Source organism: Neorhizobium sp. 05N33, assembly GCF_056397445.1.
This window is the reverse complement of the sequence record NZ_JBFTNK010000002.1, coordinates 111,313-165,208: the sequence shown is the minus strand read 5'-3', so window position 1 is coordinate 165,208 and position 53,896 is coordinate 111,313. Positions and strand designations below refer to the sequence as shown.

The following is a 53,896-nucleotide window of genomic DNA, read 5'->3' as shown; positions in this document are numbered from 1 at the left end:
CAGCCGGCGCGACCAGGGAAGAGCCTGATATTCGGCGATCGTCAGCGTGGTGATATCGCCGACGCCGCGTTCGTCGAGGTTGCCGGCCGAGGCATGGTGGGCGGCATGTGCCCGGCGCCAGTAGTCATAAGGCGTCAGGGTCAGGACTCCCAGCACGCGTCCGGTCCAATTGTCCAGGCGTCGACGTGCGAAGAACGAGCCGTGCCCGCAATCGTGCTGGATCATGAACAGCCGCAGCAGAAAAGCGGCGGCGGGAAGGACGAGGATCAGCCCGATCGGGAAACCCAGGAATACGGAAATATAGGCGCCGGCCCAGAGGACGGCGAACGGCAGCACCGTGACAAGCAGTTCGAAGCTGCTGCGTCCGAAACGCGGCTGCCGATATTTAGAAAGAATCTTCAGCCACGCGCCGATATCGTCTTCGGTATCGGGCGCTGGCGCATAGGCTCTGGCGTTCATGGAAATCGATCCACCTTTTTTGCCTCGGCATGCGGCGGGCCCGAAGCGGGATGTGCCTGCATGGTTTCAGGCACATGCCTCGAATATCAGCCCTGACGGGCCTTGCGTGCCGCGTAACGACGATCGCGCTCCGCCTTGCGGGCGGCTTCATCGGCAACGACCCGGGCAACCCGGGCGTTGGTTTCCGCTTGCTGGGCCTCGGCTGCGGCCTTTTCATGGGCTTCCGCGGCTGCGGCCAATGCGGCAGCTTCCTGCAGCTGGCGTTCGTTCTCCGCCGCCTTCAGCGCTTCGCGCTCGGCACGGCGGGCTTCTCTCGCGGCGGCAAGGGCCTCGCGTTCGGCGCGTCGTTCCTGCACGGCGGGATCGGTCGGTTTGGGGGCGGACGCAAACTTCGCCAAAAGCTCTCGCTTGGCATCCGCCGCTGTCTTGCGGCGCTCGGCAAAGCTGTTGTCGCTCGGGTGTCTCAATGTATCTTCCTTGTCAGATCTTGAATGTGGCGGTTGAAAACGAATATCGCGCTTAACGGGAAGTTATGCGGATGTTCGCGTCAGCCAAATGCCTCAACGGAAAAAGGCCAGACATATGCCTGGCCTTCACATATCTTTTGCCGCCATGCCGGTACATCCGTGGTCATGGGAGGCTAAAGTTTTAGGCAGCCTGAAGCTGGCCTGCGGACATCTTGCCCGACTTGCGGTCACGCTCAAGTTCAAAGCCGAGCTTCTGACCTTCAACGATCGAGCTCATGCCAGCGCGTTCGACGGCCGAGATGTGAACGAAGACGTCGGCGCTGCCGTCGTCAGGCTGAATGAAGCCGAAGCCCTTGGTGGCATTGAACCATTTAACTGTGCCAGTGGCCATAACGAACCCTTTCATAGCAACATTGATAATCCGCCGGGCGACGCACGGCGGGTGTTTCGACTTTTGAGAGGGAAAGTTCGTCAAGAAGCGCGATGCGCAGCAAAAACAAATATCGGCAAACAAAGTATCGATGTCCCCTACCTAATGCATCATGACCGAAGTGTCAACTTTTTGTTTTGAAAATCATGCGACGCGCAACCATGAGTGGTTTTTGTTGATGGCGGAAGAATATCAACGGTACCCCTTTCGGGCTTGAGCGCCAAAGGGCCGGCAGTTTGAAGATTTAGGCGGAGGCCGGTATTTCTTCGGTCGTCACCTGGAAAGAAGCCAGGATCGCCGGGCCGAAGGCGGTCGAAAGCGCCACATCCGTCGCGTCCCGCCCGGTCGCCATCAGAATGCGCCCGATGCGGGGTTTGTTATGACGGGCATCGACGGTATTCCAGCGCCCGCCGAGATAGACCTGGAACCAGGCGCTGAAATCCATCGGGTTGATATCCACCGGGACGCCGATATCGCCGAGATAGCCGGTGCAGTAACGCGCCGGAATGTTCATGCAGCGGCAAAGCGTGATGGCGAGATGCGCGAAATCGCGACAGACGCCCGTGCGATCGGTAAAACCTCCAAAGGCCGTCCGCAGCGGATCCGCGTTCTGGTAGTTGAAAGTGATGTGGTTGTGGGCGAAGTCGAGGATCGCCTGCACCCGCGGCCAGCCGAGAGGCGTCGCGGAAAATGTCTTCCAGGCAAAATCCGCCAGGCGGTCGGTGTCGCAGTAGCGGCTGCCGAGCAGGAAGACCAGCACGTCGTCCGGCAGATCCTTGATGTCGTGCTGGAAGGCATTTTGCGGCACCGGGTCAGGCATGCCGTCGTCGTAGATCTCGAATTCGGTCGAGATCGTCGTCAGCCCCGGCGGGGCCACGATCCGGCTGCAGGCGTTTCCGAAGCTGTCGAGATAGCTCCAGGCCTCGATCGGGCGGTCGAAGCTCAGCACTTGGTCGCTCAAAAGGTCCGCGCGACGCGAGGGATGGATATTCAGAACCAGTAGCATCGCCGTATCGTGCTGGCATTCATACCCTATGCGAAACCCTGCGCGTATCTTCATGATCGTATCCCTATGGAGAAACTCTGGCCGAAATGGCAGTTCAGCGGCAACGCTCGAATAATCCGGGTGTTCCGGTTACCCGTGGAGTTTCACGCTTTGGTCATCGGTCGTCACGTTAACCTGCACGGACATGCTGTCGAAATCGGTATCGTCGCCATCGTAACTTCCCGATAGCGGGATCGCCTGTCGCGGATCGCGAGCGACACCCACGCGTATCAGGTCGCGATTGCCGACGATACCGTTGGTGGGATCGAATTCCACCCACCCGGCGCCGGGAAGATAGACCTGACACCAGGCGTGGGTCGATCCGCCGCCGAGCGTTATCGAGCCGTCGCGGTCGGGCACGTAGATATAGCCGGTCACGAAACGCGCCGCCAAGCCGAGCGACCGCGCCGCTTCCATCATCAGCAGTGCGAAATCGCGGCAGGTGCCGCGGCGCAGCTGCAGGGTTTCGAGCGGCGGTTGCGTCCCGTGTTCGGAGCGCCTGGCGTAGATGAAGCCCTCGTGGAGCGCGAAGCACATGGTCATCAGCAGATGGCCGGTTTCGGTGGCATGGCCGACCCTGACGAATTGCCGTGCCCATTTGCCAACCCGGTCCTCGGGATCGGGATAGTGGCGCTGGATCGTCCTCTCCAGATCGAAGGCTTCTTCCGGATCGTATACGAACGGATAGGTGAGTGCCTCTTCGTCGATCTGGAAATCCATCGCCACCTGCGGCGTGTGGTCGAGGCGGATATTGGTTTCGAACCGTAGTTCGGAAGACGCCTTCGATATCCCGACCAGCGCGACGCAATTGCCGAAGACATCGTGGATCCATCGGACATAATCCGGCTTTGGATAAACGTTGAGCTGGGAACTCAGTAAAGTCTGGTCGAAACTATCCCGCGGCCTGAACATCAGCCTGTGTTCGCCGAACTCCACCGGCCTCGTATACCGATAGGAGGTGACATGCCGGACGGAAAATATCGTCATCCAATTCACCCCAAGAGCAGTAAGGTCGGCACGCGCTGGCGCGGGGGCTTTCATCGAACCCTGCTTGATCACCGCTATAACAGCCGCCATGCCAAGGCGATAGGAAAAACCCGCCGCACCCGGTAAATTACGATAATCCCGAACGCTGCATAGGAACCCCGAGAGGGGTTACCTCACTGGTCTCGACGCTGCAGCGGATATTCACCGGCGTCGTAGAGCTTCTGTATCTGCGTGCTGTCGAACCGGGCTTCTTCGACCTCGAGGATCGACCCGCGCAACAGGGATGCAGGCATGACCTCGATTGCAAAACGCAAGGCCTCGGCCACGGTTTCGAACCTCTTGTAGCCAAGCCTGCTCGTTCTCTTCCAGTTCTTGCACGGGTAGAGGCCCGCGCCGGCATTGTAGTTGAAGGCGGCCATGCTGGTGTCCTTGTGGTCGAGGAGATGTGCGAGGGGATGATCCGAACGAATAACTTCGTCGGAACAATCCGTGTCAGGCCGGCTGCAATTGCGACGCGCGCCTCTGGAGGCGCTCCTGCTTTTGCGCGAGCTTGAGTTCCCGGCTTCTCAGCGCCTGTCTCTGGCGAAATTCCTGCAGCTTGGCTGCATTGGAGCCTTCTTCTGCATCGGGTTTGCGAAACAGATTCTGGGCGGCATTACGGACGGTATCGATCATTGATGTAACCTTAAAGGATAGACTGCGGGACGCGACAACGGCCAACGCAAGAATTCTCCAGCCGACGGGGCGGAGTTCGACGTTCGCAAAATCAAGGGTGTCGCCAAGCAACCGGCGGAGCCGGGAGGATCAGGTAGCCGAAAAGGCTGAAAACGTGAATCATATATGGCGAAATAATGCGTCAGTTTCAAGTCTTGTCTCAAAACGGATAGGCGGTGCTTGCCATGGGCGGGAATGAGGCCCATCGTGGCTGGTCGGCTGCAACTGGCAAGGGCGCAGCCGCCTGAGGGACCCGATGCGAGCCCTAGCCCCGACGACCAAGGAGGGGCACGATGTCCTCACGATCCTCGCATCCGAATTTCCAGCTTTATTTCGAGAAAATGCTGACGAACAACCAGCCGCAGGCTGAACAATCCGCAGAAAGCTGCCCCGACGCATCGAGCCTGCATGCCATCTTCCGGGGTATGCCGATCCAGGGACCGCCGCTGACGGGTTCGGAGATTTGGCTTGGTGGCATCCGCGCCACCCGCGTTTCGAAGAAGCCTCCCGGATTGCGCTAGCCGGCAACGCTTCCCGCCGACGCAGGGATTGGAAATAGGATCACATCTCCGCGCCCGATGGGGGCGAATGGTTGAAGAACACATTTCCCGAGAAAGCGAAACGCAAACGATCCAGCAGCGACCGGATGGCAATCATCCCTGTCGCCTGCTTGAGCCTGCGAATTTCGAAGGGGGCCGGCGTCGGAGGCGCCGTGGTACGGCGCCTCCTGCCCGAAACATTATTTCGGCTTTTTGCCCAAGGTGAGACCGCTGCCGGCGAGCTTGACCTGTGCGCCTGCGGGCGCGGCCGTCACGGCTGCAGTCTTGTCTTTTTTCGGTTTGCGAGTTTCGCGGTTACTTCGTACCTGGCCTTTAGCCATTTTGTCCTCCTTGGGCGGCGATGGATAGTGGAGAATGAAACCGTTGTTCGGCAGACAGGCATGCAAAGCGTGAAATGACGGATCTGCGAAATCCTGCCTTTGCCAGCCGAACTATCAAAGCTGCGGTGTTACGGTATCTCTGTGTTTGCTCAAAGAAGCCGATATTGCGGCCCCAAAGCTCTTTTCGGGATGATCGCCAAAACGGGCAAGCATCATGGCTGCTCCCGTCGTGTCTGCCCGACCGCCGACAAGCATTCCGCTTGGCTGCGTACGCTCACTGAATTGGTGAAGTTCGATATTTTCCCGGTATCCGGGGCCGCTGACGCGGACCAGGTTGCGGGAGGTGGTCTGAGAGAATTCGGAAGACATGACGTCCTCCTTTCATTGGGGCCAGGGCGTGAAAATCCTGAAGCAGCAGCGCCCTTTATATAGCTGCTGAAGTCGTCATCATGCGCCGGACTTGCGCCAAAGGCAATGTGCGGGGTTGCGAGAAATGCCTTGCTCAAGACATAGTTGACCGATAGGGGTTACCATCGAAATTGGTTGTCGAGCTTCGTTTTCACGCCTTTTGCGTTCGAGCTGATCTTTCCTTTCAAAATCGATCTCTTTTGTCGCTGGCATTTTGCCGGACGGCGACCTGTGTTCGATCGGAAGGATCATCTTCATGAGCAACGGAATCGTAAAATTTTTTAACACCTCCAAGGGTTTCGGCTTTATCCAGCCCGCCGACGGATCGACGGACGTGTTCGTCCACATCTCGGCCGTCGAACGTTCGGGAATGACCTATCTGGCTGAAGGTCAGAAGGTGAGCTTCGATGTCGTGCGGGACAACCGCACCGGCAAGAATGCAGCTGAAAACCTGCAGATCGCCTAAAGCCAAAACCGACTCCGGTCTTTGACCACGGATGTACCGGCACGGACCGTTGAAGCGAGTCGGGTGGCTAGCCCCGCTCGGCCTTTCTCTTCGAATAACGAAAGAATTTCCATGAAAAAGACAGATGCAGAACAGCAGATAAAGCGGGCCCAGCGCCAGGTCGTCAATACCAGCGGCGGCGGCCATCTCGGCGGCACCAACCACGGCCAGGGCTACGACGCCAAGACCTCTTCCGCAAAGGGCAAGGCCGACAAAGGCCGCAAGGCCGGCGGCAAGAACTAAGCATCACATTATGCGGGCCGAGGAGCACTTCGGCCCGTTTTTACTTGCGCTTGGGAGCAACCGGCTGTTTCTCCGGCTTTCGGGGATGGCCCGGTGCGATGGGATCGCTTGCCGGAAAAGTCTCTTCGAGCGACTCTTCCAGGTAATCGTCCTGCTCCTTGGCGATATCTTTGGCGGACGTTCCGGGTGAAGGCCTCTCTTTTCCCATTTTAGAGCTTCCTCATTGATCGACCCCGTAATTCTACTCCCGTTTCTTCGCCGGCAGAAGCAGGAATAAGCACCGGCATGTTCAGGTAGGCCTTATCGCAACGACCTGCGGAAGCCGCGCAGCGAGAAGGCAAACAACACCGTTGCGATGACGAACAGCCACGCAAATTGCGGCCAGACCACCGAGAACCCGGCGCCGCGGTAAAGGATCGCCTGGGCGAGCAGGATGAAATGTGTGTTCGGCGCGGCGAGCATGATCGTCTGGATCACTTCCGGCATGCTCTCGCGGGGCGTGGTCGCGCCTGAGAGGATCTGCAGCGGCAGCAGCACGAGCATCAGCAACAGGCCGAACTGCGGCATCGAGCCCGCAAGCGTCGCGAGCGCGATCCCCATCGCGGTTGCAGCGAGAAGATGGAGCGCCGCCCCCGCCATGAACAGCACGATCGATCCCTCGACCGGAACCTTCAGCAATCCCTGCACCACGAAGATCAGCGAAAGCAGGGTGGCGACGAACACCACCAGCCCCATCGACCACACTTTTGCAGCCATGATTTCGAACGGCGTCAGCGGCATCACCAGAAGATGCTCGACCGTGCCGTGCTCCCGCTCGCGGATGAGGGCGGTGCCTGTCAGGATGATCGCCAGCATGGTGACGTTGTTGATGACGTTCATCACCGACGCGAACCACATCTGGTTGAGTTCGGGATTGAACCGGGCGCGTAATGCGAGGTTCACGGTCGGCGTTCGACCGTCGATATCCGCGGCAGCAAAACCGGCGACTTCGGTCGAGACGATATTCTGCACATAGCCGGATCCGGAAAACGCCTGGGTCATGCGGGTCGCATCGACATTGAGTTGGACGACGGGGGATTTGCCGGCGATCAGGTCGCTCTGGAAGTTCGGCGGAATATCGAGTGCGAACGTGTCGGTGCCGGCATCCATGCGAGCATCCATCTCGCCCGCCGTGATCATCGCCGGCGGTTTGAAATAGGGCTGCAGGAAAGAGTCGGCGATCTGGCGCGAGAGCGGCGAATTGTCCTCGTCGACGATCGCGATCGGCGCATTGTTCAATGTTTCGGGAACGGCTTTTGCTTCCGTATAAACGGCGATCGTGAAGGAATAGACGATCAGTCCGAGCAATATCGGATCGCGCATCAGCCCGCGCAATTCCTTGATCCCGAGGTGGACGATATTGGCGAGCCGCATCCGTCACCGTGCCTGTTTCTTGAGAAAGACGGCGCTCGCCGCAATCAGCAGCGGCCCGGCAACAATGAGCGGCAGGAAAGCTTCGAAGAGGTTTTCGAAGCCGAGGCCCTTCGAGAAGGTGCCGCGCGAGATGATGTTGAAATAGGTCGTGGGATAAATCTGGCCGATGACCGCCCCGATGCCCTGCAGCGAGGAGACCGGATCGATCATGCCGGCAAACTGCACCGCCGGTATGATCGTCATCAACGTCGTCCCGAAGATCGCGGCGATCTGGCTCGACATGAAGGTCGAAACAAGCAGGCCGAAGGCGGTCGCGAAAGCGACATAGAGAAGTGCCGCTGCGGTGAAGGCAGCTAAGCTGCCGGTGAATGGCACCTGGAACACCAGGATCGCAAACAGCCACAGGAGCACGGCGTTCATCATGCCAAGCGCCAGGTAGGGAAGCTGCTTGCCGATGAGGAATTCCAGCCGCGTCACCGGCGTCACGTAGAAATTGACGATCGAGCCGAGTTCCTTTTCCCGCACCACTGACAGCGCCGCGAGCATCGCCGGGATCAGCAGAAGCAGCAGCGGAATGACGGCCGGGACCATCGCCACCAGGCTTTCGATGCCGGGATTGTAGCGGAAGCGGGTCTCGATCGAGAACTGCCCCTTGGCTGCATCGCCGAAGATCTCGCGCGCCTTTTGCGCCAGCCAGTGGGCGTGCATGCCCTGCACGTAGCCGCGCGTGGTTTCCGCCCGTTGCGGCATGGCGCCGTCGATCCACGCCCCGATCTCGACATCGTGGCCGCGAGCGACGTGTTCGGCAAAACCGGCCGGAATCTCGATCGCCAGCTTCAGTGAGCCGTCGCGCATGCGCCGGTCGAGATCGGCATAATCGCCGAGCGGCGGCTGCTCGACGAAATAGCGGGAACCGGCGATGTCGGCGATATAGTCGCGGCTGGCGACCGTGTCGTCCCGGTCGAGAACCGCGAATGTCAGGTCCTTGACGTCCATGTTGATGCCGTAGCCGATCACGAACATCAGGATCACGCTGCCGATCAGCGCCAGGGTGGCCCGAATGGGGTCGCGGCGGATCTCCAGGGTCTCTCGAAGACTATAGCTCCAGATGCGAAGCGGGTCGAAGGAGCGGTGCGGCCGTGCTCCGGCGAACTTGCGCCCGTCGTCTGCCGTCGAGGGTGCCGATGCGGATGAGGCAGTCGTCTCGCCGATCGCATCTTCGAGATAGGCGATGAACGCTTCCTCCAGCGTTGTGGCATAGCGGCTTTTGCGGATCGCATCGGGCGTATCGCTCACCAGCACCTTGCCGGCATGCATCAGCGAGATGCGGTCGCAGCGCTCCGCTTCATTCATGAAATGGGTGGAGATAAATATGGTGACATGGTCTTTGCGGGAGAGCTCGATCAGCGCCGCCCACAGCTGGTCGCGGGCGATCGGGTCTACGCCCGAAGTCGGTTCGTCGAGGATCAGCACTTCCGGCGAATGGATCAGCGCCACCGCCAGCGAAAGCCGCTGCCGGACACCGAGAGGCAAACCGTCCGGCAGTGCGTCCATGACCTCCGCAAGCTCGAAACGCCGGCCCATTTCCTCGATCCGGGCCGAGATCGTATCGACGGGCAGCTGAAACAGCCGCGCATGCAGGTCGAGGTTCTGCCGGACCGTCAGTTCCGTATAGAGCGAAAAGGCCTGGCTCATGTAGCCGACGCGCCTGCGGACATCCATGTCCTTCGGGTCGACCGTCTTGCCGAACAACTTCGCCGTGCCTTCGCTTGCCGGCAGCAGGCCGGTCAGCATCTTCATCGTCGTGGACTTGCCGCAGCCGTTCGAGCCGAGGAAGCCAAAGATCTCGCCGCGGCGGATGCGGAAGCTGACGTCGTCCACCGCCGTGAAATCGCCGAAGCGCATGGTGAGGCCTTCCGCCTCGATGGCAAATTCGGCCTCGTCGAAATCTGCCGGCGGGTGAATCGGAATGGCTTTGTGCGTGGCGCGCCTCTCCTCCGGCATCAGCGTAATGAAGGCATCGTCGAGCGTGGCGGCGCCGGTATGGGTAAGGATTTCGCGCGGTGTGCCGGTCGCCAGCACCTTGCCGGCATCCATGGCCGCCAGCCAGTCGAAGCGCGCCGCTTCCTCCATATAGGCGGTTGCAACGATCACGCTCATCTCCGGCCGCTCCCTCCGGATATCGTCGACGAGGCTCCAGAACTGCCGGCGCGACAGCGGATCGACGCCGGTCGTCGGCTCGTCGAGGATCAAAAGGTCCGGATCGTGAATGAGGGCGCAGCAAAGGCCGAGCTTCTGTTTCATGCCGCCCGAAAGCTTGCCGGCGGGGCGGTCCTCGAAGCCCGAAAGGCCGGTGCGTTTCAGAAGGTTAGCGATGCGGTATTCCCGCTCCTCGCGGCCCTGGCCGAACAGGCGGGCAAAGAAATCGGCATTCTCGAACACCGATAACGTCGGATAGAGGTTTTTGCCGAGCCCCTGCGGCATATAGGCGATGGCCGGGCAGGTACGGTCCCGGTGACGGGCGCTGCGCATGTCGCCGCCGAGCACCTCGATCTCACCGGTCTGGATCTGCCGGGCGCCTGAAATCAGCGACAGGAGTGAGGATTTGCCCACCCCGTCCGGGCCGATCAGGCCGACCATACGCCCGGATGGCAAGTCGAGACTTATGCCGTCGATGGCGCGCGTTTTGCCGTAGGAATGGCCGACATCCGTCAACCGCGCCACATAGGCAGGTTCTACCTGGATGCCCTTCGCCTGCTGCACCGGGCTCATGGGGTGATCGGCCGTGACAGCGCCGCCGGCCACTCTGCGGCGGGATCGAGCTTCACATAGGTCCGGCCCGGCAGCCCGGTCTTGACCTGCGCGATATATTTCTGGAGCAGTTCCGGAGAGACGCGCGCCCGCAGGCGGAACATCAGCTTCTGTCATTCCTCCTCGGTCTCCACCGTCTTCGGCGTGAATTGCGCGACATCGGACACGAAGGATATCCGGGCCGGAATGACATATTGGGGGGCTGCGTCGAGAACGATCCGGGCCTCGCCGCCGATCGGGGTGCGCCCGGCTTCCCCGGTCGGTAGGAAGAACGTCATGTAGACATCGCCGACATCGAGGATGTTGAGCACGCGGCCGCCGGCGGCGACCACTTCGCCCGGCTGCGCCACGAGATATTGCACCCGTCCGTCGCGCGGGGCCTTGAGTTCCGAATCGCGCAGATCGGCATCGATCCGCGCGACAGTCGCCTGCACGGCCTCGACCGAAGCCTCGGCATCCACGACCTGCGACTGCGCCGCGCCGATCGCCGCGTCTGTCGCCGCAAGGTTGGCTTTGGCCGCCGAGACGGTCGCCACGCCTCCCTCGACCCTGGCGCGGTCGTCGTCCAGCAACTGCTCGGAAACCGATCCGCTGCGGCTCATCTGCTCGCTGCGGGTCAGCCGTTTGCGAGCCGATTGCAGCTGGACCTCGTTCTGGGAGACTGTTGCGGCCGCGGCTTCCTTTTCCGCCTGGCGCTGGACGACGAGGCTTTTCGCGGTTTCGATGGCGATCTTCGCCCTTGCAAGCTGGGCCTCCGCTTCCCGCTTCTGGGCGACGAGCTGTTCGATATCCATGCGGGCGACGATCGCGCCGGCTTTGACGAAGTTGCCTTCCTTCACCAGAATATCGGAAAGGCGTCCCGCGGTTCTCGCCGCGACATCGATTTCGACCGCCTCGATGCGGCCGTTTCCACTGGCAATTCCCTGCATGGCTCGCTCGGCCCGAAGGTCCAGCTGATACCGCCAGCCGAAATAACCGGCGGCACCTACGACTGCGACAATGATGGCGGCTTTTGCGATACGGTTCAAAGGGAGGCTCCATGAACGCTGATGTCAGGCAGTTCTCGTATCTGTCCATCACGGGCTTTGCGGTGATCTAAGTCAAGCCGTGGAGGGGTTTCGCCGGCGCCCGGCGCTTCGACATGCAAAGCCGGATTTGGGCTCCTGCTTTATGGCTGTCGTCGTGCCGCGAAATCGACGAGGATCGGCTGCTGCCCCTTCAATATCTTGCGCTCCGCCTCGTCGAGGCTGAACCAACCGGCCCGGTCGACTTCCGGAAACTCCTTCACCAGCCCCGATTTCGGCGGCCACTCGATCCGGAACGTGTTGCTGACGATCTTCTCGACGTCGATATCGGCCTCGATCGACCAGGCGAGCACCCGCTTGCCGCCCGGCTGGCGGTATTCGCCGAGCCATTCGAAGTCGCCGTCAATTCTCGCTCCTACCTCCTCGAAAACCTCTCGTTTCGCGGCCGCCAGGTCGTCTTCTCCTTCACCGACAAGGCCCTTGGGAATGGACCAGGCTCCTTCGTCCTTGCGTGCCCAGAACGGTCCGCCGGGATGAACCAGAAACACTTGCCGATCTCCGGCAGCGTGGCGGAATATCAAAAGACCTGCGCTGCGTTTCGGCATGGCGAGTGCTTTCATCGTGGAGGCAGAAGCGGGGTTTATGATCCTAGCCGATCCTCAGATAGTGCGCAGCAATCTGAAATTCCGCTTTCGATTGACGAAGATCATGGCTCGGGCCGGTGCCGGTTCTAGGCTTTCCTTCCATAGGCCAATCAAGGCGTTATGCAGAGGAGACAGACAGTGTCATTCAAGACAGTGCTCGCGATGATCGGCAATACGGATCCAACTGCTGATCTCGCCCGTGCCATGGAGATCGCGATCGAACTCGAAGCGCATCTTTCCGTCGTGGTCATCGGCCTCGCGGTTCCGGCAACCATGGGTGATTTTCCGGCCGGCACGGTGTGGCTCGACCAGCGGGACGAGGACTTGAGATTGCTCGACGGCATCCGGAAACAGGCGGCAGCCGCCTGCACGACGAATGGTCTGTCGTTCGATGTCGACGTCACCTACGCGGAAGGTGTTTTCGTCGGCGAGGAAATTCATCGCCGCGCACTTTATGCCGATGTGCTGGTGATCGGAGACGGCGTGCGCAGCGATAGCGTTCTCACCCGGAAAATCGTCGACGGTGGCGTGTTCGAAGCGGGCCGCCCCCTTCTTCTGGCGCCGAAGAACCTCAGGACGACCCTGAAGCCACGGCGGGTTCTGCTCGCCTGGAATTCCCGCACCGAGGCGGCTCGGGCCGCACGCGAGGCCCTGGAGATGATGACCTGGGCCGAGGAGGTGCATGTCGTGCTGGTCGATCCGGACAGCTCCTACTGGGTCAGCGGCGGCGAACCCGGCGCCGACGTCGCTGCCTATCTCGCCCGACACGGGATAAATGTCGTCGTCGAACAACTGGCAAGCGGCGGCCGGCCAGTGGAAGACGTGCTCGAACGGCACGCGCTGGAGATCAACGCCGACCTCATCGTCATGGGCGCCTACGGACATTCCCGCCTGCGGGAGCGGGTATTCGGCGGCGTGACCGCTTCGATCCTGGAGAAAAGCAAGCTGCCGGTGCTGATTGCCCGGTAAAACCCGGACACGATTTGCCCTGCCTCCCACCCGTCGGCGGGGGCAGGATTATTTAGGTCTGCATCTTACGGCAAACGGTTGAAGAGCCGCGAAATTCCCTCTGTTTTCCTGTCGCGAGCGACCGTGGATGCCACCTTTGTGCCCTGGCTATGGGCATCAGCCAACAGGTCGTGTCGAGCGGCAATAATTTCCGCTCGGACAGACGTTGGGCGCCGATCCAGTTTACGAAAAGTTCTCCAGCACAGCCATGAACGTATGCCGGTCACCCTGGCCCTCAGTGAGCCGCACACGGCCTTCGATGTCAGCAAGATGATGGTCCATCAACTGCTGCGCCTTCATTAGGTCCTTGGCTTTCAGCGCGGTCACGATCAGACGATGGTGATCGGCGCCGCAGTCGTCCTGCTTCTCTTCCTCGTAGAGGGCCATCACGAGCGAGAGGCGGGCAACGATCTTCGACAGCATTTCGGTCATGACCGCGTTGCCGCCGAGTTCGGCAAGTACGATGTGAAACTTGCCGGAAAGGACAGTCTTCGATTTCTCGTCGCCGTGATGATGGATCTGCTCTTCCTCGTCCGCCAGCTTTTCGAGAGCATCCAGTTGCTCCGCCTCGGCGCGGTTCATGACCAGTTCGAGGATGACGTGCTCCAGTTTCCGGCGTGATTCGAAAAGAGCCCTGGCTTCTTCGATGCCGGGTTCTGCGACGAAGGTGCCGCGATTTTTCTTTCGCTCCAGAAGATGGTCGCTCTCCAGCACGCCGAGGGCTCCTCGGACGACCGTCCTGCTGACACCGAAATGTTCGGCGATCGCATCCTCCAGAATCTTGGTTCCCGGCTTCAGCGCGCCTTCACCGATTGCGGTGCCAAGCGTTGTCCGGATGCGCTCTGAAACATCGTCGTTGTTGGTCTCAGTGGTTTCCGCTGCGCTATGCGCTTTCGGTACTGCCTTGGCGCTTTGACGGCGCGTCCTTTTCATTTCCTGCTCCAAATGCCCTTACGGCAGCATTATTATTTCCATGAGAATATTCCTGCGTATATGCCGATCTCGACAAAAAGCCAGACTTTCCCATGATTTTAAAGGGCATCGGCAGCGCATGCCGCCGATGCTGACGGACCGGTCGTTCAGGCCGCCTGCCGCTTTGTCGCCGGCGAAGAAAGGGAGATGCCGTTTTCGGCGCAAATGCTTTCGACATAGCGAGCCGAGTCCTTGATGAAGATCACAGATTCCTTGTAGCCGTAGGACTGCCTCTCATAGGTGGGGTAGCCGTACTGGCTGGCTTCGTACGCTTCCCAATCCGGAATTTCCCCCGAGGTGACGCGCTTTTCATAGGCGTCCACCATGGCGATATAAGCATCCAGCTCTTCGGCGTTGAGATCCGGGTGGCCGGCGCGCCAGATCGGATCGTCGATCTGGATGCACTGGCGCGGATTGGCTTTTCGGGGCTTGTCTTCGACGGATGCGGCAACTTCCAGCGAAAAATTCAGATCTGGGTTCGCCTTCGAGAGGATGGGAAGGATCGAACCGAAATCGACGATGCCGCCGCCAACGGGCCGGGTCTGGAAATCGAAGCCACCGGGTGCCCGCCCGACATAGGCGTCCTTGATGTGGGTCTGGCGGACATGGGGTGCGACGCGTTTTGCGGCAAAGACCGGATGTTCGGCGCGCTGCAGACCGTTGGCCGTGTCGAAGACCACGCCCATGCAATCCTCGCCAACCTTTTCGATCAGCCGAAGAATTTCGAAGGAGGTGATCTCGTCATGGGTCTCCATGTTGAGGTGAACGCCATTGGCGCGGGCCACAGGTGCTAGCTTCAGCAGAACCTTTTCGATGGCGAGCAACTGCTCTTCCCAGGTGACGTCGGTCCGGAACCGGTCATTCGCCAACCTGCCGCGATATTCGGATTTGAAATTGCCGGGCGATACCCAGAGTTCACGGCAGCCGATGGCAGCGCCTGCCTCGATCATCCGGGAGAAGCCGAGAATGATGTCGCCGTCGCCGATTGCCCGGAACTCCGGAGCCTCGGCGCTGCAATAGGGATTGATCTTGCCGACGCCGCTTTCGAGATAAAGGCCGAGTTCATCGGCCTTCGCCCTGATGTCGCGCAGTTCGACTTTGTCCAGCGTCGGGCTCATATCGAGAACCGTGGTGAAGAAAAGACCGCCGAGACCGAGTTCCCTGACATGGTCGAGGCTTGCAAGCGGCCCGCGCTTTACAGCTTCGGGAAGTTTCTGTGCATCAATGCCGAGTTTCATGGTTTGCTCCTTGGGATTTCCTGATCGGATACGCTGCGCTGGCGATCCTTGCTTGGTTGGGTTGAACGATGCAGGCGACCTGTCAGGCCCGTTGCCGGGTCTCCTTTTGCGAGCCGCCAGACGGGCCTTTGGGCACGAGTTGCTGTTCCAGGAAATGCTGGCCGATCGAGGCGACTGTGGTGATCGCGAGATACCAGAGCGATGCAACGCACAGCAGTTCGATGACCAGAAAGTTGCGCGCATAGATCGCCTGCGCCTGGGTCAGCAGGTCCTGCATGCCGATGACGGAGACGATGGCACTGGCCTTCAGCATGCCGATGGCCTGGTTGCCGGTCGGTGGAACGACGAGGCGGACCGCCTGCGGCAGAACGACTGTCCGCAAGGTTTGCAGTGGCCTCAAGCCCAGAGACGATGCCGCTTCACGCTGTCCACGATCCACCGCCGTCAGGCCGCCGCGAATGATCTCGCTCATATTGGCGGCCTCATGCAGACCGAGCGCCAGGAACCCGGCGACCGCGGGAGTGACCAGATCGTTGATCGATATCGTATAGGCGCCAAGACCAACCTCGGGGATAAAAAGTGCGATGTTGAACCAGAAGAAGATCTGGACGATCAGCGGCACGCCCCGAAACCACCAGACGAAGCCGACGGCCATGGTTTTCAGCACGATATTCTGGCTGGTGGCCATGATGGCCACGATGCAGCCGACGGCAATCCCGGCCACCATCGCGCCTGCCGTCAGTTGGAGCGTCAGGACGACGCCGCCCAGGATCATCGGATCGATCATGAAGCGAGGGATTTCGCTCCATTGAACGCTCTGGCTACGGCCGACGATCATTGCAAGGAGAGCCAGCGCGAGGATCGCGCTGGTGCCGGTCGTGATTTGCCCCCACCGTATCGGCTTGCCGACGGGAGGTGCCATGGCGATGCTGACGGGTTGAGCAAAAAGGGACATGGGCTCAATCCACCGGCATGCTGGCGGCGTCGTTGACCTTGACCGTCTTCACGGCGAGCGGGCCAAGGCTCCATTTTTTCATGATGGCCTCATAGGCGCCGCTATCGACCATATGCTGAAGGCTTGCCACGACCGTGTTGCGAAGCTGTGGGTTGTCTTTCGATACCAGCATGCCGAGATATCCGACTGCGAGGCGGACATCCGGAAGAGCCTGCAGGCCGACGCCTCTGCCGGTCTGGTTTGCCGTGGTGTAGACGCTCGTGGCATAACCGTTGACGGTCGCATCGGCGCGGCCGGTGCGCACTGCCTGCAATACGTCGGGCATTTTCGGGATGGACATGATCTCGATCGGCGTGGCGCACTTGGCAGACGCGGCCTCCACCATGCGCCCCTGGAAAGTGCCGACCGGCACGGCGACCTTCTTGCCGCAGAGATCCGCCATGCTCTTGATGCCGAGCGGGTTGTCCTTGATGGTCATGATCGTGGTCGCATCATACATGTAGTCGATCACGTCCACCTGCTTTTCCAGTTCCGGATCATCGTTGATGCCGGAGACGGTCATGTCGAAACGCTTCGACAGGATAGCAGGAACGATCGCGGCCCCGGCACCAACGTCGGTCATCTGCACGTCGATGCCGAGAACAACGCCGAGGGCCGCGGCGATATCGGCATCGATGCCGATCAGCTTTCCATCCTCTGCGCGGAAGCTGATCGGCGGGGTGAGGTCGGTTGCGACCTTGAGGACCTTCGACGCCTTGATGGCAGGCGGCAGGCCGTCTGCCAGTTTTTGGTTGAAGGCCACGCCCGGCAACTTCACCACGTCCGCTTCCGGCACCATCTTGACTGCCGGACCTTCGGCTGCCTGTGCCGACAGGGAGAGCAAGGCTGCGAATGTGCCGGCAAGTCCGCTTCGCAGAATTCCGTTGATGCTGTTCATGGGATCCCCTTTCGTTGTTTTGCTGTGTTTGAATTCTCGGGGATTTTGAAGCAATCGCCGTGCCAAGTTGACGGACTGATTCCTAAGTTATTGAGAATGAAGCCAGATATTTCTCTCGTCGATATTCACATCTTCTTTCGAAGATAGATTCGAGAGTTGGTACGAAACTAAGTGCATAAAATTTCATCGGGCTCAACGTTGCTGTCATGGGAAAACGCCGTCTCGAATCCAATTTAGCTCCAATTGTAGGGATATTTTCCTAATTTTGAAGGCAAAATCTCTGCAATGGGGCGCGTTTCCGATAAAAAGTGGCGTGAATTCTCCCCGCCGGCTACCAGGTCTCTGCTCAAGAACTAAACTATCGAGGCCAAGTTATATGCAGCCGTACTGATTTATTCAGCTGCAAAAATCTGTGATAATAAACTTGCGAATTTAATCTAACAAGAAATAACATATTTAAAACATTACCTTGCTTCGGTTCTTCAGGTGACAGTTTGGAACTGGCACGGTGCTTGCAATTCGATGGGCATGAACCAGACCCTGACCAGATTTTTTAGCCAACGACATATCCGCTTAGCTCCCGGTCGCTACTCGCGTCCCATCGTTGCGGCAGATCATGGGGGAATTTGCATGCCTCATATTGCGAACTCGGTTGAAGGAAAGCAGCTCAGTGTCAAAGACCTCACGCACAGTTATGGCGGACGGAATGCCGTCAGCGACGTCTCCTTTGAGGTCAAGGCGGGAGAAATCGTCGCACTCCTAGGGCCAAGCGGCTGTGGCAAATCTACGGTGCTCCGGGCTATTGCAGGCTTGATCCACCCAAAGTCTGGCCGAATGGTGCTCGGTGGGGCCGACCTCGCCAACATATCTGCCCGGGCTCGCGGCATCGGCATGGTCTTCCAGAATTATGCGCTGTTCCCGCATCTGACCGTGGCCGAGAACATCGCCTATCCACTCGCCTGCCAGCAGGTTCCGCGCACTGAACGAAAGGCGCGCGTCGAGGAAATGTTGTCCCTCGTTCGTCTCGACGGTTACGGCAATCGGCTTCCACGCGAACTGTCGGGCGGCCAGCAGCAGCGCGTCGCGGTTGCCCGCGCCATAGCAGGACGCCCTTCGCTGCTTCTGCTCGATGAGCCGTTCGGCGCACTGGACCGGGCGCTTCGCTTCGACCTGCAGGTCGAACTTCTGCATCTTCAGAAAACGCTCGGGATCACAACGCTGATCGTCACCCACGACCAGGAAGAAGCCCAGAGCCTGGCAAACCGTCTTGTCCTGATGAGCAAGGGTAATGTCGAGCAGATCGATACGCCGATGGCCGTCTATGACCGGCCCAACACGCTGTTCGTCAACACCTTCATCGGGCAGGCCAATATTCTCCACGGAATTGTCGCGCGTCTGGATACTGAAGCCACGCTGATCTGCTTGCCGAGTGGCAAAACCCTCCAGTTGCCGCGCCGCCTGAATTTCACCGCCGGATCGAAGGTCACCGTCACCTTCCGGCCGGAGGAGGTTCGGCTGACAAGCCAGCCAGGCGAAAATTCGCTTGCAGCACGCGTGACCGTATCCGTGCCGCTCGGCCCGACGCTGGTCCACGACCTCGTTCTCGACGACGGCACAAATCTGCGTGCGTCCGAGGTGCGCGGCCCTTCGACCTTCGTTCCCGAAACCGGGACGCAGGTTTTTGCCGAGATCGACACAGCACGAGCCCACGTCTTTCCGGGCGAACCGGAAGTCTCCCAGTGAATGAAGCCAGTGAATGAAAGCCGTCAATCAACAACCAACAGAGGTGATCGCATGACCAACTTCAATATGACTCGTCGTAATTTTGGCCTGCTCGCTGCCGGTGCGGCCGCAGCCGCAACCATGCCGTTTTCCGCCCGCGCCGCCAGCGGCAGCGTCGTCGCCGCAACCTTCCCCGGCAACTGGGAAGATGGCTACCGCACGGTCCTGACGCCGCTCGTCAGGCAAGCCGGTTTCGATCTGACGGTCGCCCCGGCACTGGCGCAGGACCAACTCGCCAAGGTGATGGCGAGCCCCGGCAACCCGCCTTACGACACGCTGCTGATGTCGCCCGGCCAGATGGCGACCGCCATCGACAACGACCTGATCCAGAAGATCGATCCGAGCAAGCTCAAGAACTGGAGCATGCTCGACCCGGCCTTCCAGGGCGAGTATGGCCCGACCGTGACAATCGAAGTCAACGGCATCGCCTACAATCCTGATCTCGTGCCTGCCCCTAAAGGCTATCGCGACCTGTTCGAAAACCCAGCCTACAAGGGTAAGGTATCCTGGACCGGCTTCGGCTCGAACACCGGCGTCATGGCCTACAGCGAGATCGCCAAGATCTTCGGGACCAGTACTACGGACATGGATGCCGTCTTCAAGCTGTTCAAGGACAATCCGGAGCAGATCCAGGGCGTCGTCGCCAGCACCAACCACCAGATGACGCTCTTCCAGCAGGGCGAGATCGCGGTCTTCATGTGCTCCACCGGCAATGTCGCCCGCCTGAAGAGCCTTGGCCTCAAGGCCGAGTTCGTCCAGCCGGAAACCGGCTCTCCCGCAGCCCCGGTCAACATCCACCTGACCAAGGGTTCGAAAAACGTCGAGGCCGCCTATGCCTACATGGATGCAGCCATCTCCAAGGCGGCACAGGACAAGCTGAAGATGCCGCCGCAGGAGATGTTCCCGACCAACAAGAACGTCTCCCTCACGCCGGGCATTGAGGCCTTCGTCAAGCGCGACCAGCTTGCCAACATGGTCTATCCGGACTGGGCTTCGATCAACAAGAACCGTGCGGAATGGATACGCAAGTTCGACGCCCTCGTTGCTGGTTGAGGTGAGATGATGAAGGCGAGCGGCTTCCCATACGTTATCCCGATGCTCCTGTTGTCGGTGGCGTTCTTTGCGACGCCGCTCGCCGTTCTCGTTGGGTTCAGTTTCATCGGCCCGGACGGACTGACACTCAACAATTACGGACGCTTCCTCGGCGATGCGTTCAATTATCGCGTGCTGATGAATACCGCAAAACTCGGTCTGCAAACCGTGGCGAGCACGACTCTTCTCGGGATTCCGATCGCGCTCCTGTACTGGCACAGCGGCAAGACGGCGCGTCAGGTCATTATCTTTCTGACGCTGATTCCCATGCTGACCAGCAACGTGGTGCGAACCTTTGCCTGGATCGTCATTCTCGGGCGGCAGGGGCCGATCAGCGAGACCTTCGTGGCTCTCGGTCTTGCAGGACAACCGTTCTCGCTGATGTCCACCGAACTCGGGCTGGTGCTGGCCATGTGCCAGATCGATCTGCCCCTTATCATCCTGCCGCTGATCGCGATCCTGTCGCGGACCCCCGTCCAATTCACGGAGGCCGCGCAGGTCTCCGGGGCCGGACCCTGGCGGATCTTCGTGACGGTGCTGCTACCGATGATGCTGCCGGGCCTGCTGGCGGGGTGGATCCTGGTCTTTGCGAGTACCAGCAGTTCCTTCGTGACGCAGGCAGTCATCGGCGGCGCCCGCAATGTATATGTCCCACAATTGATCTATCGCGAGGTCGGCACGCTGTTCGACTGGTCCATGGCATCGGCGATTGCTGTCGTCTTGCTGCTCTCGACCGGAATTCTGCTGGTCGCAATGACCATGATTTCCCGTCACAGGAGGCTCGTTGGCCATGCATAACAAGCGTGAAAACCCTATCCCCGCTTTCCTCTATAAGGCATTTGTCTTCGGCTTCGGTGGCCTCAGCCTGATCTATCTGGTCGCCCCGATCATCATCGCGATCACGATGTCGTTTACGTCAGGACAGAGCCTGAAATACCCGCCGCAGGGCTTCTCGATCCGCTGGTACGAGGCCTTGTTCGACCCGATCCGTTCAGGAACCGAGCACATTGCGGCCGGAAACTCGTTGAAGATTGCCGCTCTCGCGGTTCTAGGGTCCCTGCTCTTTGCGGTTCCCGCCACCATCGGCATGGCGCGGATGAAACGCAGCACCGTGAGTTCCATCGAACCTCTTCTGCTCGCGCCGCTCGTCCTGCCGAGCCTGGTCTACGGTCTCGCGGCACTGATCGTCGCCAACTTCGTCGGCTTCCAGCCTTCGCTCTGGCTGACAGTGACCGGCCATGTGGTCGTCTTCGGACCGCTGATGTACAGAGCCGCATCCGTCGTTGCCCAGGGCATCAATCCATCGCTGGCGGAGGCTTCGACGGTGATGGGGGCGAGGTGGTTCACGACGCTGCGACGGGTAATCTTGCCGCTCCTGTTGCCGGGCATTCTTGCCGGTGCGTTTCTCGTCTTCATCCAGTCGCTCGACAACGTGTCCGTCTCGCTCTTTCTCGCCGATGCCCGCACGACTGTGCTGCCGCTCAGAATGTTCGCTCTCATCGAAGAGTCGCTCGACGTCCGCGTTGCCGCGATGTCGGGAGTTTTGATCGCTCTCACGCTCGTGGTGCTGCTTGTCGCAAGACGGGTGCTGGCACCGCAGAAGCAGGCCTGACCTATTTTAGAATTCTGGAAGGAATACCCAATGAACATGCGTGCAACCAAGGCGGGCTCTTATCGTGTCGGATCGCTGCTCGCCGATTTCCAGCCGGACTTCGATTTTGCAGCGCCGCTGCCTCTGCCGGTCGAGGAATTCGAGGATCGCCTGCGCCGCATTCGCCGTCAGGCGGTCGAAGCGGGGCATGACGCGCTGATCGTGCACACCGGCGGTGTCGGCTGGTTCCACACGTCGAACCACTATCTCCGCTATATCTGCGACTGGATGCGCGAAGGCGTGCTGATCATCCCGACAGACACCGACAAGCCGCTGACGCTTCTGTCCTTCTTCACCCAGTCCGTGCTGCTGCCGCCGGGCGGTGAACCGGTGCTGGTCGAGGACATCTGGCAGATCGGCCCGATTGGTCGCGAATACGCCGACCGTCCGGGCGACTCGGTGATCAAGACTGCCGAGAAATGTGCCGAAGTGCTGGCCAGCCTCGGGCTCGGAAAGGCCCAGATCGGCCGGATCGGCGACCGCACCTCGCTGACCTTCTGGGCGGCGCTCGACGAACTCATGCCGAAGAGCAAGTTCATCGCCGACAACGCCATTCTCGACCGGATGCAGAAGGTGCGTTCACCGCGCGAGATCGAGATGTTCCGGGCTGCCGCCCAACTGGTCAGCATCGCGACACAGGCCGCCTATCACGTCGCCAGACCTGGCGTCACCGACCACGAGATCTATGCCGCCTTCACGCAGGCCCAGCTAGCCTTCGGCGGTGAGACCGGCGACGGCTACCAGATCGGCATCAACGAATTCGGCACCCATTGCGGCAAACCCTATGGCCATGTCGTGCGTCCGGGCGACCTGATCAATCTCTATGTCTCCAACATCACCTATCGCGGCTATACGGCCCAGACCGCCCGCATGATCGCAATCGGCGAGATCACCAAGCGGCAGGAGGAGGTGCTTGTCGCCTGCACTGAGGGCGTCAAGCGCGCCGAAAAGCTGATCCGTCCGGGTGCGCTGATGCGCGACGTCAACAATGCCGCCTTCGAGCCAATGATTGAGCGTGGCATGTTGACCTCCCCGGAAGCCAGCACCATGCCCTATAACTGGGCGCCGATGGATGACGGCAGCGCGCGCCTTATCCCACGCCAATATGTGAAGAACATCGACTGGGAGGCCCAGGGCCGCAAGCTGATGCATGTCTATCCGGCGACTGAAGGCCCGCATAATCCCAATCTCGGCCATTCCGTCGGCCTGGCCGGGAGCCAGAACAGTTTCAACATCTCCTCCCACAACTATGATCGGATGGAGGAGGGCATGGTGTTCGTGATGCACACCCAGTGGCTGGAGCCGCTCTCCGCCGGCTGCAATGTCGGCGACATGTATGTCGTCACCAAAGACGGGTTCGAGAACCTCTCCCGCCACACCCCGCTTGAAACCCATCGTATCGCTGCCGAGGCCTGACACATGACCGACCATACTCATTTCGATTTCGCCAAGCTTAACGAGCGCGAGCGCTACAAGCTTCTGATCGGCACCGTGATCCCGCGCCCCATCGCCCTGGTGACGACGGTCAGCAGGCAAGGGCAGCCCAATGCGGGTCCGTTCAGCTTCTTCAATGTGCTGACCCATGATCCGGCCATCGTCGCCATCGGCGTCGAAAACTATTCGGACATGCGCTTCAAAGATACCGCCCGCAACATCCGCGAGACCGGAGAGTTCACGGTCCACATCTGCGATAACGCGCTGGTCGACCAGATGGAGGTCTGCGCGATCAAGTTCGGCCCCGAGGTCGACGAGATGGAGGAGGCAGGCCTTGCGACCGTCCCCGGCCAGATGGTGCGCAGCCCGCGCATTCTCGCGGCACCGGCAGCGCTCGAATGCCGCCGCCACACGACCCTGCAGGTCGGCCCGGCGCGGGAAATCATTTTAGGGGAGGTGCTCGGCGTCTATGTCCGCAGCGACGCGGTCAACCCGTCGAACCTGCATATCGACCAGCAGCTCATGGACGCGGTGGGGCGCATGGGCGGGCACACCTATGCACGGACCCGTGACCAGTTCGACATCAAGACGATGACCCCGCAGGAATGGGAAAGCAAGAAGGAGGGCGCGAAGGCGGCGGCGGAATAAGCGCGTTTATCCGACGCTCCGACAAGGCAATCAACAGGGGCAGAAAGCTTTTCGCGATAATATTCGTCATTGGGCATAGGTTTCCTCCTGTGTTGCAGATCATTCCAAGTCGCCACCTTGGCCACTTGATAGCACCCCCACTTAATCAGTCGTCGGACAGCCGAAGAAATTCCGCGTTTCCGAAATGCTTTTCCGATTTAATGAACAGCAGGTGTTGCGTCGCTATTGCCTCGTTTTTGATCGCCAACGAGGTAGCGATTATGAAGTCCAGGTGTCTAATCATGTTCGCCCCTAGAATGGCGATTTCCTCCTCGTCGGGGCCGGCCTTACGCCGAGCTTCCATGAACGCCTTCCTGAGGCCGTTGTATCGCTCCAGTGTGCCGAAAACTAAGGAATATTCACTATAGAGGTGCATAGAGGTAGTGACCAAGCGCCCGGATCCCAGCGATATCAGCGCGTCGAGCTGCGTGACGTCGGGCTTGATGGTGGGAGGTACATCGATCGTATGGACGACCTTCCACAGCTCGTGCTCTGGCGGATTTTCACGACGATATAAATCGACAAGCCCCTGAATATTATCCATGTCGGCGATAATGCGACTGGTGACCATAGCGAAAACACGCAGCCGATCTTTCAGGGATGCAGTCTGCTCGCGCTTCTTGAGGCGCGTTTGCACGAGGAAAGTTGTAAACCCACCGACAAGTGTCCCGAACAACGCGGTTGCCGCCGTGCCGACTCTCTGGGGTGGAAAAGCGCTGATGAGGAAGTCAGTAATAGTCTGAAGATCCAAGCCAACCTCTCCATTGCATATTGCGACAGTCTGTCATGGCGGACCACATTCAAGCTCAGAGGGTGCTTACGAGGGTGAGGAATTGGATGCCGCCAATGGATACGGTGACGATCGACGCGAGGACCACCAGAACACAAAACCACCGGAAAATGTCGCCTATCCACCGACCGACCCGACTCCTTTTGCCTTCCACAGAAAACGGAGGCTCATATGTGTGATTGCGCTCCCCGAGGGAGTCCAAATATGCGAGCTGACTAAAATATGCGAGGCCTGGAGCTACGATTGTGAGAAGCAGGCCGAAGAAAATCCAAGTCAGAGATCCGTTGAAACTATGAAGGGCTTCGGGCTTCCCGCTGAGGCGGTCATAGTTTGCGCTGTAGAAGCCAAGACTAGCAGCTACGCCTCCAGCAGCGACGAGCGCCGGTGCGCGCATCGCCGCGATCGAGAAAGCCTCGATCTGTTTGCTATGGACTTCCTGACCCTTGATGTCTCGCTCGTGGATACGTTCCGCGAACTTAATCCGCGCTTCGTGCTCCCTTTCTGTCTCGGCCATGTTTCCTGATCTCGCATGTTGCATCCATGTCGCATGGACTCGCCGAGTGTGCCGGGAAATGCCCGGAAATCAAGGGGATTAGCACGCAACAAGGTGCAACATGAAAAGCGTTCCAACCGGGAACACTTTCTCACGTAAGTCACTGAAAAGGCAAAAAAATTTGGCTGGGGAACCTGGATTCGAACCAAGATTAACGGAGTCAGAGTCCGTCGTTCTACCGTTGAACTATTCCCCAGCAGGGCGCGCCGGTGAATGCCCGGGCCGGTGTGCGGCGCTTATAAACAAAAGCGGGCGGATTGCAAATACCGATTTCGAAAAAAATCGATGCTGCGGAGGCTTTCTCGTCTTAGGCGCGGAAAAGCTCGAAAGCCGGCTGATGACAGGGCGATGACGTGGGCGGCAAAAAGCCGTTGGCGAAAACGTCGCTGCCTGTTATCTTCGCGCCAACGAAACAATCAGACGCCAGCGGCATACCTTCAAGAGGCTTTGCGCGGCGAGATGGACATAAAAGTGATGGACCCCGATAGCGGCGCAAAGCCGCCGGAAGGCGGGGCGTCGGCGGTACCGCGCGGAGAGGGTAAATCCTCAAGGCGTCGGAAGGCGAAGCGGAACGGCAAACGTCGTGACGCGGCGCCTGCAAGCCATTCGGGTGCAGTCGATACGACTGCACCGGCCGGACGTCCCCATAACCAGGAACCCAACCCACAGGCGCGCAAGCGCAAGCGGCGGCGCGCGAAATCCGGCGGCGCTCAGCAGCCGGCGCAGGGTGCGGGTGCGGCGCCCGTGACAGAGCAGGGTCAGGTCCGTGTCGAGGGCGGGCAACAGCCGCATTCGGCAAAATCGCCGCCGCGCAATCGACGCAAGAAGAACAGAGGTGGCCGCGGCCTTCAGGGCCGGCCGCTGACGCCCGCCAAGGCGGTGCCGGGTGTGGCCAAGACCTCCGTGCCCGCCAGTTCGGGTCAGGGGTCCTCCAAGGATGTCCGCGGCAGGGCCGGAAATGAAAGCCAAGGCACGGATTCCCGCGGCGAAAAATTCTCCTATGTCAACGATCTCTATGCGGCGCTTGACCTCGGCACCAACAATTGCCGCCTGCTGATCGCCCAGCCGACAAGGCCGGGCCAGTTCCGCGTCGTCGATGCGTTTTCGCGGATCGTTCGCCTGGGCGAGGGGCTCGGCACCAGCCGCCGGCTGTCGCAGGATGCCATGGACCGCGCTGTCGAAGCGCTGCGCATCTGCGCCACAAAGCTTGCCAACCGGCCGATCCGCCGCATGCGGCTGATCGCCACCGAAGCCTGCCGGGCCGCCGAAAACGGCGAGGAGTTCCTGGCCAGGGTGATCTCGGAAACCGGGCTGGAACTCGAAATCATCGATCGGGAGACCGAGGCACGGCTTGCGGTCTCGGGCTGCTCGTCCCTGGTCGGTCGCGAAGCGCGCTCCGTCGTTCTCTTCGATATCGGCGGCGGTTCGTCGGAAATCGCCGTCATCCGCATCGATGACAGCCGTTCGAGCCGGCTTGCCAATCATATCACCCACTGGACCTCGCTTCCGGTCGGCGTCGTGACGCTGTCGGAACGGCATGGCGGGCGCGACGTGACGCCAGAGGTTTTCGGCGCCATGGTGACGGAAGTCGAAGGCATGCTGGCCGGTTTCGATTGCCCGCCGCTTGCCGCCTTCCGCCGCCAGGGCGCCGAGGATTTCCATCTGATCGGCACGTCGGGCACGGTCACCACGCTTGCCGGCGTGCATCTCGACCTGCCGCGCTACGACCGCCGCAAGGTCGACGGCCTGTGGCTGTCGGATGCGGAAGTCTCCGCCATGCAGGCAAAGCTGCTCTCCTGGGATTTTGCCGGCCGTGCCGCCAACCCCTGCATCGGTCCGGACCGGGCCGATCTGGTGCTTGCCGGCTGTGCCATTCTGGAAGCGATCCGCCGTCGCTGGCCGAGCCAGCGCATGCGGGTGGCCGACCGGGGCCTGCGCGAGGGCCTGTTGACGGACATGATGGCCGATGACGGCGTGTGGCGCCGGGTGCGGCCGCGCCGCCCAGGGGGCACTCAAGGGGGCAATCAAGGTGCCGGTGGACAGGATGAGGCTGGAGCAAGGCGATGACGAAACCACCCTCAAAATCCCCCGGTAGCGGCAATCGCACCGGCCGCAAGCTCGGCCAGAAGGTCAAGAAGGGCAAGCTCAAGGCGTCGTCGCGGCGCTGGCTCGAGCGCCATATCAACGACCCCTATGTCCAGCGCGCCAAACTCGAAGGATATCGCGCCCGCGCGGCCTTCAAGCTGCTGGAGATCGACGAAAAACATCAGATCCTCAAAGGCGCCCGCCGGATCATCGATCTGGGTGCCGCGCCGGGAAGCTGGTCGCAGATCGCCGCGAATGTCACCGGTTCGACCGACGATGATATCCGCGTCGCGGCAATCGATTTCCTGGAAATGGCGCCGCTCGCCGGCGTCAAGATCCTGCAGCTCGACTTCCTCGATCCCGAGGCGCCGCGCCTGTTGATGGAAGCGATCGGCGGCACGCCGGACTTGGTCATCTCGGACATGGCGGCGCCGACCACCGGCCATCAGAAGACCGATCACCTGCGCACCATGCATCTGTGCGAAGTGGCGGCGCATTTCGCCGTCGAAGTGCTGGGCGAGGGCGGCCATTTCCTGGCGAAAACCTTCCAGGGCGGCACGGAACGCGACCTGCTCAACATGCTCAAGCAGAATTTCAAGCAGGTCATCCACGTGAAGCCGGGCGCCTCGCGTCAGGAATCGGTCGAGATGTTCCTGCTCGCCAAGCATTTTAAGGGCCGCAGGGCCGGCGAAACTGCCCCGGAGTCCGAGATGGAGGAACCCGAGGTGGAGGATGCGGACGTGGAATACGCTGAAGCCGAAGACTCCGACCTGGACGATCGGGCCTGACTACTCGCCGGCTTCCGGTTGGATCTTGGCGGCTCCGTGGCCGGAAACGGCAGCACCCGTCATCGGGTCCAGTCTCAGCAGGGGCATGATCGCCAGAAGCGAAAGGGCGGCCACCAGGAAGAAAGCCAGGTGGAAGTCGAAGAGCTGTAGATGCGTGCCGGTGACCGCCGCCGACGCCTCGAGGATGAAGGCTGCAAAGGCGACGCCGAGCGCCGTGCTGATCTGCTGCAGGACGGAGGCGATCGAGGTCGCCTGGCTCGCCTGTTCGTCGCTGATCTCGGAATAGCTGAGCGCATTCGAGCCGGTGAAGAAGAAGGACCGGCAGACGCCCGACATCAGCAGGAAGGCGACGATCAGCGCGTGGGAGGTTTCCGGCGTGAAAAAGCCGTTTGCCGCCGTGGTCGCCGCGCCGAGCACGCCTGCGACGATCAGCGTCATCTTGAACCCGGTCATCGCGAAGACGCGGCGGGCGACGAACTTCACGATCAGCGCGCCGAGCGCGCCCGCAAACGTGATGAGGCCCGACTGGAAGGGGTTGAGGCCGAAACCGAGCTGCAGCATCAACGGCATCAGGAATGGAATGGCGCCTGTCGAGATGCGGAACAGCGTGCCGCTGCTGCTTGCCGCCCGGAACGCATTGTCCTTGAAGAGCCTGAGGTTGAGGATCGGCGCGGGGTGGCTGCGCGCATGGACGACATAGGCGACGCCGGCTGCGAGCCCCAAAGCCGTCGCCGTGATGCCGACGGCCGGCGGTAACGCCGGAAGGCCGACGACCGAAAGTCCGAAGACCGTGCCGGCGGCGGTGACCGAGGTCAGGAAGAACCCCCACCAGTCGATCGAAGGCGGGTTGGTGGCCTCGATTTCCGGCAGGAAGATGGTCGCGAGATAGATGCCGAGCAGGCCGACCGGCACGTTGATCAGGAAGATCCAGTGCCAGGTGAAATAGGTGGTGATGAAACCGCCGATCGGCGGCCCGGTGAGGGGCCCGACCAGCGCCGGAATGGTGAGCAGCGCCATGGCCGAGACGAGCTCGCTGCGCTTCGTGGTGCGCAGGAGAACCAGGCGTGCAACCGGCGTCATCATCGCCCCGCCCATGCCTTGCAGGAAGCGCGACAGCACGAACTGGAAGAGATCGGACGAGAACGCGCAGCAGATAGAGCCGACGACAAAAACCATGATCGCGACACGAAAGATCCGCTTGGCGCCGAAGCGGTCCGCCATCCAGCCGCTGATCGGGATGAACATGGCGAGCGCCACCATATAGGAAGTCAGAGCAAGTTTGAGCGTGATCGGGCCGACATTCAGGTCCGCGGCAATCGCCGGAAGTGCCGTTGCAATGACGGTGGAGTCCATCTGCTCCATGAAAAGGGCGACGGCGAGAATGAGGGGAACGATGCGGTTCATGAGGGGGCCTGCGACGGGCGGGGATTAAGGGCAGTCCATAGACCTGTTGATCCGGTCTGCCAATTGGAGAATCTCACCATTTCACGTTTTGGGTCACGTCTGCGTGAGATCGGATTTTCTCATCCCGAGCCGCGGTTATGTTCCCTGCGTATCGGACCCAGGGGTCTGGCGGCAATTCCAGGAGGCAGTTAAATCATGGCGAATTCAGGTATCGGACGGCGCACCCTCATCGGCACGGCCGGTCTGGGCATCCTCGCCGCTCCGGCAATCATCAATGCTGAGGTTTTTGCCCAGGAGAAGCAGCAGTTGGCAATCGATCGCGTCATCCCGCCGGACATTCATAAATTCAAGCTCGGCGGATTTCAGGTTCTGGTGGTGAAGGACGGCGCTCGTCCTTCCGGCGCTCCCGGTGAAACCTTCGGCCTCAATCAGCCAGCCGAAGCGCTTGCAACGCTGCTGAGCCAGAATTTCCTGCCCACGGACCAGTTCGTCAACAGCTTCTCCCCGACGCTCATTGATACCGGCAGCGACGTCATCCTGTTCGATACGGGTCTCGGCAAGGCGGCTCATGCCCAGGGGGCTGGACGCCTGGTCGAGGGGCTTGCCGCCGCCGGCTACATGCCGGAGGATATCTCGATCATCGTCATCACCCACATGCATGGCGACCACATCGGCGGCATCATGGAAGACGGCAGGCCTGCCTTCCCGAAGGCGCGTTATGTCGCAGGCCAGGTGGAATACGACTTCTGGACCGATAGCGCCCGCGCCGGCACGCCGGCAGAGGGCAATCAGAAGAGCGTGCTCGCCAACGTAAAGCCACTTGCCGAAAGGATGGCCTTCCTGAAAGACGGCGGAGAGGTGACGTCCGGCATTACCGCGATGCTCGCGCCGGGCCATACGCCGGGTATGCTGATCTTCAATATCGAGTCGCAGGGCAAGCGTCTGGTTTTGACCGCCGATACGGCCAACCACTACGTCCTGTCGCTGCAGCGGCCCGAATGGGAAGTGCGTTTCGACATGGACAAGGCGCAGGGAGCGGCCACCCGCAAGAAAGTCTTCGACATGATCGCCACGGAAAAGGTCGCCTTCCTTGGTTATCACATGCCGTTCCCGGCGGTCGGTTTCGTCGAAAAGCAGGGGACCGGCTACCGTTTCGTGCCGAAGAGTTACCAGTTCGACATCTGATTGTGCTGGAAAGCGATCAAAACCCGGGAGAAACACCTCTCGGGTTTTTGCTATTCCCTTCTTGTCATGAACGTGTTACCAGCCCTCGCCAACTTCCAAGCAATTGTTGCCGGAGCGTCGGGACGTATAGAGTCGTTCCTGAGCGCATCCCGCATTTTCTAGATCGAAGGAATTTGGCAATGGCACGCATCATTGAAACCGCAACCGGCGCAGATGCGCTTACCTTCGACGACGTGCTCCTGCAGCCCGGCCATTCCGAAGTCATGCCGGGCCAGACCAATATCGCCACTACCATCGCCCAGGACATCGAACTCAACCTGCCGATCATCTCCTCGGCCATGGATACGGTGACGGAAAGCCGGCTGGCTATCGCCATGGCGCAGGCCGGCGGCATCGGCGTCATCCACCGCAATCTGACCCCGATCGAACAGGCCGAACAGGTCCGCCAGGTCAAGAAGTTCGAAAGCGGCATGGTCGTCAATCCGGTGACGATAGGCCCGGACGCGACGCTGGCCGACGCGCTGTCGCTGATGAAGTCCTACAGCATTTCCGGCATTCCGGTGGTCGAAAACGGCGGCGGCCACGTTCCGGGCCGGCTGGTCGGAATTCTCACCAATCGCGACGTCCGTTTTGCTTCCGATCCGGCCCAGAAGATCTACGAGCTGATGACCCGCGAGAACCTGATCACGGTCAAGGAAAGCAGCGTCGACCAGACCGAGGCCAAGCGTCTTCTGCACAAGCACCGCATCGAGAAGCTGCTTGTGGTGGATGGCGAAGGCCGTTGCGTCGGTCTCATCACCGTCAAGGACATCGAAAAGTCGCAGCTCAACCCAAATGCCTCCAAGGATGCGCAAGGGCGCCTTCGGGCCGCAGCCGCGATCAGCGTCGGCGACGATGGTTTCGAGCGTGCCGAACGTCTCATCGAGGCCGGCGTCGATCTTCTGGTCGTCGATACGGCCCACGGCCACTCGCAGCGCGTGCTCGACGCCGTCACCCGCGTCAAGCGCATCTCCAACCACGTACGCGTCATGGCCGGCAATGTCGCCACCTCCGACGGCACCAAGGCGCTGATCGATGCCGGTGCGGATGCGGTCAAGGTCGGTATCGGCCCGGGCTCGATCTGCACCACTCGCATCGTCGCCGGCGTCGGCGTGCCGCAGCTTGCGGCGATCATGTCGGCCGTCGAAGCGGCACGGGCGCAGAACATCCCGGTCATCGCCGACGGCGGCATCAAGTTCTCAGGCGATCTGGCCAAGGCGATCGCCGCCGGCGCATCCGCCGTGATGATCGGCTCGCTGCTGGCCGGCACCGACGAAAGCCCGGGCGAGGTCTATCTCTACCAGGGCCGCTCGTTCAAAGCCTATCGCGGCATGGGCTCGGTAGGCGCCATGGCCCGCGGTTCCGCCGACCGTTATTTCCAGGCGGAAGTGCGTGATACGCTGAAGCTGGTTCCCGAAGGCATCGAAGGCCAGGTTCCCTACAAGGGTCCGGTCTCGGGTGTGCTGCATCAGCTCGGCGGCGGCCTGAAGGCGGCCATGGGTTATGTCGGCGGCGCCAATCTCAAGGAATTCCAGGAGCGCGCCACCTTCGTTCGCATTTCCGGCGCGGGCCTGCGCGAAAGCCATGCGCATGACGTGACGATCACCCGCGAGAGCCCCAACTATCCGGGCTCCGGCGCCTGACATCCGTCGGGGGAAGGGGTTATTGCCCATTCCCCCCGTGTTTCAAGAAAGTCAGCTGGATGCCGGTCGCGATGCCCTGTCGCGATGGCCCAGGGTGCTTATTTCTTTCCTGATTCCCTGCTAGATAACGAACGTTGGTGATCATGCCGACGGGAGAATTTTTCGGGGGTAAACATGAAGAAGTTTCTGGCTTGCGCGCTCCTTCTGGGCGCAGCATTCGTTACGCCTGCGCAGGCGCAAACCGTTCGCGCAGGTACGTATAAGGTCGAGGGCACGAACCTCGATGGCTCCGCCTACAAGGGAACCGCAAAAATCGCGCTGACCAGCGAAACGACCTGCTCGATCGAGTGGAAGACCGGTTCCTCCACGTCCAGCGGCATCTGCATGCTTTACGGCGATTCCTTCGCCGCCGGTTACGTGCTCGGCAAGGCGGTTGGCCTCGTCGTCTACAAGGTCAATGACGACGGATCGCTGGAAGGCGCCTGGACCATTTCCGGCAAGGACGGCTCCGGCACCGAGAACCTGACCCCGCAATGACCCGCAGCTATGGATGAGATTACATGGCGCCGGTCAACCGGCGCCATTTGCGTACAGGAGAGCCCGCGTTATCTGGTTCCCCCGATGAAAATGAGGAGAACCGATGCTTTCCACTGATGCGACGCTTTGGCCAATGATCGCGCATGCCGCGCTGGTCTTCTTTCTCTACTGGCTGCTGTCGAGGAAGCGGTATCTGGCCGTCCGGGCAGGCCGTGCCGAGGCAGGCCATTTCCGCGAAGGCCGGGAAGAGCCTCCCGAAAGCCTGGCTGTCCACAACAACCTCAAGAATCAGTTCGAACTGCCGGTCCTGTTCTACGCCGCCTGCCTCGTGCTGTACGTCTCGACTGCAGACAATGGCGGCACGGTCGCGCTCGCCTGGATCTTCGTCCTGTCCCGATATGCGCATTCCTACGTCCACCTCACCAGCAACCGGCTGCGTTATCGCCGCCCGATCTTCATGGCTGGCTTTTTTGCGGTGATGGCGATGTGGGTCTGGCTCGCGGTCTGGCTGGCTCTGAACTAGGACGCTTTAGCCTGGCCAGCGTTCGCCATGTTTATCGAGACAGGCGGGCGAGGCGAGAATGAACGGCCGCACCGCCGCGATCTGCCGAGCCATCGGATGAGCCCGTCACAATCCCGGCGGGCTCGTCCGCTCAAAACGAGCTCACGAACAAGTGTAATATCCAACACTTGGATCACTCAGTGTTTCATCTGCAAGTGAAAGCTCCTCGTTGTAGATTTCTTCGTCATACAGTCCGCTACGGAGGAATAGTCATGGACAACGAGACCCCGAAGATCACCCAGGCGATGATCGACGCCTATGACGAATACACGCACCTGACTTTGGACCGCCGTCGCTTCATGGAGAAGCTGACTCAGCTTGCGGGCTCCGGTGCAGCTGCCGCGGCGATTGCACCCCTGATCGGCGCCAGTTCTGCCAAGGCCGATATCATTGCCGCCAATGACGACCGGCTGACCACGGAGGACGTTACATATCCGGGCGCCAGCGGCGCGACGATGAAGGGTTATCTCGTAAAACCCAAGAATGCCTCCGGCACGCGCGGCGGCGTCCTCGTCATCCACGAGAACCGCGGGCTCAACGCCCATATCAAGGACGTCGCCCGCCGCATGGCGTTGGAGGGTTTCAATGCGCTCGCAGTCGATTTCCTGGCGCCCCAGGGCGGCACGCCGGCGGACGAAGAGCAGGCCCGGCAGATGTTCTCCTCGCTGAAGCCCGACGACGTTTCGGCCAACGGCGAGGCAAGCCGCGCCTATCTCGCCGGCATCAGCGGTGCGAACGGCAAGGTCGGTGCGATCGGCTTCTGCTGGGGCGGCGGTGCGGTCAACAATCTGGCCGTGAAGTCCCCCAGCCTCAACGCCGCCGTCGCCTATTACGGTGCGCAGCCGAAGGCTGAGGACGTGCCTGCCATCAAGGCGCCGCTGATGCTGCATTACGGCGGGCTCGACGAGCGCATCAATGCCGGCATCCCGGCCTTCAGGGCAGCGCTCGAAAAGAACGGCAAGACCTTCGAGATCTTCGTCTATGACGGCGCCAACCACGCCTTCAACAACGATACGTCGTCCGCCCGCTACGACAAGGCGGCCGCCGATCTTGCCTGGAGCCGCTCGGTGGCGTTCTTCAAGAAGAACCTGGCCTGATCAGGCCGCAGGTCCGCAAGCCGGCGGTGCTCGCGCCTGGGCGTTGCAATAAACAGGGAAGCCGGGGTCCAGCCCGGCTTTTGTTTTTGGCGCCTATGCGTCAGGCGGCGATGCGTTGCCGCGTATCGACGATCATCTGGGCCGCCTGGGCGGCCTCGCGTCCCTTCTCGACGAAATGCGCGCTGAATATCGATTTGTGGTGCGCGGTTTCCTGGAAATGATGTGGCGTCAGCGACACCGACAGGACCGGTACTCCCGTATCGAGGCCGGCGCGCATCAATCCATCGACCACCGCCGAAGCCACGAAATCGTGCCGATAGATGCCGCCGTCGACGACCAGCGCTGCGGCCACGACCGCGGCATATCTTCCGGTCGCCGCCAGATCGCGCGACATGAGCGGTAGCTCGAAGGCGCCGGGCACGTCGAAGATATCGACGTTTTCGCTCGGCATGAGCTCGAGGAAGCCTTCGAGAGCCTTGTCGACAATCTCGGAATGCCAGTTTGCTTTGACGAAAGCGAAGCGGGTGTGTGTCATGGAATCTCCTTCAGGTTACGACACGGCACCCAAGGCGATTACGCACGTCCATAGAACCCGCGGGATGCGGGTGCTGCACGTCCGTTCTCTTTCATCCGGACTCTGACCGTCGGCTCAGGCATCGCACCTGATCTGCTGACCCTTCCATCGGAAGGCGCTCGCGGGCTCACGGCTCGCGCCGCCTACCGCCGGTGGGGAGTTTCGCCCCGCCCTGAGAACAGGGCGATTTAGCGCGACCGGTGAGGGGAAGGCAAGGCCGAACTCGTGACCCTTACCACCCCGGCATCACCTGTACCGCCCGGGCCCGCGGCATGCGCTGGAACGTTTTGGCCTCTCCGTCGAGATCGTCCGGAATGACCGCCGGCGAGATGTTGTCGAGACAGGCGGTGATGTGGTCGGTGATGGCATTCATCAGCGATGGCGAAAGCCCCGGCCGTTTCATGATGCCGATCTGCACCGGCGGAAGCGGCGGGAAGCCGTCGGCTGCGGCCAGCACCTTCATGCCGGTCCTGAGCGCCGATTCCGGCAGCACCGAGACAGCCATGCCGGCAAGCACCGCGGCTGCGACGACGGTCGAAGACCAGCTCGTGAACAGGACCTGGTATTCGCGTCCGTCCGCATCGAGCGCCGAACAGGCGAGTTGGCGCCACAGGCAATCGCGGCGACCGACCGCGAGCGGCACCGGCGCGTCGTCCTTCAGCGGATGGTTGGCTGATCCGACCCAGCAGAGCGGCTCGGTGCGGACCACGTCGGAAATGCGCTGGCGCGGATTGTGGGTGACGAGCGCAATGTCGAGTTCACCACGCGCCATCTTTTCTGCAAGGCTGACCGAGGGCTCACAGACGATATAGAGTTCGACATTCGGATGCGTCTTGGCAAAACGGCCGATGATCTCGGGCATGTAGCGGTCGGCATAGTCGTCCGGTGTACCGATCCTGAGCGTACCCTCAAGACGGTTGTCGTCGAAGGCGGCGATCGCCTCGTTATTGAGGCGGATGATGCGTCGCGCATAGTTCAGGAGCTTTTCGCCCTCCGCCGTCAGCCGGTTGCCGCGGCCGTCCTTGGCAAACAGCTGCTTGCCGATCCGTTCCTCGAGCCGACGCATCTGCATCGAAACTGCAGACTGGGTCTTGAACACTCGATCGGCAGCCTTGGTGAAACTGCCGGTGTCGACGATGGAAATGAAGGTATGCAGCTGGTCGATATCAAGCGGAGCGGACATGAGAGTGACCCATCAGAGAGGTTGATGCTAATCATTAGAAACATTCGTTGGACTGATCAATAGGTTTTCCGCGATAAGGGGATCGCAAATCAAAATCGAAGGGTGCTTCTTCCCTGAGCGCCCAACCAGGCAGCCTTTCCGTAGGACCTCCACGGAAGGGATGGCCTTTCTCGTGCCTGCGAAAGGATAGACCAATGAGCACGACCGACTGCGGAACTGAACTCGATCTGGTTCACGAGGAGCGCGGCACGCAAGGCCGTCTGGCTGTCGTGATGCTGCGAACGAAATCCGTGTGGCGTGCCTTTCGCAATCGTTTGGCGAGCAATCGCCTCCATGATCTCGACGACCGCCAGCTCAACGATATCGGCATCACACGGCATGATGTGGTGATGGCGCTCAATCAGTCCGGCGTGCTGGACGATCCATCTCTGCTCCTGTCCCGCTCCGCTCGTGAGCGTGCGCGGCATCGCTTTGCAAGACCGGCCAATCGCTGATCTTGCCTGACCTTTTCCCCGCAGGGTGATAGCCAATAGCCCTGCTGCTTGCCCGGCCGGTCGATCCGTGCCGGGCTTTTTTTATTTGGATGGCTTTGGAGCGACAGGCGTCGCCGCCGGCTCGGCATTGGCGCCCGTGCCATTGCGCAGATAGGTGTCGAAGATCGCTTCCATGTTCTTCTGGTAGCTTTTCTGCACTTCAAGTCCGCTGTCGAACATGTTGTTCAGCACGTCGCGATAGGGATTGGCCTCGGCCGCCGGTGCGTCCTTGGGCGTTTCCGGGGCGGGGGCGGCCGTGCTGCTCGGGCTCGCGAAGGCGCCGCCCATCATGTCCTGGAAAGCCTTGGCAAACGGATTGTCAGCAAACGGGTTGCCGGTTGAAGGTTGCGGTTGTTCCGGCTTGTCGAGCCCCCACATGGAACGCATCGCCTGGGCAAAGGGATTGTCGAAGGGATTGGCCGCTGGCTGCGGCTTCGCCTTCGGCTGCAGGCCCATGCTTTCCAGCCATTGCTGCTGCATCTGTCCCATCGGCGAGGCGGCGAACGCTTCGTTGGCGCCGGTTAACTGTCCGCTCATCTGCTTGAACAGCCCGCCCATCAGAGTGTCGGCCATGGCCGGCATCATCTTCTTGAAGACTTCCTGGCCGATCCCCGTGAGCTGCTCGGCCTGTGCGGCGATCGCGCGGGAGACTTCCTTGGAGCCGAACAGCTTTTCGAGTACGGCATTGCCGTCCATCGTGCCCTGCGGCGTAAAGGCCTTGGTCAGGTCCTCGAAATATTTGGCATAGGCGCCGGACACCATGCTGCTCATCAGCGAGGTGAGGTCGTAAGGATTGGCGCTGGTGCGCTTGAACCCCGAGGAAAAGGCGGGCATCAGCGCCGCCATTGCCTGGGTAGCCTGTTCCTGAGCCAGGTTGAACTGCTTGGCGATCGCCTCCATGCCTGCGCCGTCCTGAGCTCTGAGCATCATGTCGAACAGTGGCAGCATGGAGAGAATCCTTTCCGGTTCGGGTGATGCACCACTATATCCGGAAAGTGCTGAACGGAAACCGGTTTTTAGAACCGATCTCAATCTGGTCAGTATTGGTATTCCTCGAACACCGGCTCGACCGAGCCGCGCCAGCGGCCGTGGTAGAGAGACAGCAGGTCGTCTGCCATGGTCGTCTTCTTGGCAAGCACTTCGTCAAGCGGTTGCAGGAAGATGCTTTCGTCCTGGCCTTCGCCGTTCAGCCGCGCCCGCGCCTTCAAACCCGCCTTGGAGATCGCCACCGCCTCGCGGGCGATGTCGAGCACCGACTTGCCCTTGATTTCAGCCTTCAGGCCCTTCGCCGGCACGGCATCGCGCATGGCGACGACGTCCTCGACCGTCCAGTCGGCCGTCAGCGTCTCGGCATCGGCAAGGGCGGTGTCGTCATAAAGCAGGCCGACCCAGAACGCCGGCAGCGCGCAGATCCGCCGCCACGGGCCGCCGTCGGCGCCGCGCATTTCGAGGAAACGCTTCAGGCGGACGTCGGGGAAGAGGGTGGAAAGGTGGTTGGTCCAGTCGCCCATGGTCGGCTCCCAGTCCTTGATCTCGCCTTTCAGCGCGCCATTCATGAACTGGCGGAAGGTGACATGCGTGCAGTCGTGATACTTGCCGTCGCGGACGACGAAATACATCGGCGCGTCGAGCGCCCATTCCACATAGTCGGCAAAACCGAAATCCTGCCTGAACACGAAGGGCAGCACGCCGGAGCGCTGGTTGTCGGTATCGCGCCAGATGTCGCCGCGCCAGGAGACCAGCCCGTTCGGCTTGCCTTCGGTGAACGGGGAGGACGCAAACAGCGCGGTGGCGATCGACTGCAGCTTCATAGACACGCGCATCTTGGCGGCCATGTCCTCCTCCGAGGAGAAGTCGAGGTTCACCTGGATCGTGCAGGTGCGGTACATCATGTCGAGGCCCTTGGAACCGACCTTCGGCATGTAGCGCGTCATGATGTCGTAGCGGGATTTCGGCATGCGCGGGGTTTCCGCGAGCGTCCATTTCGGGCTGCCGCCGATGCCGAGAAAACGAATGCCCATCGGTTCGGCGATCTCGCGCAGAACCGCGAGATGCTGGTTGGATTCCCGACAGGTCTGGTGAATGCTCTCCACCGGCGCGCCGGAAAGCTCGAACTGGCCGCCGGGCTCGATGGAAATCGCCCCCATGCCGGATTGCTCGCCGAGCCCGATGATGTTCTCGCCGTCCATGATCGGCTCCCAGCCGAGCTTCTTTTCCATGCCTTTCAGCAGCGCGGAAATACTGGCATCGCCGAAATAGGGAACCGGGCTGTTGTCCGCCCGGAAAAAGGCGAATTTTTCATGCTCCGTGCCGATGCGGAAATCTTGCTTCGGCCGAGCTCCCTTCGCCAGGTAGGCGGAAAGCTCGGACACCGAGGTCAGCGGTGTCTGGTCGGTCGTATCGCGGGCCATGAAAATTACCTTGCTCGGAATGCCTGATCTAGACGGATAGCCGGCTGATTGGACCGGATTGATGTGCGCTGCAAGTGAATTTCTTTCAAGATAGATTCAGAATTTCAAGGCCGTCATGTCAAGCGGGTCACCGCCAGTCGCCGACCGCTGCCTGGATGACTGCGAGCGCCGCGACCGCGGCCGTATCCGCCCTTAATATCCGGGGCCCGAGCGGTATCGCGGTGACGAAGGAAAGCGAACGCAGCCTTTCCCTTTCCTCGTCCGAAAATCCGCCTTCCGGCCCGACCAGCAGCGCCAGCTTTGTCTCCTTGATTGCCGTAAGGATCGGCAGCGGGTTCTGGCCCTCGTCGCCTTCGTCGCAGAAGATGATGCGCCGATCGTGGGGCCAGGTGTCGAGCAGGTCGCCGAGTTTCTTTGGCGGCGCGACCTCCGGCACCGACAAAATGCCGCACTGCTCGGCGGCCTCCACCACATTCGCCTGAAGCCGGTCCATGCTGGTGATCTTGCCCTGTACATGCTGGGTCATCACCGGCTGGATGAATCCCGCACCCATCTCGACCGCCTTCTGCACCAGATAGTCGAGGCGGCCGACTTTGAGCGGCGCGAAAAGATAATGCAGGTCGGAGGCCGGCGGCTGCGGCCGGGTTTCCTCGATTGCTTCCAGCACGATCTTCTTTCGGGTCGGATAGGTGATCCTGGCCTTCCACTCGCCGTCGCGGCCGTTGAAGAGCAGGATTGCCGAACCTTCCTCCATCCTCAGCACGTTGGCGAGATAGTTGAACTGCTCCGACGACACTTCATGGCGGGCACCGGCGCCGAGCGGCGCCTCGATGAACAGCCTCTGCATCCGGAAATTGGCGCGCATGGAAACCTCGAAGCCTAGACGAACAGCGCGAACATAGCGGTGGCGATCAGCGCCGCAAGGGTGGCGGCCGCCGGAAGCGTGATCGTCCAGGCGGCTATGATGCTCAGGAAATGCGAGCGCCGCACCAGGTAACGCCGTTTCAATTCGTCGTCATTGCGTTCGAAAGGCTCGGTGGTATCGAGATCCTTGCCGGCCCGCGCCCGCATGTATTCGAAGCGGCGGCGGGAATGGCGGGTATACCATTCGCGGAAGAAACCGACGCCGAACACCGCACCGACGGCAATATGGGTCGAGGAGACCGGCAGCCCGATCCAGGATGCGACGATCACGGTCAGGGCCGTCGACAGCGAGACGCAATAGGCGCGCATCGGATTGAGCTTGGTGATTTCCGCGCCGACCAGCCGCACCAGTTTCGGGCCGTAAAGCAGCAGGCCGAGCGAGATGCCGAGGCCGCCGATGATCAGTTCCCAGAGCGGAATGTGCACGCCGGCCGAAATGCCCCTTTGCGCCGCCGAAACGATTGCGGCAAGCGGACCGATGGCGTTCGAAACGTCATTGGCACCGTGCGCGAACGAGAGCAGCGCTGCAGAAAGGATGAGCGGAATGCGAAAGAGCGTGCGAAGCGACTGATTGCGGTTCTCGAGCCCTTCGGCCTGCCGGGCGATCACCGGGATCAGCAGGCGCCAGGCGCCGAGGCCCGTCAGCAGGGCGATCAGCGTCGCAACCGGCGTCGAGACGTCCACCAGTTCTCCCAGCCCGAGCAGCGCCAGATAGCCTGCAAAGGCGCCGGTCATCACGCCGATCAGCACCGGCACCCATTTCTTCGCCGCGGCGATCTTGTCCTCGCGGTAGATGATGGTTTCCTTGACGAAGAACAGGAAGGCGGCGGCGATGACAGCGCCGAGAAGCGGGGAAAAGACCCAGCTTGCGGTGATGCCAGCGATCGTTCCCCAGTTCACTGCGGAAACTCCGGCGGCCGCGATCCCGGCCCCCATGACGCCGCCGACGATCGAATGGGTGGTGGAAATCGGCGCGCCGAGCCATGTCGCGACGTTGATCAGCACCGCTGCCGAGAGGAGTGCCGCCATCATCGCCCATATCAGCACGTCGGGGCTGGTGATCATGCCGCCCTGCATGATGCCGTTGGCGATCGTGCTGGCGACGCCCCGGCCGGCGATCACGGCACCTGCCACTTCGAAGACGGCCGCAAGCCCGAGACCGAAGGTCATGGTCATGGCACGGGCGCCGACGGCCGCGCCGATATTGTTGGTGACGTCGTTGGCGCCGATGTTCATCGCCATGTAGGCGGCAAGGCCGGAGGCGGCGATGACGACGACGGCGCCGGGTTTGCCCGTCACGTAGGCGGCTGCAAAGATGGCGACGAGGATGATGAACAGAAGTGCCGTTCCCGGTGCGGCAAGCCCGCGCGACATCTGCCGGGCGGCTTCCTCCACGGAGGAGAATTTCTCCAAATCCTTGTCGAGCGTCGGCTTCGCCAGGCGCGGCCTTCTTTGGCCCATATCTCCATCCTTGGGTGAAAAGTGAGGCGCGAGAACGGAACTTGCCTGCCGTCTCCGCCTCGCGGAAGAAATCAATGCCTATCGCTTAATAGCGCGCGCAGGCGAAGGCAATATTGCCGAATTGGGAAGATGCTTCAAAGCACCTAACTTGCTGCTTTGACTGCAAGCTGCGGAGCGCGTGGCTGCATCCGTTCGGCAAACTGCAGGAAGAGAATCTTCAGTTCCGGCTCATTGACGCGCATCGCGGCCTCTTCGCAGGAAACCCATTCCAGTGTTCGAGAGCCCTTTTCCGGATAGCTTTTCAGGCATTCGTCCACTTCGAGCGCGTGGACCTGCACCCGCACAGGGATCTTCAGGCCGTTATCGAGGGTCTTGCGATAGTGATAGAAACCGAGCGGTTCCTTTTCAACCTTGCCCTTGACACCGACCTCTTCGAACGCTTCGCGTTCGGCGACCTGGTGAGCCTTCTTGTCGGTCATCGGCCAGCCCTTGGGCACGACCCAGCGGCCGGTATCGCGGCTTGTCGCAACGAGAACCTCGAGTTGTCCCGGCTTCTTCTTTATCCGGTAGCAAAGCGCAGCATACTGCTGCCGCGGCGGTCGCTGCAGCATCAACCGAAGATTGCTCGTAACCCGATCCATCAAGCCCAATTTCTGTTTCGTCCTCCAGAGGATGATATTTTACTAATATAATGCTTGCGCGAGGATTAACGACCCCTGGCAGCTTTTTTGAGAAGAATCACGGTGGATAACAACCATGGACGCGATAACCATTGTGAGGCCACTTGGTTTCACGTCAATAGAAATTTGCACAGGTGTTCAATTGTAACTGTGCATGACGTCCGGCAATCCGCAGCAGCGGCCTCAAATTTTGGTCTGCATCATCCTGAGTTGTGCGATCCGGCTCCATTCGCCGGTACGTTCGGCCTCGTTGGTGACCTTGGAGATGAAGTCGATATGGTCTTCCGCAGCCTTTCGGGCTTTGGCAGGATCGCCGTCCAGTATCGCCCGGCCGATCGCCTCGTGTTGCGTCATCACCGCATCATGGGCGCTGCCGACATTGAAGATGATGCGGCGGTTGTAAAAGATCCCGTCGCTGAGCAGCCGGTAGCAGGCGCGCAGGGTGTGCATGAGAATGATGTTATGCGCAGCATCGCCGATGGCATTGTGGAATTCGACGTCGGATGTCAGCTCGTCCTCGAAACGCCCGTCCCGATGCGCGCTGCGCATCGTCTCCAGGATGCGCTCGATGAGTTGCCTGTCGGTGTCCGTCGCACGGGTGGCGGCAAGCTCCGCCGTCATGCCTTCGAGCTGACGACGGTATTCCAGATAGTCGTGAACCGCCCGCTGATGCCGGCGGATCAGGGCGACCAGCGGCGGCGAGAAGATCTGGCCGACGATATCGGCGACATAAGTGCCGCCGCCATGCTGGCTGGTGAGCAGCCCGCGCGCCTCCAGCTCCTTCAGCGCCTCTCGCAGGATCGGCCGGGAAACGTCGAACCTCTGCGCCAGCTCGCGTTCACCCGGCAGGCGGTCGCCGTCGCGCAGCACGCCGTTCAGGATCAGGCTTTCGATCTGCAGGATGACCTCGTCCGCAGTTCGACCATGCGGCACCGGCGCGAAAAGCTCATGCGTCAACTTTGCCGTCTCCAATCGGGTGATGCCAGCCGGGCGTTCGGGCTTCTTGTATCACTGGTAAAAAAAGTATACCAGTTGAATGTCTTTAGGAGGAGCCGGTGGCCGATACGATCAGTTTTCTGAAGCCTCGCGAGGCGGTGCTGTCGCGCCGAGCGGCGATCATTGCCGACCTGACCGAGCTTTTGCCCCCCGAGTGCCTGGTCCATGAGGCACGCGAACTGGTGCCGTTCGAGACCGACGCCTTCGTCTCCTACCGCCGCCTGCCGCTTGCCGTCGCTCTACCGAAGACCACGGCGCAGGTGGCCGCGGTGATGAAATACTGTCATCGTTATGGCATTCCGGTCGTGCCGCGCGGGGCCGGCACCTCGCTTTCCGGCGGCGCCATCCCGCAGGAGGATGCGGTCGTGCTCGGCTTGTCCAAGATGTCGCGCATCCTGGAAGTCGACTACGCCAACCGCACCGCCACCGTGCAGGCCGGCGTCACCAACCTCAACATTTCCGAAGCGGTCGGCATCGACGGGTTTTTCTATGCGCCGGACCCGAGCTCGCAGCTCGCCTGCACCATTGGCGGCAATATCGGCATGAATTCCGGCGGCGCCCACTGTCTGAAATACGGCGTCACCACAAACAACCTGCTCGGCGTGAAGATGGTGCTGGTCGACGGCACGGTGATCGAGCTCGGCGGCAAACATCTGGATGCGGCGGGTTACGACCTGCTTGGCCTCGTCTGCGGTTCGGAAGGCCAGCTCGGCATCGTCACCGAGGCCGTGGTTCGGCTGATCGCCAAGCCGGAAGGCGCCCGCCCGGTCCTGTTCGGCTTCGATACGTCCGAGCATGCAGGCGCCTGCGTTGCCGATATCATCGGCTCCGGCATCATTCCGGTCGCCATCGAATTTATGGACAAGCCGGCGATCGAGATATGCGAGGCATTCGCCCATGCGGGTTATCCGCTCGACGTGGAAGCGCTGCTGATCGTCGAAGTCGAAGGTTCGGAAGCCGAAATGGATGCGATGCTGAAGGCGATCGTCGAGATCGCCGGACGCCACGGCGTCAAGACCGTGCGCGAAAGCCAGTCGGCAACCGAGGCGGCGCTGATCTGGAAAGGCCGCAAGTCTGCCTTCGGCGCGACCGGCCGCATCGCCGATTACATATGCATGGATGGCACGGTGCCGCTCGGCAAGCTCTCCTATGTGCTTAACAAGACCTCCGAGATCGTCGATCGTTTCGGGCTCAGGGTCGCCAACGTTTTCCATGCCGGCGACGGCAACATGCATCCGCTGATCCTGTTCAATGCCAACGATCCGGAAGATGCGGCCAGGGCCGAGGAGGCAGGCAACGAGATCCTGAAGCTCTGCGTTGATGCCGGCGGTTGCCTGACCGGCGAACATGGCGTCGGCATCGAGAAACGTGACCTGATGCGCCACCAGTATTCGGAGGCTGACCTCAACCAGCAGATGGCGGTGCGTTACGCCTTCGATGAAGGCTGGATCCTCAACCCGTCCAAGGTCTTTCCGCTGGATGGACGGCCTGCCGCATGACGCTGATCCCGAATTCCGAAACGGACGCCGCCTATATCATCCGCAATGCCGCCGGCGACGGCAAGAAGCTTGCGCTGTGCGGCGGCAATACCCGCGCCGGTTTCGGCAACTCCGTCGAGCCTGCCGAAATGATGAACTCGACCGGCCTTTCCGGAATTGTCGACTACGAGCCGGCGGAAATGGTGATGACGGTCAAAGCCGGTACGCCGGTCGCCGAGATAGAGACGGCGCTTGCCGCCAACCGGCAGATGATGGCATTCGAGCCGATGGATCATCGCGGCGTGATGGGCACGCTCGGCGAACCGACGATCGGCGGCGTGTTCGCCGCCAATGTCTCCGGCCCGCGCCGTTTCGTCTCGGGTGCTGCCCGCGACAGCCTGCTCGGCATCCGCTTCATCAATGGCCGGGGCGAGGCGATCCGCGCCGGCGGACGGGTGATGAAGAACGTCACCGGCCTCGATCTCGTCAAACTGCTCGCCGGCTCGCACGGCACGCTCGGTTTTCTGACCGAGGTGACTTTTCGGGTGTTGCCGGTGCCGCAGACGGTGGAGACCATCGTCATCTCCGGCCTCGACGACGCGGCCGCCGCAAAGGCGATGGCGGCGGCGATGGCGCTGCCGGTCGAAGTATCGGGCGCCGCCCACCTGCCTCAGACCGTCCGGTTCCGTTTCCTCGGCGGTGGATTGCCGGAAGGCGAAGCGACGGTCCTGCGGCTTGAAGGCCTTGGCGCGTCGGTTTCCGTGCGTGCCGAAAAACTCGCTGCCGTCATGGAGGCCTTCGGTCCGGTCTCGCGGCTCGGCCTGGAGCAGAGCCAAACGCTCTGGCGCCAGATCCGCGATGTCTATCCCTATTCGGATGGAACCCTGAAACCCGTCTGGCACGTCTCGATCGCCCCATCTGCGGGCCACCAGCTCGTCGCCGCCCTCCGGCTAGAAACCGGCGTCGATGCCTTTTACGACTGGCAGGGCGGGTTGGTCTGGATGCGCATGGAAGCCGATCCGGAAGCCGAACTGGTGCGCCGCTATATCCGTGCTCTCGGCGGCGGGCATGCGACGCTGCTGCGGGCGTCGGATGCGGCGCGCGCGGGGACGCAGGCTTTTGAGCCACAGCCGGACGCGGTGGCGGCACTTTCTGCCCGCGTCAAACAGAAACTCGACCCGGCGGGCATTTTTTGCCCGGGGAAGATGGGGTGATGAATATGTCTTCGGTCGTGCCCAGGCGCCCCCCTCTGGCCTGCCGGCCATCTCCCCCACAAGGGGGGAGATCGACTCGGAGGAACGTTGCGCCCATCTCGACGGTAGCCGATAAAGTGATGTCCGCGCGTCTTGCCGATCTCCCCCCTTGTGGGGGAGATGGCCGGCAGGCCAGAGGGGGGCTGGCAGAACGCGGAGCGATCGGCGGAAACGCGAGGGATATCCATTAAATGCAAACCAACTTCACCCTCGCTCAGCTTGCCGATCCGCATGTGGCCGAATCCGAGCAGATCCTTCGCCGTTGCGTCCATTGCGGCTTCTGCACCGCCACCTGTCCCACCTATGTGACGCTCGGCAACGAGCTCGACAGCCCGCGCGGCCGTATCTACCTGATCAAGGACATGCTGGAAAACGGCAGGCCGGCGGATGAGGAAGTGGTCACCCATATCGACCGCTGTCTCTCCTGTCTTGCCTGCGTCACCACCTGTCCGTCCGGCGTCGACTACATGCATCTGGTCGACCATGCCCGCATCCATATCGAGAACACCTACCGGCGCCCGCTGGTCGACCGGTTGATCCGCAACCTGCTTGCCGCGGTGCTGCCCTATCCCGCCCGCTTCCGCACGGCGCTCGGCCTTGCAAGGCTCGGCCGACCCTTCGCCCCGCTCCTGAAGCGGGTTCCGGCGCTAAGGCCGTTGGGAGCAATGCTGGATCTCGCGCCGAAATCCGCCGCCAAGGTTTCCGATTCCGCAAACCCCGGCACTCGTGCGCCTGAGGCAGAAAGGCGCGGCCGCGTAGCGATCCTGTCAGGTTGCGCCCAGCCTGTACTTGATCCGGGTATCAACGACGCCACGCTGCGGCTTCTCGCCCGGTTCGGTGTCGAAGTCGTGGTGCCGGAGGGCGAGGGCTGCTGTGGCGCGCTCGTTCACCACATGGGCCGTGAAGAGCAGGCGCTCGATTTTGCCCGCCGCAATGTCGATGTCTGGACGCGCGAAATCGACAGTGGCGGGCTCGACGCGATCATCATCACCGCGTCCGGCTGCGGCACGACGATCAAGGACTACGGCCACATGCTTCGCCTTGATCCGGCCTATGCGGACAAGGCGGCAAAGGTTTCGAGCCTTGCCAGGGACATTACCGAATATCTGTCGACGCTCGACCTGCCGAGGCTGGAGCCGAAGCGGCTCAATGTCGCCTATCACTCCGCCTGTTCGATGCAGCATGGCCAGAAGATCACCATGGCGCCCAAGGCCCTCCTGAAGGCGGCGGGCTTTACCGTCCGCGACCCGGGGGAGGGGCATCTCTGCTGCGGTTCGGCCGGCACCTACAATATCCTGCAGCCGGAAATCTCGGAGCAGTTGAAGGCCCGCAAGGTCAGGAATATCGAGGCCACCAAGGCGGACGTGATCGCCACCGGCAATATCGGCTGCATCACCCAGATCGCCTCCGGCACCACAATCCCGATCCTGCACACGGTGGAGCTTCTGGACTGGGCCTATGGCGGACCGAAGCCGGAAGAGATCCCGGCCAGATAAAAAGGCCCAACAAAAAAGCCGGCGAAATCGCCGGCTTTTTTCGTCAAAGGCCCGAAGCCTTAGAACTTGTAGGAGACGCCAAGGTTGATGGCGTGCGTCAGGATGTTGGTCTTTAGCGAAGCACCGCTGTCGATATCCACATCCACGAACGAGTAGTTGCCCTTGTATTCGGCAAACATCGCCCACTTTTCGGTCAGCTGGTACTTCACGCCGGCCTGGGCCTGGATCGTCGCGCCGCCGAACTGATATTCGAACGTGCGGCCGGAAGCGCGGGTCACTTCGACGTGCGGCACGTTGATACCGACGCCGGCGCCGACATAAGGCGTCCACCGGCTGCCCTCGATCGGGAACTTGTAGAGCGCGTTGACCGTCAGGAGGTTGAGGCCGTCGGTAAATTCGAAGACGCTCCAGCCGCCGGCCTTGGCCATCGTTTCGTCGTCGGCATAAACCTTGGCGTGGGTGTAATCGAGCGAAACGCCCCAGTTCGAGAGGGCGCCGCCATCGAACCAGTAGGTGCCGCGGACACCCCAGTAGGGAGGCATCTGGAAGGGATTGGTATCCCAACCGGCTGCGAAATCCGGTCCATCGGACACGTCCACATGGGAATGCGGCGCGAACTCGTAGCCGCCGTAAACGGAGACTTCAAATCCTCCGGTGCTGACGGGGGCGACATAGGCGGGATTGGCCGGGGTCAGGTCGGCCGCTTGAGCCGGAGCAATATAAGCAAGACCAGCGGTGAGAAGCGTGGATGCAAAGGCGAGAGAAAGAATTTTGCGCATGAATCAGCCTGCAGGGAGGGACGTTGGCTCTTTGATGACTCAATGTTTAGCGGCGGATGCGTCGCCGGTCTGTGCTTTTTTTGCACCAGTCGCCGACGAAGCTAAGCCAGTTATGGTTAACGAAATCTAAACCCATGAAAAAGAGCGGCTTTCGCCGCTCTTCCGGAACTTTGCTTGATGGTTCAGCCGCCGAAAATAGTGGCGAAAATATCGATTCCGCGATCTTCGAAATCGACTTTCCCCTGCCGGTTGCCGGGACCGATGACGATTACCTTGGTGCCGATGTCGGCGCGCGAATAAAGATGCTCGACATCCTTGTTCATCATGCGGATGCAGCCGGACGACATGTTGAGGCCGATCGTCCAGGGCTGGTTGGTGCCGTGGATGCGGAAGATCGTGTCGCGGCCGCCCTTGTAGAGATACATGGCGCGGGCGCCGAGCGGGTTGTCGATCCCGCCTTCCTGCACGGCCGGCAGAATACGGCCGGCGCGACGTTCGCGAACGCGCATCTCGGCCGGCGGTGTCCAGGAGGGCCACTCTGCCTTGCGGCCGACATTGACGACGCCCGACCAGCCGAACCCTTCGCGCCCGACGCCGATGCCGTAGCGGGTCGCCCGGTTGGGGCCTTCGATATAGTAGAGGAACTTGTTGTTGGTATCGATGATGATCGTGCCGGGCTTTTCGGTCGAAGAGAAGCGCACCATGCGGCGCTTGAATTCTTCCGGCACTTCCCGCGGCATCGCGACCAGCGTCACGTCGCTTGCCGGGCGTTCGATCAACGGCGCTGCCGGGCTGATTGCGCTTGCGTGCCCGGCGGTAAAGAAGATCACGCCAGCCATCCCCATGGCCATAGCAAGGGTCTTGCCTGTCCTCATTCCCAAATCCTCTCCGATGTGTTTGAGCGGCAAAAACTAGCCGACTCGGGCATCAAAGCAAGCAGGGACAGGTCTAATAAAGAACATGTGATGGCAAAAAGGCGGCGGGACTGTGTCTCCGCCGCCTCACCTTTGGCAATTGCCGGCATTACATGACGATGACCTTGGTGCCGATATTCACCCGTTCGTAAAGATCCGTCACATCTTCGTTGCGCATGCGGATGCAGCCGGAAGAGACCGCGCTGCCGATCGTCCAGGGGGCGTTGGTGCCGTGGATGCGGTAGAGTGTCGAGCCGAGATACATGGCGCGGGCGCCGAGCGGGTTCTCCGGTCCGCCGTCCATGCGGGCCGGCAGATAGTGGCCCTTGACGGCTTCGCGCTGGATCATTTCGGACGGCGGCGTCCAGTCCGGCCATTCGGACTTGCGGGTCACCCGGTGCTCGCCGGCCCATTCGAAGCCTGGTTTGCCGACGCCGACGCCGTAACGGCGTGCCTGGCCATTGCCCGTGACCAGATAGAGGAAGCGGTTATTGGTATCGATGACGATCGTGCCGGCCTTTTCCTTGCTGTCGTAGGCGACTGTCTGCGGCAGGAACTGCGGTTCGATCTGGCCGCGGATCGGCTGTGGCCGCATCGCGACCTGTTGGGCCGGCGAGCGGTCGAAGATGCCGCGGCGAACCATCGGCTGCTGCTCGCGCTGCTGGTAGGCTTCACGTTGTTGGTAGACCGGGCGCGGCTGGGCGGCCTGGCGCGGATAGACGACCGGGCGGCCGTTCGGGCCTGCAAGCTGCATCACCCATGGGGCTGCGAGATCGGGGCTGACGACCACGGGCGGGCGCTCGCGATAGCGGTCCTGGGCAAGCGTGGCGGAACTGGAAAAGGCGGCAGCAAGGCCGAAGGCCAGGAAAAGGGTTTTCTTCATGATCGGATCCACACGTTACAAATCACCGACCGGACGCCCCTCAAACTTTTGGATAATTTGGCGTCGGTGTTGACGAACATGGTGACCGCGAGGTGAAAGCGAATGGTAAACGGGTGGAACATTCAAAGCCGGCCGGCCTATAAACCTTTTGGCAGGGTTACCGCCCGGTTTTGAAACATGGTTGACCAATGTTAAAGCCGGCGGAAAGCCGGTTAACCAAAAGATTTGCAGCAAGGGAGCAGGAATGGAAAAGGCGGGAATCATCGTCGGCGAAGACGACAAGGGGCGTTGCGCCTGGCATGGCGGTCTCGAAGACTACCGGCACTATCACGACGAGGAATGGGGCCGGCCGGTGACCGACGATATCCGCCTGTTCGAGAAGATCTGCCTCGAAGGGTTCCAGTCCGGCCTGTCCTGGCTGACGATCTTGAGGAAACGCGAGAATTTCCGCGCCGCCTTTGCCGGTTTCGATTTCGAAAAAATCGCCCAGTTCGGCGAGGAAGACATCGCCCGTTGCCTCGCCGATGCCGGCATCATCCGCCATCGCGGCAAGATCGTCTCGACCATCAACAATGCCGCCCGCGCCATCGAACTGAAGCGCGAGTTCGGTTCGCTCGCCAAATTCTTCTGGAGCTTCGAGCCTGGCCCGCATCTGCGTCCGGCGGTGATGGACCTCGCCACGCTCCGGGCAAATCCCACCACGCCGGTTTCCGTGCAACTGTCGAAGGCCCTGAAGAAGCGCGGCTGGACCTTCGTCGGTCCGACCACCGTCTACGCCTTCATGCAGGCCATGGGCATGGTCAACGACCATCTCGAAGGCTGTTTCTGCCAGCGCGAGGTCGATGAACTGAGATTGAAATTCAGGCGGCCGTGATTTTCTGGAGGATCGAGGGCAGCTCGCCGAGATGCTCGATCTGGTGGAAGCGCGGCGCCGTGGTCGGCGCGTCCACGTGCTCCAAGATCCAGGTCAGCGCATGCGGCACGAACACGCCGTAGCTTCCCGCCGCAATCGCCGGCACGATATCGGATTTGAGCGAATTGCCGACCATCATCGCCCGTTCCGGCCCGTCCGCCACTTTGGAAAAGATGCGACGATAGGTGGTGGCGTTTTTCTCGCTGACGATCTCGACCGCATCGAAGAAATCGCCGAGGCCGGATTGCGCGAGCTTGCGCTCCTGGTCGAACAGGTCCCCCTTGGTGATCAGCACCAGCAGATATTCGCCGTTCAAGGTCTCCAGCGTCTCTTCCACATGCGGCAGGGTTTCGACCGGATGGCGCAAAAGGTCGCGGCCGATATCGAGGATCTCGCTGATTGTCCTGGTCGGCACCTTGCCGTTGGTGATTTCGATCGCCGTCTCGATCATCGACAGGGTGAACCCTTTGATGCCGAAGCCGTAATGGGAAAGATTGCGCTTTTCCGCTTCGAGCAACCGCTCGGCAATCTGCGCACCTTCGGCGAATTCGCCGAGCAGTCGGGCGAAGTGCTCCTCCGTCAGCCGGTAATACTGTTCGTTCTGCCAGAGCGTGTCGTCGGCATCGAAGCCGATGGCGGTAATCGGGCGCATGGATCTGCCTCCACCCGCTGATATGGCGAAAAAGAAAGCGCCGGGCAAGACGAAAGCCTGCCCGGCGCCGATCTGCATGAGGACTTGTTACTTGCCGTGCGCCTTCAACCAGGACTGCATGTCGGCGATTTCAGCCTCCTGCGCCTTGATGACGGCTTGCGCCAGCTTGCGGATTTCCGGATCCTTGCCGTGGGCAAGTTCGACCTTGGCCATGTCGATTGCGCCCCGGTGATGTGGGATCATGCTGCGCACGAAATCCGCATCCGTATCACCGGAATACTGGATCGCCATGTCCTTGTGCATTTTGGCATTCGCATCTTGGAATGCCTTGGTGGAGGGGCTGCCGCTTGTCGGCGTGCCCATCTTGGAGTGGTCCATTCCCTTCATCTCCTGCGCGGCGAGCGAGCCGGTCATGAGAGTGGAGAGGACAGCGGTCATGAGAATGATTTTCGCAGACATAGGGTTTCCTTTTCCGTGTCCGACAGAATTTTGATGATGAGGTGAACCGACATTCCGTCAGCCTCGGGGAGGCGGCGTCAGCGGCGCCGTTGCCGGAGAGGCGAGCGCCTGTTCGATGGCCGGCGAAGGGTAGGCATGGGCGAACCGGCCATCGCCGCCGATCGCCAGTTCCGGCAGCAGCGTCAGGCAGGCGGCGCAGAAGGGCGTCGCGCAGTTCCTGCCGCCATGCGGGCAGGGTGGCTGCGATGGCCCGTGGGAATGCCCGGCCTTCGCCGTCTCGGCCGCCGCCTTGCCATGGTCGTGATGCTGCGAATGATCCTGCACGGCCGCTGGGCTCGCCGCCTGCATGTAAGGCATGCCGACCGCCGGCATGGCCCCGTAAAGGAGCCAGGCAAGGAACATCAGAATGGCGGCAGAGCGTGGCATGGTTCTGAATCTACGGTCGTCTTCGCGGAAATCAACCGCGCGGACATCACAAGGCGATGACATCATGCACCGCCTGATACTCCTTGCTCAGTTCGCCATAAGGAGCGACCGGCCAGATCCACGCCCGTTTCGCCGCCGGCGCCGGCACGCCGCAGAGCAGGTCGGCCTCTTCCAGCACCTGGCCTGCCCGATCGGCGACGCGATAGGCGGTGTCGGTGATCAGAGCCGTTTTGCAGGGCAGCGCTTCAAGGCCATCGAGATGCGCCCGGACCAGTCGCTGCAGGATTTCCTCGCGCGCAGGACTGTTTTCGGCTTCCAGTCGGCGCTTCGATCCCACCCCGATCTGCGACAGGATATTGGCCGAGACGACGAGATCGAGATACGGCACCTGCCGCAGGAACGACAGCGGCTCCGGAACCTTGGCCGTGACCGCATCGTCGAAGCCGGAGAGGTCGCGCGAAATCAGCCGGACATTTCGGAACCGCTTCCCCTTCAGTCGCATCCGCACGCTCGCCAGATGCACGAGGTCGACCAGCACCACCGTATCGAATTTTTCCGAAAGATCATCGATCGGCACGTCCCGCAGCAGGCCCGAACCCAGCACGACGCAGGTCCGCCGCTGCTTCATTCCGGCCGTCGTTTCGCGAATGAACGCTTTGCAGTTCTCTTCATGCGCTGCCCAATCCTTCGCACACCGCCCGGCCCGCGACCACAGGCTGACCGATGAATGGATGAAGGGACGGAATTGCTTCGGCGTGACCAGGGAGGTCGCGGCGTATTGGAGAGCTTCGGTGAGCATGAATTAGCGATAGACCTTGCTGCGGTGGCCGGCTTTCAATTCTCTAATCCAAGCTCGCGTTCAAGCTGTTCCATCGTGTAGGTACTGGAATTACCATTTCGAATTTCTTCCATCGCACGATCTGCTGCAGCGATGTCATGCAGATCTTCCAGATGACGATGCAGGACTTGCGCGACATAGGCATCGGTATCGAAGCCATGGATATCCGCATAGCGGCTGAGCAAACCATACATTGCCTCCGGGATTTCAATGGCGACGCGTTTGCTCATGACCTTTGCCCCTTCAGTGGTATAATATATAGCATCGCGCCTGCGTCTTCACCAGCCGCCGCCCTTGCCGCTCAGGCCGCTATCCTCTAAGAAACCGCACACAAATCCGGCCTCTCCGGGGCCTTTGGCAATGGAATTCCGATCATGAACGACAAGAGCAAGAAACCGCAGAAACTGAAAGCCCGCCTGCCGCGCGGCTTCGTCGATCGTTCCGCTGCCGATATCCACGCCACCAACGAGATGACCGCGAAGATCCGCGAAGTCTACGAGCGTTACGGTTTCGACCCGGTCGAGACGCCGCTGTTCGAATATACCGATGCGCTTGGAAAATTCCTGCCCGACA

Annotated in this window: 59 protein-coding genes, 1 tRNA gene, 1 pseudogene and 1 riboswitch (2 of these 62 running past the window's edge); of the genes and pseudogenes, 23 read left to right on the top strand and 38 right to left on the bottom strand. The window is 61.1% G+C overall.

What is annotated here, in order from left to right; all coding sequences use genetic code 11:
- The 7 genes from AC1DLT_RS05095 to AC1DLT_RS05065 all read right to left on the bottom strand — a co-directional run.
- Positions 1–459: the start of a fatty acid desaturase gene (locus AC1DLT_RS05095; protein WP_038540022.1), read on the bottom strand. The gene continues 582 nt to the left of window position 1, outside the view; the window shows 459 of its 1,041 coding nt (coding positions 1–459); it begins with the start codon at positions 457–459; the stop codon falls past the left edge of the window.
- Between the two features lie 86 nt (positions 460–545).
- Positions 546–926, bottom strand: coding sequence for a DUF6481 family protein (locus AC1DLT_RS05090; RefSeq protein ID WP_038540025.1), 381 nt, complete (start codon positions 924–926; stop codon positions 546–548).
- A 181-nt stretch (positions 927–1,107) separates the two neighbouring features.
- Positions 1,108–1,317: a cold-shock protein gene (locus AC1DLT_RS05085; protein WP_037085395.1), complete on the bottom strand. Its 210-nt coding sequence runs from the start codon at positions 1,315–1,317 to the stop codon at positions 1,108–1,110.
- 283 nt (positions 1,318–1,600) lie between these two features.
- A complete protein-coding gene (locus AC1DLT_RS05080) occupies positions 1,601–2,416 on the bottom strand; it encodes a transglutaminase-like domain-containing protein (protein WP_038540029.1) in 816 nt (271 codons plus the stop codon).
- A 75-nt stretch (positions 2,417–2,491) separates the two neighbouring features.
- Positions 2,492–3,388 (bottom strand): transglutaminase family protein, encoded by an 897-nt coding sequence (locus AC1DLT_RS05075; protein ID WP_038540031.1) that lies wholly within the window; start codon positions 3,386–3,388, stop codon positions 2,492–2,494.
- A gap of 173 nt (positions 3,389–3,561) precedes the next feature.
- On the bottom strand, positions 3,562–3,807 hold the full coding sequence (locus tag AC1DLT_RS05070; RefSeq protein ID WP_038540034.1) for a hypothetical protein: 246 nt from the start codon (positions 3,805–3,807) through the stop codon (positions 3,562–3,564).
- 73 nt (positions 3,808–3,880) lie between these two features.
- Positions 3,881–4,063: a hypothetical protein gene (locus AC1DLT_RS05065; protein ID WP_038540037.1), complete on the bottom strand. Its 183-nt coding sequence runs from the start codon at positions 4,061–4,063 to the stop codon at positions 3,881–3,883.
- 332 nt (positions 4,064–4,395) lie between these two features.
- On the opposite strand from AC1DLT_RS05065, the gene AC1DLT_RS05060 reads away from it, so the two are divergent.
- On the top strand, positions 4,396–4,623 hold the full coding sequence (locus tag AC1DLT_RS05060) for a hypothetical protein (RefSeq protein ID WP_247037980.1): 228 nt from the start codon (positions 4,396–4,398) through the stop codon (positions 4,621–4,623).
- Between the two features lie 218 nt (positions 4,624–4,841).
- On the opposite strand, the gene AC1DLT_RS05055 is transcribed toward AC1DLT_RS05060, so the two are convergent.
- Entirely contained in the window at positions 4,842–4,982 is a 141-nt protein-coding gene (locus AC1DLT_RS05055) for a hypothetical protein (RefSeq protein WP_167551667.1), read from the bottom strand.
- Between the two features lie 114 nt (positions 4,983–5,096).
- On the bottom strand, positions 5,097–5,351 hold the full coding sequence (locus tag AC1DLT_RS05050) for a hypothetical protein (protein ID WP_038540046.1): 255 nt from the start codon (positions 5,349–5,351) through the stop codon (positions 5,097–5,099).
- A 295-nt stretch (positions 5,352–5,646) separates the two neighbouring features.
- Between AC1DLT_RS05050 and AC1DLT_RS05045 the strand changes: the two genes are divergently transcribed.
- Together AC1DLT_RS05045 and AC1DLT_RS05040 are read left to right on the top strand one after the other, a co-directional pair.
- The gene (locus AC1DLT_RS05045) at positions 5,647–5,856 is read left to right on the top strand and encodes a cold-shock protein (RefSeq protein ID WP_038592822.1); all 210 of its coding nucleotides are present in this window, start codon (positions 5,647–5,649) and stop codon (positions 5,854–5,856) included.
- A 111-nt stretch (positions 5,857–5,967) separates the two neighbouring features.
- Positions 5,968–6,138 carry a hypothetical protein gene (locus AC1DLT_RS05040; RefSeq protein ID WP_167551668.1) on the top strand — a complete coding sequence of 57 codons (171 nt, stop codon included), beginning with the start codon at positions 5,968–5,970 and terminating at the stop codon, positions 6,136–6,138.
- A gap of 40 nt (positions 6,139–6,178) precedes the next feature.
- Here AC1DLT_RS05040 and AC1DLT_RS05035 read toward each other — a convergent pair whose 3' ends face one another.
- The 5 genes and pseudogenes from AC1DLT_RS05035 to AC1DLT_RS05015 form a co-directional block, all read right to left on the bottom strand.
- Positions 6,179–6,346, bottom strand: a complete 168-nt coding sequence (locus AC1DLT_RS05035) for a hypothetical protein (protein WP_167551669.1) — start codon at positions 6,344–6,346, stop codon at positions 6,179–6,181.
- A gap of 92 nt (positions 6,347–6,438) precedes the next feature.
- Positions 6,439–7,551: an ABC transporter permease gene (locus AC1DLT_RS05030; RefSeq protein ID WP_247136224.1), complete on the bottom strand. Its 1,113-nt coding sequence runs from the start codon at positions 7,549–7,551 to the stop codon at positions 6,439–6,441.
- Positions 7,552–7,554: 3 nt separating this feature from the next.
- On the bottom strand, positions 7,555–10,323 hold the full coding sequence (gene rbbA / locus AC1DLT_RS05025) for a ribosome-associated ATPase/putative transporter RbbA (RefSeq protein ID WP_477486079.1): 2,769 nt from the start codon (positions 10,321–10,323) through the stop codon (positions 7,555–7,557).
- A pseudogene (locus AC1DLT_RS05020) lies at positions 10,320–11,390 on the bottom strand (HlyD family secretion protein). The gene rbbA and the pseudogene AC1DLT_RS05020 overlap by 4 nt, the downstream one beginning before the upstream one ends.
- 140 nt (positions 11,391–11,530) lie before the next feature.
- A complete protein-coding gene (locus AC1DLT_RS05015; RefSeq protein ID WP_477486078.1) occupies positions 11,531–11,992 on the bottom strand; it encodes an NUDIX hydrolase in 462 nt (153 codons plus the stop codon).
- A 177-nt stretch (positions 11,993–12,169) separates the two neighbouring features.
- Here AC1DLT_RS05015 and AC1DLT_RS05010 point away from each other — a divergent pair, with 177 nt between their 5' ends.
- Positions 12,170–13,000, top strand: coding sequence for a universal stress protein (locus AC1DLT_RS05010; RefSeq protein ID WP_477486077.1), 831 nt, complete (start codon positions 12,170–12,172; stop codon positions 12,998–13,000).
- Between the two features lie 222 nt (positions 13,001–13,222).
- Here AC1DLT_RS05010 and AC1DLT_RS05005 read toward each other — a convergent pair whose 3' ends face one another.
- From AC1DLT_RS05005 to AC1DLT_RS04990, 4 genes are all read right to left on the bottom strand, one after another.
- The gene (locus AC1DLT_RS05005) at positions 13,223–13,972 is read right to left on the bottom strand and encodes a GntR family transcriptional regulator (protein ID WP_038540060.1); all 750 of its coding nucleotides are present in this window, start codon (positions 13,970–13,972) and stop codon (positions 13,223–13,225) included.
- Positions 13,973–14,118: 146 nt separating this feature from the next.
- Positions 14,119–15,249: a sugar phosphate isomerase/epimerase family protein gene (locus AC1DLT_RS05000; protein WP_477483781.1), complete on the bottom strand. Its 1,131-nt coding sequence runs from the start codon at positions 15,247–15,249 to the stop codon at positions 14,119–14,121.
- A gap of 82 nt (positions 15,250–15,331) precedes the next feature.
- Positions 15,332–16,204, bottom strand: a complete 873-nt coding sequence (locus tag AC1DLT_RS04995; RefSeq protein WP_477486076.1) for an amino acid ABC transporter permease — start codon at positions 16,202–16,204, stop codon at positions 15,332–15,334.
- A 4-nt stretch (positions 16,205–16,208) separates the two neighbouring features.
- Complete coding sequence (locus tag AC1DLT_RS04990) at positions 16,209–17,141, bottom strand: ABC transporter substrate-binding protein (RefSeq protein WP_477486075.1); 933 nt, start codon at positions 17,139–17,141, stop codon at positions 16,209–16,211.
- 630 nt (positions 17,142–17,771) lie between these two features.
- Between AC1DLT_RS04990 and AC1DLT_RS04985 the strand changes: the two genes are divergently transcribed.
- From AC1DLT_RS04985 to AC1DLT_RS04960, 6 genes are read left to right on the top strand one after another with little or no spacing between them, the layout of a single operon-like run.
- Positions 17,772–18,884 carry an ABC transporter ATP-binding protein gene (locus AC1DLT_RS04985; RefSeq protein WP_477486074.1) on the top strand — a complete coding sequence of 371 codons (1,113 nt, stop codon included), beginning with the start codon at positions 17,772–17,774 and terminating at the stop codon, positions 18,882–18,884.
- Positions 18,885–18,935: 51 nt separating this feature from the next.
- Positions 18,936–19,976, top strand: coding sequence for an extracellular solute-binding protein (locus tag AC1DLT_RS04980; RefSeq protein ID WP_477486073.1), 1,041 nt, complete (start codon positions 18,936–18,938; stop codon positions 19,974–19,976).
- A 9-nt stretch (positions 19,977–19,985) separates the two neighbouring features.
- Positions 19,986–20,813: an ABC transporter permease gene (locus AC1DLT_RS04975; protein ID WP_038548749.1), complete on the top strand. Its 828-nt coding sequence runs from the start codon at positions 19,986–19,988 to the stop codon at positions 20,811–20,813.
- Positions 20,806–21,627, top strand: coding sequence for an ABC transporter permease (locus AC1DLT_RS04970; RefSeq protein ID WP_038540075.1), 822 nt, complete (start codon positions 20,806–20,808; stop codon positions 21,625–21,627). Before AC1DLT_RS04975 ends, AC1DLT_RS04970 begins: the two co-directional genes overlap by 8 nt.
- Positions 21,628–21,657: 30 nt before the next feature.
- The gene (locus AC1DLT_RS04965) at positions 21,658–23,082 is read left to right on the top strand and encodes a M24 family metallopeptidase (RefSeq protein WP_477486072.1); all 1,425 of its coding nucleotides are present in this window, start codon (positions 21,658–21,660) and stop codon (positions 23,080–23,082) included.
- Positions 23,083–23,085: 3 nt separating this feature from the next.
- Positions 23,086–23,748: a flavin reductase family protein gene (locus AC1DLT_RS04960; protein WP_477483786.1), complete on the top strand. Its 663-nt coding sequence runs from the start codon at positions 23,086–23,088 to the stop codon at positions 23,746–23,748.
- Positions 23,749–23,893: 145 nt separating this feature from the next.
- On the opposite strand, the gene AC1DLT_RS04955 is transcribed toward AC1DLT_RS04960, so the two are convergent.
- The 3 genes from AC1DLT_RS04955 to AC1DLT_RS04945 form a co-directional block, all read right to left on the bottom strand.
- Positions 23,894–24,538: a hypothetical protein gene (locus AC1DLT_RS04955; protein ID WP_477486071.1), complete on the bottom strand. Its 645-nt coding sequence runs from the start codon at positions 24,536–24,538 to the stop codon at positions 23,894–23,896.
- Positions 24,539–24,593: 55 nt separating this feature from the next.
- A complete protein-coding gene (locus tag AC1DLT_RS04950; protein WP_477486070.1) occupies positions 24,594–25,091 on the bottom strand; it encodes a hypothetical protein in 498 nt (165 codons plus the stop codon).
- Between the two features lie 161 nt (positions 25,092–25,252).
- A tRNA-Gln gene (locus tag AC1DLT_RS04945) sits at positions 25,253–25,326 on the bottom strand.
- 275 nt (positions 25,327–25,601) lie between these two features.
- On the opposite strand from AC1DLT_RS04945, the gene AC1DLT_RS04940 reads away from it, so the two are divergent.
- On the top strand, positions 25,602–27,197 hold the full coding sequence (locus tag AC1DLT_RS04940; RefSeq protein ID WP_477486069.1) for a Ppx/GppA phosphatase family protein: 1,596 nt from the start codon (positions 25,602–25,604) through the stop codon (positions 27,195–27,197).
- Positions 27,194–28,003, top strand: coding sequence for an RlmE family RNA methyltransferase (locus AC1DLT_RS04935; protein WP_477486068.1), 810 nt, complete (start codon positions 27,194–27,196; stop codon positions 28,001–28,003). The genes AC1DLT_RS04940 and AC1DLT_RS04935 overlap by 4 nt, the downstream gene beginning before the upstream one ends.
- Here the strand turns inward: AC1DLT_RS04935 and AC1DLT_RS04930 are convergent, their stop codons facing one another.
- A complete protein-coding gene (locus AC1DLT_RS04930) occupies positions 28,004–29,407 on the bottom strand; it encodes a DHA2 family efflux MFS transporter permease subunit (RefSeq protein WP_477486067.1) in 1,404 nt (467 codons plus the stop codon). It lies immediately after the preceding gene.
- Positions 29,408–29,602: 195 nt separating this feature from the next.
- Here AC1DLT_RS04930 and AC1DLT_RS04925 point away from each other — a divergent pair, with 195 nt between their 5' ends.
- The 5 genes from AC1DLT_RS04925 (at position 29,603) to AC1DLT_RS04905 (ending at position 34,470) form a co-directional block, all read left to right on the top strand.
- The gene (locus AC1DLT_RS04925) at positions 29,603–30,592 is read left to right on the top strand and encodes an MBL fold metallo-hydrolase (RefSeq protein WP_038540087.1); all 990 of its coding nucleotides are present in this window, start codon (positions 29,603–29,605) and stop codon (positions 30,590–30,592) included.
- Positions 30,593–30,771: 179 nt separating this feature from the next.
- Positions 30,772–32,274 (top strand): IMP dehydrogenase, encoded by a 1,503-nt coding sequence (gene guaB / locus AC1DLT_RS04920; protein ID WP_477486066.1) that lies wholly within the window; start codon positions 30,772–30,774, stop codon positions 32,272–32,274.
- A gap of 174 nt (positions 32,275–32,448) precedes the next feature.
- The gene (locus AC1DLT_RS04915) at positions 32,449–32,811 is read left to right on the top strand and encodes a hypothetical protein (protein WP_038540094.1); all 363 of its coding nucleotides are present in this window, start codon (positions 32,449–32,451) and stop codon (positions 32,809–32,811) included.
- A 103-nt stretch (positions 32,812–32,914) separates the two neighbouring features.
- Positions 32,915–33,334, top strand: coding sequence for an MAPEG family protein (locus AC1DLT_RS04910; protein WP_477486065.1), 420 nt, complete (start codon positions 32,915–32,917; stop codon positions 33,332–33,334).
- 251 nt (positions 33,335–33,585) lie between these two features.
- Complete coding sequence (locus tag AC1DLT_RS04905; RefSeq protein WP_477486064.1) at positions 33,586–34,470, top strand: dienelactone hydrolase family protein; 885 nt, start codon at positions 33,586–33,588, stop codon at positions 34,468–34,470.
- Between the two features lie 100 nt (positions 34,471–34,570).
- Here the strand turns inward: AC1DLT_RS04905 and AC1DLT_RS04900 are convergent, their stop codons facing one another.
- Positions 34,571–35,005, bottom strand: coding sequence for a 6,7-dimethyl-8-ribityllumazine synthase (locus AC1DLT_RS04900; RefSeq protein ID WP_038540104.1), 435 nt, complete (start codon positions 35,003–35,005; stop codon positions 34,571–34,573).
- 79 nt (positions 35,006–35,084) lie between these two features.
- A riboswitch (FMN riboswitch) is annotated at positions 35,085–35,228 on the bottom strand.
- Between the two features lie 48 nt (positions 35,229–35,276).
- Positions 35,277–36,227, bottom strand: coding sequence for a LysR substrate-binding domain-containing protein (locus tag AC1DLT_RS04895; RefSeq protein ID WP_038540107.1), 951 nt, complete (start codon positions 36,225–36,227; stop codon positions 35,277–35,279).
- 194 nt (positions 36,228–36,421) lie between these two features.
- Here AC1DLT_RS04895 and AC1DLT_RS04890 point away from each other — a divergent pair, with 194 nt between their 5' ends.
- On the top strand, positions 36,422–36,721 hold the full coding sequence (locus AC1DLT_RS04890) for a YjiS-like domain-containing protein (protein WP_038540110.1): 300 nt from the start codon (positions 36,422–36,424) through the stop codon (positions 36,719–36,721).
- Between the two features lie 81 nt (positions 36,722–36,802).
- On the opposite strand, the gene AC1DLT_RS04885 is transcribed toward AC1DLT_RS04890, so the two are convergent.
- The 6 genes from AC1DLT_RS04885 to AC1DLT_RS04860 all read right to left on the bottom strand — a co-directional run bounded on the left by AC1DLT_RS04885 (position 36,803) and on the right by AC1DLT_RS04860 (position 43,193).
- On the bottom strand, positions 36,803–37,708 hold the full coding sequence (locus tag AC1DLT_RS04885) for a DUF937 domain-containing protein (RefSeq protein ID WP_477486063.1): 906 nt from the start codon (positions 37,706–37,708) through the stop codon (positions 36,803–36,805).
- Between the two features lie 89 nt (positions 37,709–37,797).
- The gene (locus AC1DLT_RS04880; protein ID WP_477486062.1) at positions 37,798–39,171 is read right to left on the bottom strand and encodes a glutamate--cysteine ligase; all 1,374 of its coding nucleotides are present in this window, start codon (positions 39,169–39,171) and stop codon (positions 37,798–37,800) included.
- 127 nt (positions 39,172–39,298) lie between these two features.
- Positions 39,299–40,036 carry a 16S rRNA (uracil(1498)-N(3))-methyltransferase gene (locus tag AC1DLT_RS04875; RefSeq protein WP_477486061.1) on the bottom strand — a complete coding sequence of 246 codons (738 nt, stop codon included), beginning with the start codon at positions 40,034–40,036 and terminating at the stop codon, positions 39,299–39,301.
- 14 nt (positions 40,037–40,050) lie between these two features.
- Positions 40,051–41,556 carry an inorganic phosphate transporter gene (locus AC1DLT_RS04870; protein ID WP_477486060.1) on the bottom strand — a complete coding sequence of 502 codons (1,506 nt, stop codon included), beginning with the start codon at positions 41,554–41,556 and terminating at the stop codon, positions 40,051–40,053.
- Between the two features lie 143 nt (positions 41,557–41,699).
- A complete protein-coding gene (locus AC1DLT_RS04865; RefSeq protein WP_477486059.1) occupies positions 41,700–42,206 on the bottom strand; it encodes an NUDIX hydrolase in 507 nt (168 codons plus the stop codon).
- 213 nt (positions 42,207–42,419) lie between these two features.
- Positions 42,420–43,193: a FadR/GntR family transcriptional regulator gene (locus AC1DLT_RS04860; protein ID WP_477486058.1), complete on the bottom strand. Its 774-nt coding sequence runs from the start codon at positions 43,191–43,193 to the stop codon at positions 42,420–42,422.
- 98 nt (positions 43,194–43,291) lie between these two features.
- Between AC1DLT_RS04860 and AC1DLT_RS04855 the strand changes: the two genes are divergently transcribed.
- The 3 genes from AC1DLT_RS04855 (at position 43,292) to glcF (ending at position 47,459) form a co-directional block, all read left to right on the top strand.
- Positions 43,292–44,731 carry an FAD-linked oxidase C-terminal domain-containing protein gene (locus AC1DLT_RS04855; RefSeq protein WP_247136995.1) on the top strand — a complete coding sequence of 480 codons (1,440 nt, stop codon included), beginning with the start codon at positions 43,292–43,294 and terminating at the stop codon, positions 44,729–44,731.
- Positions 44,728–45,924 carry an FAD-binding protein gene (locus AC1DLT_RS04850; protein WP_477486057.1) on the top strand — a complete coding sequence of 399 codons (1,197 nt, stop codon included), beginning with the start codon at positions 44,728–44,730 and terminating at the stop codon, positions 45,922–45,924. Before AC1DLT_RS04855 ends, AC1DLT_RS04850 begins: the two co-directional genes overlap by 4 nt.
- A 230-nt stretch (positions 45,925–46,154) precedes the next feature.
- On the top strand, positions 46,155–47,459 hold the full coding sequence (gene glcF / locus AC1DLT_RS04845) for a glycolate oxidase subunit GlcF (RefSeq protein ID WP_247136997.1): 1,305 nt from the start codon (positions 46,155–46,157) through the stop codon (positions 47,457–47,459).
- Positions 47,460–47,518: 59 nt separating this feature from the next.
- On the opposite strand, the gene AC1DLT_RS04840 is transcribed toward glcF, so the two are convergent.
- From AC1DLT_RS04840 to AC1DLT_RS04830, 3 genes are all read right to left on the bottom strand, one after another.
- Complete coding sequence (locus AC1DLT_RS04840) at positions 47,519–48,238, bottom strand: outer membrane protein (RefSeq protein ID WP_477483801.1); 720 nt, start codon at positions 48,236–48,238, stop codon at positions 47,519–47,521.
- A gap of 182 nt (positions 48,239–48,420) precedes the next feature.
- Complete coding sequence (locus AC1DLT_RS04835) at positions 48,421–49,113, bottom strand: L,D-transpeptidase (protein WP_477486056.1); 693 nt, start codon at positions 49,111–49,113, stop codon at positions 48,421–48,423.
- A 148-nt stretch (positions 49,114–49,261) separates the two neighbouring features.
- Positions 49,262–50,038, bottom strand: a complete 777-nt coding sequence (locus tag AC1DLT_RS04830) for a L,D-transpeptidase (protein ID WP_477486485.1) — start codon at positions 50,036–50,038, stop codon at positions 49,262–49,264.
- 241 nt (positions 50,039–50,279) lie between these two features.
- Between AC1DLT_RS04830 and AC1DLT_RS04825 the strand changes: the two genes are divergently transcribed.
- A complete protein-coding gene (locus AC1DLT_RS04825) occupies positions 50,280–50,909 on the top strand; it encodes a DNA-3-methyladenine glycosylase I (protein ID WP_477486055.1) in 630 nt (209 codons plus the stop codon).
- Here AC1DLT_RS04825 and AC1DLT_RS04820 read toward each other — a convergent pair.
- The 5 genes from AC1DLT_RS04820 to relB form a co-directional block, all read right to left on the bottom strand.
- Positions 50,896–51,600 (bottom strand): HAD family hydrolase, encoded by a 705-nt coding sequence (locus AC1DLT_RS04820; protein ID WP_038548757.1) that lies wholly within the window; start codon positions 51,598–51,600, stop codon positions 50,896–50,898. The genes AC1DLT_RS04825 and AC1DLT_RS04820 overlap by 14 nt on opposite strands.
- A gap of 87 nt (positions 51,601–51,687) precedes the next feature.
- Positions 51,688–52,059 (bottom strand): CopM family metallochaperone, encoded by a 372-nt coding sequence (copM, locus tag AC1DLT_RS04815; RefSeq protein WP_247137000.1) that lies wholly within the window; start codon positions 52,057–52,059, stop codon positions 51,688–51,690.
- 57 nt (positions 52,060–52,116) lie between these two features.
- Positions 52,117–52,485 (bottom strand): hypothetical protein, encoded by a 369-nt coding sequence (locus AC1DLT_RS04810; protein WP_477486054.1) that lies wholly within the window; start codon positions 52,483–52,485, stop codon positions 52,117–52,119.
- Positions 52,486–52,531: 46 nt separating this feature from the next.
- The gene (locus AC1DLT_RS04805; RefSeq protein WP_477486053.1) at positions 52,532–53,284 is read right to left on the bottom strand and encodes a hypothetical protein; all 753 of its coding nucleotides are present in this window, start codon (positions 53,282–53,284) and stop codon (positions 52,532–52,534) included.
- 35 nt (positions 53,285–53,319) lie between these two features.
- Positions 53,320–53,553 (bottom strand): type II toxin-antitoxin system RelB family antitoxin, encoded by a 234-nt coding sequence (gene relB, locus AC1DLT_RS04800; RefSeq protein WP_172746650.1) that lies wholly within the window; start codon positions 53,551–53,553, stop codon positions 53,320–53,322.
- 144 nt (positions 53,554–53,697) lie between these two features.
- Here relB and hisS point away from each other — a divergent pair, with 144 nt between their 5' ends.
- Positions 53,698–53,896, top strand: partial view of a histidine--tRNA ligase gene (hisS, locus tag AC1DLT_RS04795; RefSeq protein WP_477486052.1) — the start only. Its footprint extends 1,349 nt past the window's final position; only the first 199 of its 1,548 coding nucleotides appear in the window; it begins with the start codon at positions 53,698–53,700; its stop codon lies beyond the right edge, outside the window.

What these genes read in the sequence shown, in the direction of transcription:
- AC1DLT_RS05085 (WP_037085395.1), bottom strand. Translation starts at nt 1,317, where the DNA reads ATGGCCACTGGCACAGTTAAATGGTTCAATGCCACCAAGGGCTTCGGC.
- AC1DLT_RS05080 (WP_038540029.1), bottom strand. Translation starts at nt 2,416, where the DNA reads ATGAAGATACGCGCAGGGTTTCGCATAGGGTATGAATGCCAGCACGAT.
- AC1DLT_RS05075 (WP_038540031.1), bottom strand. Translation starts at nt 3,388, where the DNA reads ATGACGATATTTTCCGTCCGGCATGTCACCTCCTATCGGTATACGAGG.
- AC1DLT_RS05070 (WP_038540034.1), bottom strand. Translation starts at nt 3,807, where the DNA reads ATGGCCGCCTTCAACTACAATGCCGGCGCGGGCCTCTACCCGTGCAAG.
- AC1DLT_RS05065 (WP_038540037.1), bottom strand. Translation starts at nt 4,063, where the DNA reads ATGATCGATACCGTCCGTAATGCCGCCCAGAATCTGTTTCGCAAACCC.
- AC1DLT_RS05060 (WP_247037980.1), top strand. Translation starts at nt 4,396, where the DNA reads ATGTCCTCACGATCCTCGCATCCGAATTTCCAGCTTTATTTCGAGAAA.
- AC1DLT_RS05055 (WP_167551667.1), bottom strand. Translation starts at nt 4,982, where the DNA reads ATGGCTAAAGGCCAGGTACGAAGTAACCGCGAAACTCGCAAACCGAAA.
- AC1DLT_RS05050 (WP_038540046.1), bottom strand. Translation starts at nt 5,351, where the DNA reads ATGTCTTCCGAATTCTCTCAGACCACCTCCCGCAACCTGGTCCGCGTC.
- AC1DLT_RS05045 (WP_038592822.1), top strand. Translation starts at nt 5,647, where the DNA reads ATGAGCAACGGAATCGTAAAATTTTTTAACACCTCCAAGGGTTTCGGC.
- AC1DLT_RS05040 (WP_167551668.1), top strand. Translation starts at nt 5,968, where the DNA reads ATGAAAAAGACAGATGCAGAACAGCAGATAAAGCGGGCCCAGCGCCAG.
- AC1DLT_RS05035 (WP_167551669.1), bottom strand. Translation starts at nt 6,346, where the DNA reads ATGGGAAAAGAGAGGCCTTCACCCGGAACGTCCGCCAAAGATATCGCC.
- AC1DLT_RS05030 (WP_247136224.1), bottom strand. Translation starts at nt 7,551, where the DNA reads ATGCGGCTCGCCAATATCGTCCACCTCGGGATCAAGGAATTGCGCGGG.
- rbbA (WP_477486079.1), bottom strand. Translation starts at nt 10,323, where the DNA reads ATGAGCCCGGTGCAGCAGGCGAAGGGCATCCAGGTAGAACCTGCCTAT.
- AC1DLT_RS05015 (WP_477486078.1), bottom strand. Translation starts at nt 11,992, where the DNA reads ATGCCGAAACGCAGCGCAGGTCTTTTGATATTCCGCCACGCTGCCGGA.
- AC1DLT_RS05005 (WP_038540060.1), bottom strand. Translation starts at nt 13,972, where the DNA reads ATGAAAAGGACGCGCCGTCAAAGCGCCAAGGCAGTACCGAAAGCGCAT.
- AC1DLT_RS05000 (WP_477483781.1), bottom strand. Translation starts at nt 15,249, where the DNA reads ATGAAACTCGGCATTGATGCACAGAAACTTCCCGAAGCTGTAAAGCGC.
- AC1DLT_RS04995 (WP_477486076.1), bottom strand. Translation starts at nt 16,204, where the DNA reads ATGTCCCTTTTTGCTCAACCCGTCAGCATCGCCATGGCACCTCCCGTC.
- AC1DLT_RS04990 (WP_477486075.1), bottom strand. Translation starts at nt 17,141, where the DNA reads ATGAACAGCATCAACGGAATTCTGCGAAGCGGACTTGCCGGCACATTC.
- AC1DLT_RS04985 (WP_477486074.1), top strand. Translation starts at nt 17,772, where the DNA reads ATGCCTCATATTGCGAACTCGGTTGAAGGAAAGCAGCTCAGTGTCAAA.
- AC1DLT_RS04980 (WP_477486073.1), top strand. Translation starts at nt 18,936, where the DNA reads ATGACCAACTTCAATATGACTCGTCGTAATTTTGGCCTGCTCGCTGCC.
- AC1DLT_RS04975 (WP_038548749.1), top strand. Translation starts at nt 19,986, where the DNA reads ATGAAGGCGAGCGGCTTCCCATACGTTATCCCGATGCTCCTGTTGTCG.
- AC1DLT_RS04970 (WP_038540075.1), top strand. Translation starts at nt 20,806, where the DNA reads ATGCATAACAAGCGTGAAAACCCTATCCCCGCTTTCCTCTATAAGGCA.
- AC1DLT_RS04965 (WP_477486072.1), top strand. Translation starts at nt 21,658, where the DNA reads ATGAACATGCGTGCAACCAAGGCGGGCTCTTATCGTGTCGGATCGCTG.
- AC1DLT_RS04960 (WP_477483786.1), top strand. Translation starts at nt 23,086, where the DNA reads ATGACCGACCATACTCATTTCGATTTCGCCAAGCTTAACGAGCGCGAG.
- AC1DLT_RS04950 (WP_477486070.1), bottom strand. Translation starts at nt 25,091, where the DNA reads ATGGCCGAGACAGAAAGGGAGCACGAAGCGCGGATTAAGTTCGCGGAA.
- AC1DLT_RS04935 (WP_477486068.1), top strand. Translation starts at nt 27,194, where the DNA reads ATGACGAAACCACCCTCAAAATCCCCCGGTAGCGGCAATCGCACCGGC.
- AC1DLT_RS04930 (WP_477486067.1), bottom strand. Translation starts at nt 29,407, where the DNA reads ATGAACCGCATCGTTCCCCTCATTCTCGCCGTCGCCCTTTTCATGGAG.
- AC1DLT_RS04925 (WP_038540087.1), top strand. Translation starts at nt 29,603, where the DNA reads ATGGCGAATTCAGGTATCGGACGGCGCACCCTCATCGGCACGGCCGGT.
- guaB (WP_477486066.1), top strand. Translation starts at nt 30,772, where the DNA reads ATGGCACGCATCATTGAAACCGCAACCGGCGCAGATGCGCTTACCTTC.
- AC1DLT_RS04915 (WP_038540094.1), top strand. Translation starts at nt 32,449, where the DNA reads ATGAAGAAGTTTCTGGCTTGCGCGCTCCTTCTGGGCGCAGCATTCGTT.
- AC1DLT_RS04910 (WP_477486065.1), top strand. Translation starts at nt 32,915, where the DNA reads ATGCTTTCCACTGATGCGACGCTTTGGCCAATGATCGCGCATGCCGCG.
- AC1DLT_RS04905 (WP_477486064.1), top strand. Translation starts at nt 33,586, where the DNA reads ATGGACAACGAGACCCCGAAGATCACCCAGGCGATGATCGACGCCTAT.
- AC1DLT_RS04900 (WP_038540104.1), bottom strand. Translation starts at nt 35,005, where the DNA reads ATGACACACACCCGCTTCGCTTTCGTCAAAGCAAACTGGCATTCCGAG.
- AC1DLT_RS04895 (WP_038540107.1), bottom strand. Translation starts at nt 36,227, where the DNA reads ATGTCCGCTCCGCTTGATATCGACCAGCTGCATACCTTCATTTCCATC.
- AC1DLT_RS04890 (WP_038540110.1), top strand. Translation starts at nt 36,422, where the DNA reads ATGAGCACGACCGACTGCGGAACTGAACTCGATCTGGTTCACGAGGAG.
- AC1DLT_RS04885 (WP_477486063.1), bottom strand. Translation starts at nt 37,708, where the DNA reads ATGCTGCCACTGTTCGACATGATGCTCAGAGCTCAGGACGGCGCAGGC.
- AC1DLT_RS04880 (WP_477486062.1), bottom strand. Translation starts at nt 39,171, where the DNA reads ATGGCCCGCGATACGACCGACCAGACACCGCTGACCTCGGTGTCCGAG.
- AC1DLT_RS04875 (WP_477486061.1), bottom strand. Translation starts at nt 40,036, where the DNA reads ATGCGCGCCAATTTCCGGATGCAGAGGCTGTTCATCGAGGCGCCGCTC.
- AC1DLT_RS04870 (WP_477486060.1), bottom strand. Translation starts at nt 41,556, where the DNA reads ATGGGCCAAAGAAGGCCGCGCCTGGCGAAGCCGACGCTCGACAAGGAT.
- AC1DLT_RS04850 (WP_477486057.1), top strand. Translation starts at nt 44,728, where the DNA reads ATGACGCTGATCCCGAATTCCGAAACGGACGCCGCCTATATCATCCGC.
- glcF (WP_247136997.1), top strand. Translation starts at nt 46,155, where the DNA reads ATGCAAACCAACTTCACCCTCGCTCAGCTTGCCGATCCGCATGTGGCC.
- AC1DLT_RS04840 (WP_477483801.1), bottom strand. Translation starts at nt 48,238, where the DNA reads ATGCGCAAAATTCTTTCTCTCGCCTTTGCATCCACGCTTCTCACCGCT.
- AC1DLT_RS04835 (WP_477486056.1), bottom strand. Translation starts at nt 49,113, where the DNA reads ATGAGGACAGGCAAGACCCTTGCTATGGCCATGGGGATGGCTGGCGTG.
- AC1DLT_RS04825 (WP_477486055.1), top strand. Translation starts at nt 50,280, where the DNA reads ATGGAAAAGGCGGGAATCATCGTCGGCGAAGACGACAAGGGGCGTTGC.
- AC1DLT_RS04820 (WP_038548757.1), bottom strand. Translation starts at nt 51,600, where the DNA reads ATGCGCCCGATTACCGCCATCGGCTTCGATGCCGACGACACGCTCTGG.
- copM (WP_247137000.1), bottom strand. Translation starts at nt 52,059, where the DNA reads ATGTCTGCGAAAATCATTCTCATGACCGCTGTCCTCTCCACTCTCATG.
- AC1DLT_RS04810 (WP_477486054.1), bottom strand. Translation starts at nt 52,485, where the DNA reads ATGCCACGCTCTGCCGCCATTCTGATGTTCCTTGCCTGGCTCCTTTAC.
- AC1DLT_RS04805 (WP_477486053.1), bottom strand. Translation starts at nt 53,284, where the DNA reads ATGCTCACCGAAGCTCTCCAATACGCCGCGACCTCCCTGGTCACGCCG.
- relB (WP_172746650.1), bottom strand. Translation starts at nt 53,553, where the DNA reads ATGAGCAAACGCGTCGCCATTGAAATCCCGGAGGCAATGTATGGTTTG.